The sequence below is a fragment of the Bacillus sp. TSO22 genome, from assembly GCF_020223595.1.
Classification (GTDB): domain Bacteria; phylum Bacillota; class Bacilli; order Bacillales; family Bacillaceae; genus Bacillus; species Bacillus inaquosorum.
The window spans coordinates 1-55,244 of record NZ_JAHAWO010000012.1; the positions used below are offsets into that span (position 1 = coordinate 1).

Annotated in this window: 64 protein-coding genes, 1 tRNA gene, 5 pseudogenes and 2 riboswitches; of the genes and pseudogenes, 29 read left to right on the forward strand and 41 right to left on the reverse strand. The window is 42.6% G+C overall.

Annotated features, from left to right (window positions below; all coding sequences use genetic code 11):
• Together KHQ79_RS13920 and KHQ79_RS13925 are read left to right on the forward strand one after the other, a co-directional pair.
• On the forward strand, positions 1-86 hold an 86-nt coding region (locus tag KHQ79_RS13920; protein WP_131121716.1), incomplete at its 5' end, for an IS3 family transposase.
• Positions 87-216: 130 nt separating this feature from the next.
• Positions 217-615 carry a ribosomal maturation YjgA family protein gene (locus tag KHQ79_RS13925; protein WP_225515669.1) on the forward strand — a complete coding sequence of 133 codons (399 nt, stop codon included), beginning with the start codon at positions 217-219 and terminating at the stop codon, positions 613-615.
• 8 nt (positions 616-623) lie between these two features.
• Here the strand turns inward: KHQ79_RS13925 and KHQ79_RS13930 are convergent, their stop codons facing one another.
• Positions 624-1,523 (reverse strand): DUF2268 domain-containing putative Zn-dependent protease, encoded by a 900-nt coding sequence (locus KHQ79_RS13930; RefSeq protein ID WP_060398413.1) that lies wholly within the window; start codon positions 1,521-1,523, stop codon positions 624-626.
• 126 nt (positions 1,524-1,649) lie between these two features.
• On the opposite strand from KHQ79_RS13930, the pseudogene KHQ79_RS13935 reads away from it, so the two are divergent.
• Positions 1,650-1,816, forward strand: a pseudogene (locus KHQ79_RS13935) (YjfB family protein).
• A gap of 128 nt (positions 1,817-1,944) precedes the next feature.
• Complete coding sequence (locus KHQ79_RS13940; RefSeq protein ID WP_060398412.1) at positions 1,945-2,418, forward strand: YjfA family protein; 474 nt, start codon at positions 1,945-1,947, stop codon at positions 2,416-2,418.
• A 49-nt stretch (positions 2,419-2,467) separates the two neighbouring features.
• On the opposite strand, the gene pdaC is transcribed toward KHQ79_RS13940, so the two are convergent.
• Positions 2,468-3,868: a peptidoglycan-N-acetylmuramic acid deacetylase PdaC gene (gene pdaC / locus KHQ79_RS13945; RefSeq protein WP_225515671.1), complete on the reverse strand. Its 1,401-nt coding sequence runs from the start codon at positions 3,866-3,868 to the stop codon at positions 2,468-2,470.
• Between the two features lie 254 nt (positions 3,869-4,122).
• Here pdaC and cotT point away from each other — a divergent pair, with 254 nt between their 5' ends.
• Complete coding sequence (gene cotT, locus KHQ79_RS13950) at positions 4,123-4,347, forward strand: spore coat protein CotT (RefSeq protein ID WP_225515673.1); 225 nt, start codon at positions 4,123-4,125, stop codon at positions 4,345-4,347.
• 122 nt (positions 4,348-4,469) lie between these two features.
• Positions 4,470-5,459, forward strand: a complete 990-nt coding sequence (gene cyoE / locus KHQ79_RS13955; protein WP_225515675.1) for a heme o synthase — start codon at positions 4,470-4,472, stop codon at positions 5,457-5,459.
• 23 nt (positions 5,460-5,482) lie between these two features.
• Here cyoE and KHQ79_RS13960 read toward each other — a convergent pair whose 3' ends face one another.
• On the reverse strand, positions 5,483-5,896 hold the full coding sequence (locus KHQ79_RS13960; RefSeq protein WP_225515677.1) for a hypothetical protein: 414 nt from the start codon (positions 5,894-5,896) through the stop codon (positions 5,483-5,485).
• A gap of 150 nt (positions 5,897-6,046) precedes the next feature.
• On the opposite strand from KHQ79_RS13960, the pseudogene KHQ79_RS13965 reads away from it, so the two are divergent.
• Both KHQ79_RS13965 and KHQ79_RS13970 read left to right on the forward strand, forming a co-directional pair.
• Positions 6,047-6,376 (forward strand): annotated as a pseudogene (locus KHQ79_RS13965) (YjdJ family protein).
• Positions 6,377-6,681: 305 nt separating this feature from the next.
• Positions 6,682-6,876, forward strand: coding sequence for a DUF4177 domain-containing protein (locus tag KHQ79_RS13970; protein ID WP_003239199.1), 195 nt, complete (start codon positions 6,682-6,684; stop codon positions 6,874-6,876).
• A gap of 29 nt (positions 6,877-6,905) precedes the next feature.
• Here the strand turns inward: KHQ79_RS13970 and ybaK are convergent, their stop codons facing one another.
• Positions 6,906-7,388 (reverse strand): Cys-tRNA(Pro) deacylase, encoded by a 483-nt coding sequence (ybaK, locus tag KHQ79_RS13975; protein WP_225515679.1) that lies wholly within the window; start codon positions 7,386-7,388, stop codon positions 6,906-6,908.
• 267 nt (positions 7,389-7,655) lie between these two features.
• On the opposite strand from ybaK, the gene KHQ79_RS13980 reads away from it, so the two are divergent.
• Together KHQ79_RS13980 and KHQ79_RS13985 are read left to right on the forward strand one after the other, a co-directional pair.
• Complete coding sequence (locus KHQ79_RS13980) at positions 7,656-8,051, forward strand: hypothetical protein (protein WP_060398406.1); 396 nt, start codon at positions 7,656-7,658, stop codon at positions 8,049-8,051.
• A 294-nt stretch (positions 8,052-8,345) separates the two neighbouring features.
• The gene (locus KHQ79_RS13985; RefSeq protein ID WP_225515681.1) at positions 8,346-8,852 is read left to right on the forward strand and encodes a GNAT family N-acetyltransferase; all 507 of its coding nucleotides are present in this window, start codon (positions 8,346-8,348) and stop codon (positions 8,850-8,852) included.
• Between the two features lie 116 nt (positions 8,853-8,968).
• On the opposite strand, the gene KHQ79_RS13990 is transcribed toward KHQ79_RS13985, so the two are convergent.
• From KHQ79_RS13990 to KHQ79_RS14015, 6 genes are all read right to left on the reverse strand, one after another.
• Positions 8,969-9,349 (reverse strand): hypothetical protein, encoded by a 381-nt coding sequence (locus KHQ79_RS13990; protein WP_375294392.1) that lies wholly within the window; start codon positions 9,347-9,349, stop codon positions 8,969-8,971.
• 517 nt (positions 9,350-9,866) lie between these two features.
• Positions 9,867-10,814: a mannose-6-phosphate isomerase, class I gene (gene manA, locus KHQ79_RS13995; protein WP_225515683.1), complete on the reverse strand. Its 948-nt coding sequence runs from the start codon at positions 10,812-10,814 to the stop codon at positions 9,867-9,869.
• A gap of 15 nt (positions 10,815-10,829) precedes the next feature.
• Positions 10,830-12,782, reverse strand: coding sequence for a fructose-specific PTS transporter subunit EIIC (locus tag KHQ79_RS14000; RefSeq protein ID WP_225515685.1), 1,953 nt, complete (start codon positions 12,780-12,782; stop codon positions 10,830-10,832).
• Between the two features lie 150 nt (positions 12,783-12,932).
• The gene (manR, locus tag KHQ79_RS14005) at positions 12,933-14,885 is read right to left on the reverse strand and encodes a mannose transport/utilization transcriptional regulator ManR (protein ID WP_119913701.1); all 1,953 of its coding nucleotides are present in this window, start codon (positions 14,883-14,885) and stop codon (positions 12,933-12,935) included.
• Between the two features lie 292 nt (positions 14,886-15,177).
• The gene (locus KHQ79_RS14010) at positions 15,178-15,498 is read right to left on the reverse strand and encodes a hypothetical protein (RefSeq protein WP_119913700.1); all 321 of its coding nucleotides are present in this window, start codon (positions 15,496-15,498) and stop codon (positions 15,178-15,180) included.
• Positions 15,499-15,688: 190 nt separating this feature from the next.
• On the reverse strand, positions 15,689-15,970 hold the full coding sequence (locus KHQ79_RS14015; protein ID WP_225515687.1) for a putative quinol monooxygenase: 282 nt from the start codon (positions 15,968-15,970) through the stop codon (positions 15,689-15,691).
• Between the two features lie 178 nt (positions 15,971-16,148).
• Here KHQ79_RS14015 and KHQ79_RS14020 point away from each other — a divergent pair.
• Positions 16,149-16,463: pseudogene (locus KHQ79_RS14020) on the forward strand (tRNA-Val4).
• 37 nt (positions 16,464-16,500) lie between these two features.
• Here the strand turns inward: KHQ79_RS14020 and KHQ79_RS14025 are convergent.
• The 3 genes and pseudogenes from KHQ79_RS14025 to KHQ79_RS14035 form a co-directional block, all read right to left on the reverse strand.
• A pseudogene (locus KHQ79_RS14025) lies at positions 16,501-16,581 on the reverse strand (N-acetylmuramoyl-L-alanine amidase); the annotation flags it as partial.
• Between the two features lie 617 nt (positions 16,582-17,198).
• Positions 17,199-17,357: pseudogene (locus KHQ79_RS14030) on the reverse strand (peptidoglycan-binding domain-containing protein); the annotation flags it as partial.
• A gap of 171 nt (positions 17,358-17,528) precedes the next feature.
• A tRNA-Val gene (locus KHQ79_RS14035) sits at positions 17,529-17,601 on the reverse strand.
• Positions 17,602-17,776: 175 nt separating this feature from the next.
• On the opposite strand from KHQ79_RS14035, the gene KHQ79_RS14040 reads away from it, so the two are divergent.
• A complete protein-coding gene (locus KHQ79_RS14040) occupies positions 17,777-18,967 on the forward strand; it encodes a DUF819 family protein (protein WP_225515689.1) in 1,191 nt (396 codons plus the stop codon).
• 69 nt (positions 18,968-19,036) lie between these two features.
• Positions 19,037-19,579, forward strand: a complete 543-nt coding sequence (locus KHQ79_RS14045) for a GNAT family N-acetyltransferase (RefSeq protein WP_225515691.1) — start codon at positions 19,037-19,039, stop codon at positions 19,577-19,579.
• A gap of 32 nt (positions 19,580-19,611) precedes the next feature.
• Here the strand turns inward: KHQ79_RS14045 and metC are convergent, their stop codons facing one another.
• Positions 19,612-20,784 (reverse strand): cystathionine beta-lyase, encoded by a 1,173-nt coding sequence (gene metC / locus KHQ79_RS14050; protein ID WP_225515693.1) that lies wholly within the window; start codon positions 20,782-20,784, stop codon positions 19,612-19,614.
• Complete coding sequence (gene metI, locus KHQ79_RS14055; RefSeq protein ID WP_225515961.1) at positions 20,777-21,898, reverse strand: cystathionine gamma-synthase/O-acetylhomoserine thiolyase; 1,122 nt, start codon at positions 21,896-21,898, stop codon at positions 20,777-20,779. Before metI ends, metC begins: the two co-directional genes overlap by 8 nt.
• A gap of 68 nt (positions 21,899-21,966) precedes the next feature.
• Positions 21,967-22,087: riboswitch (SAM riboswitch) on the reverse strand.
• Positions 22,088-22,254: 167 nt separating this feature from the next.
• On the opposite strand from metI, the gene KHQ79_RS14060 reads away from it, so the two are divergent.
• The 3 genes from KHQ79_RS14060 to KHQ79_RS14070 are packed head-to-tail and all read left to right on the forward strand — an operon-like array spanning position 22,255 to position 23,960.
• Positions 22,255-22,977, forward strand: a complete 723-nt coding sequence (locus KHQ79_RS14060; protein ID WP_225515695.1) for an esterase family protein — start codon at positions 22,255-22,257, stop codon at positions 22,975-22,977.
• Positions 22,978-23,013: 36 nt separating this feature from the next.
• Positions 23,014-23,529, forward strand: coding sequence for a YjcG family protein (locus KHQ79_RS14065; protein WP_084991364.1), 516 nt, complete (start codon positions 23,014-23,016; stop codon positions 23,527-23,529).
• A 5-nt stretch (positions 23,530-23,534) separates the two neighbouring features.
• On the forward strand, positions 23,535-23,960 hold the full coding sequence (locus tag KHQ79_RS14070; RefSeq protein ID WP_225515697.1) for a GNAT family N-acetyltransferase: 426 nt from the start codon (positions 23,535-23,537) through the stop codon (positions 23,958-23,960).
• A gap of 121 nt (positions 23,961-24,081) precedes the next feature.
• On the opposite strand, the gene KHQ79_RS14075 is transcribed toward KHQ79_RS14070, so the two are convergent.
• The 3 genes from KHQ79_RS14075 to KHQ79_RS14085 form a co-directional block, all read right to left on the reverse strand.
• On the reverse strand, positions 24,082-24,435 hold the full coding sequence (locus tag KHQ79_RS14075; RefSeq protein WP_088111136.1) for a hypothetical protein: 354 nt from the start codon (positions 24,433-24,435) through the stop codon (positions 24,082-24,084).
• Positions 24,436-24,446: 11 nt separating this feature from the next.
• Positions 24,447-25,934: a pre-toxin TG domain-containing protein gene (locus KHQ79_RS14080; RefSeq protein WP_225515699.1), complete on the reverse strand. Its 1,488-nt coding sequence runs from the start codon at positions 25,932-25,934 to the stop codon at positions 24,447-24,449.
• A 246-nt stretch (positions 25,935-26,180) separates the two neighbouring features.
• Positions 26,181-26,435 (reverse strand): hypothetical protein, encoded by a 255-nt coding sequence (locus KHQ79_RS14085; RefSeq protein WP_088112495.1) that lies wholly within the window; start codon positions 26,433-26,435, stop codon positions 26,181-26,183.
• 118 nt (positions 26,436-26,553) lie between these two features.
• On the opposite strand from KHQ79_RS14085, the gene KHQ79_RS14090 reads away from it, so the two are divergent.
• Complete coding sequence (locus KHQ79_RS14090) at positions 26,554-28,830, forward strand: ATP-dependent helicase (RefSeq protein ID WP_148983252.1); 2,277 nt, start codon at positions 26,554-26,556, stop codon at positions 28,828-28,830.
• Between the two features lie 78 nt (positions 28,831-28,908).
• Here the strand turns inward: KHQ79_RS14090 and spoVIF are convergent, their stop codons facing one another.
• The 4 genes from spoVIF to yjcA all read right to left on the reverse strand — a co-directional run bounded on the left by spoVIF (position 28,909) and on the right by yjcA (position 30,379).
• Positions 28,909-29,163, reverse strand: coding sequence for a sporulation-specific transcription regulator SpoVIF (spoVIF, locus tag KHQ79_RS14095; protein ID WP_003239233.1), 255 nt, complete (start codon positions 29,161-29,163; stop codon positions 28,909-28,911).
• Between the two features lie 132 nt (positions 29,164-29,295).
• Positions 29,296-29,451 (reverse strand): sporulation protein YjcZ, encoded by a 156-nt coding sequence (gene yjcZ, locus KHQ79_RS14100; protein ID WP_003239234.1) that lies wholly within the window; start codon positions 29,449-29,451, stop codon positions 29,296-29,298.
• 81 nt (positions 29,452-29,532) lie between these two features.
• Complete coding sequence (locus KHQ79_RS14105; RefSeq protein WP_225515701.1) at positions 29,533-29,739, reverse strand: hypothetical protein; 207 nt, start codon at positions 29,737-29,739, stop codon at positions 29,533-29,535.
• Positions 29,740-30,022: 283 nt separating this feature from the next.
• Positions 30,023-30,379 carry a sporulation protein YjcA gene (gene yjcA / locus KHQ79_RS14110; RefSeq protein ID WP_003239239.1) on the reverse strand — a complete coding sequence of 119 codons (357 nt, stop codon included), beginning with the start codon at positions 30,377-30,379 and terminating at the stop codon, positions 30,023-30,025.
• 159 nt (positions 30,380-30,538) lie between these two features.
• Here yjcA and cotV point away from each other — a divergent pair, with 159 nt between their 5' ends.
• The 5 genes from cotV (at position 30,539) to cotZ (ending at position 33,114) form a co-directional block, all read left to right on the forward strand.
• Entirely contained in the window at positions 30,539-30,925 is a 387-nt protein-coding gene (gene cotV, locus KHQ79_RS14115) for a spore coat protein CotV (protein WP_003239240.1), read from the forward strand.
• A 40-nt stretch (positions 30,926-30,965) separates the two neighbouring features.
• Complete coding sequence (gene cotW / locus KHQ79_RS14120) at positions 30,966-31,289, forward strand: spore coat protein CotW (protein ID WP_003239241.1); 324 nt, start codon at positions 30,966-30,968, stop codon at positions 31,287-31,289.
• Between the two features lie 93 nt (positions 31,290-31,382).
• Positions 31,383-31,898, forward strand: coding sequence for a spore coat protein CotX (cotX, locus tag KHQ79_RS14125; protein WP_003239242.1), 516 nt, complete (start codon positions 31,383-31,385; stop codon positions 31,896-31,898).
• 150 nt (positions 31,899-32,048) lie between these two features.
• Positions 32,049-32,537, forward strand: a complete 489-nt coding sequence (cotY, locus tag KHQ79_RS14130) for a spore coat protein CotY (protein ID WP_003239243.1) — start codon at positions 32,049-32,051, stop codon at positions 32,535-32,537.
• A gap of 127 nt (positions 32,538-32,664) precedes the next feature.
• A complete protein-coding gene (gene cotZ / locus KHQ79_RS14135) occupies positions 32,665-33,114 on the forward strand; it encodes a spore coat protein CotZ (protein ID WP_003239244.1) in 450 nt (149 codons plus the stop codon).
• Between the two features lie 91 nt (positions 33,115-33,205).
• Here the strand turns inward: cotZ and cotO are convergent, their stop codons facing one another.
• The 10 genes from cotO to KHQ79_RS14185 all read right to left on the reverse strand — a co-directional run bounded on the left by cotO (position 33,206) and on the right by KHQ79_RS14185 (position 42,202).
• A complete protein-coding gene (gene cotO, locus KHQ79_RS14140) occupies positions 33,206-33,889 on the reverse strand; it encodes a spore coat protein CotO (RefSeq protein WP_080030837.1) in 684 nt (227 codons plus the stop codon).
• A gap of 101 nt (positions 33,890-33,990) precedes the next feature.
• Positions 33,991-34,767 (reverse strand): enoyl-ACP reductase FabI, encoded by a 777-nt coding sequence (gene fabI, locus KHQ79_RS14145; RefSeq protein WP_003224643.1) that lies wholly within the window; start codon positions 34,765-34,767, stop codon positions 33,991-33,993.
• A 135-nt stretch (positions 34,768-34,902) separates the two neighbouring features.
• Positions 34,903-35,718 (reverse strand): bifunctional hydroxymethylpyrimidine kinase/phosphomethylpyrimidine kinase, encoded by an 816-nt coding sequence (gene thiD / locus KHQ79_RS14150; protein ID WP_019258072.1) that lies wholly within the window; start codon positions 35,716-35,718, stop codon positions 34,903-34,905.
• 18 nt (positions 35,719-35,736) lie between these two features.
• Positions 35,737-36,747 (reverse strand): thiazole biosynthesis adenylyltransferase ThiF, encoded by a 1,011-nt coding sequence (thiF, locus tag KHQ79_RS14155; protein WP_225515703.1) that lies wholly within the window; start codon positions 36,745-36,747, stop codon positions 35,737-35,739.
• Entirely contained in the window at positions 36,744-37,514 is a 771-nt protein-coding gene (thiG, locus tag KHQ79_RS14160; RefSeq protein WP_080030838.1) for a thiazole synthase, read from the reverse strand. The genes thiF and thiG overlap by 4 nt, the downstream gene beginning before the upstream one ends.
• The gene (thiS, locus tag KHQ79_RS14165) at positions 37,511-37,711 is read right to left on the reverse strand and encodes a sulfur carrier protein ThiS (protein WP_072182824.1); all 201 of its coding nucleotides are present in this window, start codon (positions 37,709-37,711) and stop codon (positions 37,511-37,513) included. Before thiS ends, thiG begins: the two co-directional genes overlap by 4 nt.
• Positions 37,711-38,820 (reverse strand): glycine oxidase ThiO, encoded by a 1,110-nt coding sequence (gene thiO, locus KHQ79_RS14170; protein WP_225515705.1) that lies wholly within the window; start codon positions 38,818-38,820, stop codon positions 37,711-37,713. Before thiO ends, thiS begins: the two co-directional genes overlap by 1 nt.
• Positions 38,804-39,421: a thiazole tautomerase TenI gene (gene tenI, locus KHQ79_RS14175; protein WP_225515707.1), complete on the reverse strand. Its 618-nt coding sequence runs from the start codon at positions 39,419-39,421 to the stop codon at positions 38,804-38,806. The genes thiO and tenI overlap by 17 nt, the downstream gene beginning before the upstream one ends.
• Positions 39,399-40,106, reverse strand: a complete 708-nt coding sequence (gene tenA, locus KHQ79_RS14180) for a thiaminase II (RefSeq protein ID WP_225515709.1) — start codon at positions 40,104-40,106, stop codon at positions 39,399-39,401. The genes tenI and tenA overlap by 23 nt, the downstream gene beginning before the upstream one ends.
• Positions 40,107-40,187: 81 nt before the next feature.
• Positions 40,188-40,296, reverse strand: a riboswitch (TPP riboswitch).
• 61 nt (positions 40,297-40,357) lie between these two features.
• Positions 40,358-42,202, reverse strand: coding sequence for a monovalent cation:proton antiporter family protein (locus KHQ79_RS14185; RefSeq protein ID WP_225515711.1), 1,845 nt, complete (start codon positions 42,200-42,202; stop codon positions 40,358-40,360).
• 231 nt (positions 42,203-42,433) lie between these two features.
• On the opposite strand from KHQ79_RS14185, the gene prpE reads away from it, so the two are divergent.
• Complete coding sequence (prpE, locus tag KHQ79_RS14190; RefSeq protein ID WP_225515713.1) at positions 42,434-43,168, forward strand: bis(5'-nucleosyl)-tetraphosphatase PrpE; 735 nt, start codon at positions 42,434-42,436, stop codon at positions 43,166-43,168.
• 227 nt (positions 43,169-43,395) lie between these two features.
• Here the strand turns inward: prpE and KHQ79_RS14195 are convergent, their stop codons facing one another.
• The 4 genes from KHQ79_RS14195 to KHQ79_RS14210 are packed head-to-tail and all read right to left on the reverse strand — an operon-like array spanning position 43,396 to position 46,152.
• Positions 43,396-44,286, reverse strand: coding sequence for an RluA family pseudouridine synthase (locus tag KHQ79_RS14195; protein WP_225515714.1), 891 nt, complete (start codon positions 44,284-44,286; stop codon positions 43,396-43,398).
• A 14-nt stretch (positions 44,287-44,300) separates the two neighbouring features.
• Complete coding sequence (locus KHQ79_RS14200) at positions 44,301-45,101, reverse strand: NAD kinase (protein ID WP_225515717.1); 801 nt, start codon at positions 45,099-45,101, stop codon at positions 44,301-44,303.
• An 18-nt stretch (positions 45,102-45,119) separates the two neighbouring features.
• On the reverse strand, positions 45,120-45,755 hold the full coding sequence (yjbM, locus tag KHQ79_RS14205) for a GTP diphosphokinase (RefSeq protein ID WP_019258066.1): 636 nt from the start codon (positions 45,753-45,755) through the stop codon (positions 45,120-45,122).
• Positions 45,756-45,783: 28 nt separating this feature from the next.
• A complete protein-coding gene (locus KHQ79_RS14210; protein WP_003239263.1) occupies positions 45,784-46,152 on the reverse strand; it encodes a UPF0738 family protein in 369 nt (122 codons plus the stop codon).
• 123 nt (positions 46,153-46,275) lie between these two features.
• On the opposite strand from KHQ79_RS14210, the gene KHQ79_RS14215 reads away from it, so the two are divergent.
• The 5 genes from KHQ79_RS14215 (at position 46,276) to KHQ79_RS14235 (ending at position 49,631) form a co-directional block, all read left to right on the forward strand.
• Entirely contained in the window at positions 46,276-46,848 is a 573-nt protein-coding gene (locus tag KHQ79_RS14215; RefSeq protein ID WP_225515719.1) for a CYTH domain-containing protein, read from the forward strand.
• Positions 46,849-46,862: 14 nt separating this feature from the next.
• The gene (gene cwlQ, locus KHQ79_RS14220; RefSeq protein ID WP_268319141.1) at positions 46,863-47,600 is read left to right on the forward strand and encodes a bifunctional muramidase/murein lytic transglycosylase; all 738 of its coding nucleotides are present in this window, start codon (positions 46,863-46,865) and stop codon (positions 47,598-47,600) included.
• 255 nt (positions 47,601-47,855) lie between these two features.
• The gene (locus KHQ79_RS14225; protein ID WP_003239269.1) at positions 47,856-48,254 is read left to right on the forward strand and encodes a globin domain-containing protein; all 399 of its coding nucleotides are present in this window, start codon (positions 47,856-47,858) and stop codon (positions 48,252-48,254) included.
• Positions 48,251-49,150: a protease adaptor protein SpxH gene (gene spxH / locus KHQ79_RS14230; RefSeq protein ID WP_003239271.1), complete on the forward strand. Its 900-nt coding sequence runs from the start codon at positions 48,251-48,253 to the stop codon at positions 49,148-49,150. The genes KHQ79_RS14225 and spxH overlap by 4 nt, the downstream gene beginning before the upstream one ends.
• A gap of 313 nt (positions 49,151-49,463) precedes the next feature.
• Positions 49,464-49,631 carry a hypothetical protein gene (locus KHQ79_RS14235; RefSeq protein ID WP_032732134.1) on the forward strand — a complete coding sequence of 56 codons (168 nt, stop codon included), beginning with the start codon at positions 49,464-49,466 and terminating at the stop codon, positions 49,629-49,631.
• Positions 49,632-49,669: 38 nt separating this feature from the next.
• Here KHQ79_RS14235 and pepF read toward each other — a convergent pair whose 3' ends face one another.
• From pepF to KHQ79_RS14255, 4 genes are all read right to left on the reverse strand, one after another.
• On the reverse strand, positions 49,670-51,499 hold the full coding sequence (gene pepF / locus KHQ79_RS14240; RefSeq protein WP_168767880.1) for an oligoendopeptidase F: 1,830 nt from the start codon (positions 51,497-51,499) through the stop codon (positions 49,670-49,672).
• A 229-nt stretch (positions 51,500-51,728) separates the two neighbouring features.
• Entirely contained in the window at positions 51,729-52,850 is a 1,122-nt protein-coding gene (locus KHQ79_RS14245) for a competence protein CoiA family protein (RefSeq protein ID WP_250648314.1), read from the reverse strand.
• 190 nt (positions 52,851-53,040) lie between these two features.
• Positions 53,041-53,697, reverse strand: a complete 657-nt coding sequence (mecA, locus tag KHQ79_RS14250; protein WP_003239278.1) for an adaptor protein MecA — start codon at positions 53,695-53,697, stop codon at positions 53,041-53,043.
• Positions 53,664-53,789: a hypothetical protein gene (locus KHQ79_RS14255; RefSeq protein WP_119913679.1), complete on the reverse strand. Its 126-nt coding sequence runs from the start codon at positions 53,787-53,789 to the stop codon at positions 53,664-53,666. The genes mecA and KHQ79_RS14255 overlap by 34 nt, the downstream gene beginning before the upstream one ends.
• A gap of 184 nt (positions 53,790-53,973) precedes the next feature.
• Here KHQ79_RS14255 and KHQ79_RS14260 point away from each other — a divergent pair, with 184 nt between their 5' ends.
• Positions 53,974-54,630, forward strand: a complete 657-nt coding sequence (locus KHQ79_RS14260) for a TerC family protein (RefSeq protein ID WP_148983265.1) — start codon at positions 53,974-53,976, stop codon at positions 54,628-54,630.
• A gap of 42 nt (positions 54,631-54,672) precedes the next feature.
• Here KHQ79_RS14260 and spx read toward each other — a convergent pair whose 3' ends face one another.
• Positions 54,673-55,068: a transcriptional regulator Spx gene (spx, locus tag KHQ79_RS14265; protein WP_003239281.1), complete on the reverse strand. Its 396-nt coding sequence runs from the start codon at positions 55,066-55,068 to the stop codon at positions 54,673-54,675.
• Between the last annotated feature and the right edge of the window lie 176 nt (positions 55,069-55,244).

A 55,244-nucleotide genomic window follows, 5' to 3' on the forward strand; every position in this document is an offset into this window, starting at 1 on the left:
AATACATTCATTATTATAACAATATTCGTATTCAAACCAAACTAAACAACCAATCACCGATAAACTATCGGCAATTGGCTGTTTAAAAGGTGTTTTGACCCCTGTCTCAAAAACGGGGGTCAGTCCCGCTGCTCGGCCGCTTTTTTATTGGACAAATAAAAGATATATTCCTTACAATACATGGGAGATCAATTGGAGACGGGGTATCAATTTTCAATGAAGCGAAATCGATGGATATATGCAGCTTTCACCTTACTGATCATCGGGCTGGGGCTGGGATCAAGAGCATTCTCCAGTGTTCTTCCTGATGCCGGCAATCCTTATCTCGGAGACTCGCTGTGGGCCGCCATGATCTTTACGGGATGCGGGTTTCTATTTCAAAAACTGAAGACAATGATGACGGGCATTATCAGTCTTATTTTCTGTTTTATCATTGAAATCAGCCAGCTGTATCACGCCGAATGGATCGATCGGATCAGAGACACTTCTCTTGGCGGTCTTGTTCTGGGATACGGATTTTTATGGAGCGATATCGGAGCGTATACAGTCGGAATTACCGCCTGTGCCGCCATAGAACTGCTGGTTCTGGAAATCAAAAAGCGCCGCAATATGTGACGCTTTTTTCATTTGGAAAACAGCCCGCACTGTGAAAGAATGATCTCCGCATCCAGGAGTGTGGCCTCGTTTATCGTGACTTGCTGTTTATCCATAAATGACTGAACGGCATGATATCCAACCGCATAACCCGCAAAAGCCGATAAACCAGCAGGCTCAAAGCCCTGCTCTTTAGCAATTGGATCACCAAACATATAACGGCTGACTTCCGAAAAACCTTTCACATCCAGCACCTCATTGATCACTTCAATGGAATACTGCAAATCTTCTTGATCAAAACGTGTTACCCAAGGACCCAATTGCTCCTCGCCAAACAGCTCTCTGGCAAATGACTCAGCCAATCCTTCAATCACGAGATAATCCCCGACACTCACAGAGCCGTGATGAAAATCAACATACGAAAACCGCAAATTATGATGAAACTCATGAGCAATGATAGAGGGGAGCCTCGGCAGGTTATAACTGTTCGGATCAATCCATACTTGAATAAAGCCCGGTATTCCGCCAAACCCGCAGTAGCCTTTTTGCAGCTGAAGCTTATTGGGATCAGCGATATAAAGGCCGAATTTGATCTCGCCGGCATTCACCCGCAGCTGCTTGCGCTCAGCAAAAAGTATACATTGCCGAAGCGCAGTTTCAGCTGTCTCTGCAGCATGTGATTCTTTCAGTATTTGCAGTGCTTTCTGCCCGGTTTCAGCATCACGGATATCCAAATAACCAAGCATTTTCACAGCCATCATTACATCATAGCCGTTTGGCTCCTTTGCTTTCAGCGGAACTTGGATGGCGCCCCACATCTTTTCAAACGGCCTCATCATCGTATACCGAAATTCATCCTCTCTTTTCTGTTCATCCATTGAAAACAGTTTTTCGTATTGCTCAATGGTCTTTTCCATTACAAGATTCATCCTGATTCCCTCCTTGTCAAAAACATACGGTATGCCGCAGCGTAAGGGTCAACAGCGAAAATTAAGCCATTTTTCACTGTAAAATGATACAAAGCCGCCGATAGGTAAGGCATAGGAGGTGGAACGATGGATATTCCTGCTTTATCAGTTGCGACGCATCAAGCATCCCTTGCCCAAAATGTTGATATCGCTTTAACGAAAAAAATGATGGATACCGCAAGCAAAATGCCGATCAAACTTTAAAGATGATTCAGCATCCGACGCTCGGACAAACCATTGATGTAAAAGCTTAATATCTCACCAAAGGCGGCCAAGAACTCCATCCTCCAGGCAGCCTTTATTGTTCACAAAAAAGCATGCATGTTTTGATTGTTCCTCCGTATGATTTATTGTTTGCCATATTAAGGAGGTAATAAAGAACATGAAAAGACTGTTTACGAAAGCTTCATTGGTGTTATTCGCAGTAGTATTTGTTTTTGCTGTCAAAGGAGCACCCGCCAATGCAGAAACCCATGCCTACGATGGAAAAAGCCCTTATTACAATGATTGTGCGTCCAGCGGCTCCACAAAAAAATCCTCAAATTTAGTGAATGCCAACAATCAAGTCATCGGGGTGGTCGAGCTCAAATTCAGCAGTACATGTAAAACGGCTTGGGCAAAAATCACGATGAATAACACATTGACGACAGGCTTTGAAGCAAACGCGGAGATTACACGAAACACGGACGGAAAGAGATATAACTGTGATTCTGCAGGTGGAAACGGAAAAGCTGTAGCCGGCCAAAAATCCTGTTATACACCGATGGTATATGATTTAGACCCAAGAACTTCTTACGCTTTCGGCAAGTATTCAGGACCGAACCTGAATGTTTGGGCCACCACAGGATCTTATTAAAAAGAAAAAAGGCTGCCAAACGGGCAATATCCGCGGCAGCCTTTTCGTATTAATTTGCTTCTCTTTGTTTTTTAACCTCTTCAAGCTGAGAGGCCGTCACCAATTGATAGCCTTGATCGGTGAGCTTTTTGATAATTTCATCAGCCGCATCAGCAGAGGTGCGGTAGATGTCGTGAATCAAGATGGTTCTTCCATCTCCCGCCTGACTCATGACACGGTCAACGATTGTTTTTTTGTTACGGTCTTTCCAATCTTCCGGATCAACATCCCATAACGCGACATCCATTTTCAATTGACTCCGCAGCTCATCATTAATGCCGCCGTATGGAGGTCTTACAAGCGTCGGGCGGTATCCGCTTATTTTTTCAATGATATCCTGCGTGTCATTGATCTGCTTTAACGCTTCTTTCACTGAAAGCCTTGTGAGAAGCGGATGGCTCCATGAATGGTTCCCCACCTCATTTCCTTCTTTCAGCATTCTTTTAAGTGTTTCCGGATAATATTGCACCCTGCTCCCCAGAACAAAAAACGTGGCATGCCCCTTATATTTCTTCAAGGAGTCCAAAATCTGATTTGTTGTCGCAGGATTCGGGCCGTCATCGAAAGTAAGCGCAATGACTTTTTGATTTGGATCAATTGTTTCCTCTTTGGGCAATGAAATCACTTCATGCTTCGGCTTTTGTTCTTTGATTTTATTTTTGTTTTTTGCTTTATCAATATATTGTTCTTTCAAGCTGTCTTTCAAAAGGCTTTTTTTAATGGCAATCGATTGCTCTCCAAGATAGCCTGCTGCGACCTGATATGTATCAAAATAAAATTCGATATAATCTTCCTTGATGGCAAAGCGGCTGAAATTTTCTTTTTTCGGTGCCGTTCCTTCTCTTAACAACGCATCGTCGGCAGCAATGTCCTTATCTTTTTTCAGCTCATGATAAGCGATTAACGAAAGCTTATGTAAATAGTCAGCATCCTCATTGAAAATATCATCAATTGAAAGAAAAGCTTGCTTACTAAAATCATAGTTAAACGTTTTTTTCACGGTTTGCCCGTGTGCACCGCCGATATATTTATATTCATTAAATACAATCGCTACTGTCTGCTTGGCATAATGGACAATTTTATAATCAACATTTAATTCGTTGCGTTTTTTCGTATGCTCCTGATCGACGTCTTTTGTTTCCTTCTGAAATTGGCGAACCTCTTTCTCTGCGAAACTCTTTAATACCCCATCCATTTTTTTATTTTTGAAAACAGGATAGTTGACCGCGTAATTGAAAGTTTTCCCGTCATTCACAAGCGTTGCGATTTCCACATTCCCATACTGAGAATCAGTTTTTACTTTATTCATAACCGTTTCTTTTTGTAATGAATTATGGAAAAAGCCGATAAGGCCCGCCACACATACAACTGCAATTAATACATGAAACCACTTGATTCTTTTTGCCAACAACCCAATTCCTTCTTTCGTAACCGTTTCGATTTATCTTGCATCAATGTTAGAATCGTATCTTTTTAGAAATATTTCTGTAACATTAAAGTAACATTTATTTTACATTTGTAATACTATGAGATTTAAAAGTTCTTGTCAATCCTTTTTCAGGGATTTCATCATAAAAAAATAAACGATTTCACAAATGTACATACACCCAACTCAAACATCTAGAATATGGTAAACAGAATAAAAAAGTTAGGGAGGTTTTCCTCTTGGATTATCCTTTGAATGAACAGTCGTTTGAACAAATTACACCTTATGATGAAAGACAGCCTTATTATTATCCGCGCCCGAGACCGCCATTTTATCCGCCTTATTATTATCCAAGACCGTTTTATCCGTTCTACCCGTTTTATCCGCGTCCGCCTTACTACTACCCGCGCCCGCGTCCACCTTACTACCCTTGGTACGGCGGAGGATATGGCGGAGGATACTAGGCTTCGTTTACCGAAATGGGGGCAGTCCAGCTCCCCATTTTTTCGTTTTAAAAATGACAATATCATGACAAATATAGGAAATAATTGCGCTTTCACAGCCCTCTTGTTACGATAACAAAAGCATGCAGTTTTGGGGGAGGCGTCTATTTTTGGAGAATACAAGAGATTCTGCAGCTATATCTGAAACGACATACATAAAACCTTCTAACCGGGTAACAGCTTACGATTTTATCAAACTTGCAAAACCCGGCATTATCATATCAAACTCGATAGCTGCCTTCGGCGGATTTTGGATTGCGTTTGCCAGCGCAGAAAAACCATTAACAGGAATGGCTTTTTTGATGACAATGGTGACAGCAATGTTTGGAACCGCGTTTGTTATGGCTTCCGGGACTGTCTATAACAATTATTTTGACCGCCATATGGACGCAAAAATGGCGCGCACCCGCAGCAGGGCCTCAGTCACAGGGAAAATGCCGCCAGCCATGATCTTAACGTATGGCTCCGTATTAGGAATCACCGGTCTTGTGATGCTGTATTCCCTCAATCCATTAACTGCCCTTCTCGGACTGGCCGCCTTTATCTTTTATGCGATCATCTATACGGTATGGGTGAAACGAACCTCTGTGTGGAGTACATTTGTCGGGAGCTTTCCGGGAGCTGCGCCGCCATTGATAGGGTATTGTGCCGTAACCGGAGACATAAGTATGACGGCAGTGCTATTGTACGCGATTATGTTTCTGTGGCAGCCCCCGCATTTTTGGGCGATTGGGATAAGACGGAAAGAGGAATATCGGGCAGCGGGCGTTCCGCTCTTGCCTGTTGTAAAAGGAAATCATGTAACGAAAGTAAAAATGATTCAATATATTGCAGTCCTGGTGCCGGTGACGCTGTTATTTCCTTTTACTCTCGCCGCTGGTCATATCAGTCCATTTTATTTATTAGCTGCCTTGGTTCTCGGAGGCATATGGATCAAAAAAAGCATCCAAGGATTCAAAACGGATGATGACGTGAAGTGGGCAAAGGATATGTTTGTCTACTCGCTCATTTATTTTTGCTTGCTGTTTTTAATCATGATGATTGATTCATTTGTGATGTTTTTGATCAGATGATGTTATGCAAAAAGAGCCACACATTAATGTGACTCTTTTTTGTTTGGAAAAACAGCATCTAATAGTAATGTCAGGATTAAAAACACAGCCGTGCAAATCAAAAATCGTACGATTTCAGTCAAAATCCAGCTATGAGCAATACTCATATCATCGGTTTCCTGAAGGGTTGCACATATTGAGAAAATAGTGAGTATGTATTTTAGGGTTTCTTTGTTCATGAATATCATCGCTTTCTTGGAATGATTACTTAAAGGCAAAATAAATAATGAGATAAAGCCCAGCCGGATATTAAACATGTCCGCATCTTTGCATGTTTCGATTGAAAGAAAAGAAAGTACATCCCCCAGCTTACTACCGGGTGTTCGCCAAAGTACAAAAGTAAAATGGAAAATACTCGTAATTCTCCAATCTATAAACTCGAACTCTTTTTCCATCATCAGGTATTATAAGCCAAAAACAAACAAAAAAATAGACTTTCGCCTTTATCTTACATGCAAGAAAAGAAAGAGAAATTGTCCAAACACCCTATATTAAGGTAATATATTATTTAGTTTTTTCCATGTTCATAGATTTGGAGGTCTGCAACATTGAAAGGGATGCTTTTAGTTGTACAGCTTGGATTATCTTTCATGGTTTTTCTGTTTTTAACCGCTGTCGATTGGTATTAAGGAAGCGAGCTTGTTTCAGATCGATTTGATTGGAACTATACCGCTACATTTTCAAAACTCCTAAATGGAATTGATACCATCACCAGCCCCAAGCAAATTTCGCAGCTCGATTTTTTTATCTACTCTGCTAAACATTATCCAGTTATGAGTGCGTTAATGATCTTCTCATTTTTATATGTTTTGGCCGCGCTTTTTTTACTCATATACTCAGTCAAATTCAATAAGCAAGAGATTCATCTGGATTGCTGACCCGGATCTTCTTATAAACAAGTGCCATTTTCAATCACCTTGATTAATTACTCATAGTAAATCATTAGTTCTTTTTTAGACGATGTTCCTGAAGTTCAATGGATACGCACAGGCAATTATTCAAGCGCCAGATGGAAACGTATTTGTTGTTGTATGAAATAAACAAAATATTACGGAATCTTTTTCTCAGAAATAAAAAAACCTCTCCCTTTAAGAAAGGCATTTTTTATTACGGTTCAATTTTTACCAGTTTTTCGTAACTTCCTTCTTATTCTTACGTATACCTTAATAGGAGGTATCAAACGATGAAAGAATATGAATTCGTAAGAGTTGAACTGAGCACTATGAGAAGAAGGCCTAAAGAAGACTACCAGCAAATCATCCATGACTATGCGAAAAGTGGCTGGACATTCGTTCAGATTTTCGCTCCTAGTATCGATGGGTATGGAGCAGCTGCTTATTTTGAAATCATATTTGAAAGAGATGCGGAAAAAGCTTAGTCTAGGTGTCTAAGCTTTTTTATTTCTATCTATACAATTTCTGCAAATGTTGCATCGCATGCTTTGGCTAAATCTTGTGGCGCTGCCTTTAGCTGCATACCGATTTTCCCTGCACTGACAATGATAAAATCAAGTGTTTCAGCTGCTGCATCAATATAAGTCGGGAACAATTTTTTCATGCCGATTGGTGAGCAGCCGCCACGAAGATAGCCAGTTACCCCTAATAGTTCCTTCATTGCAATCATTTCTATTTTCTTTTCTCCTACTACTTTTGCTGCCTTTTTTACATCTAATTCCTCTGCAACGGGTACAACAAACACGTAATAATGATTTGCTCCTGCTGTTGCCACCAATGTTTTATATACATACTGCAAAGGGTAACCAATTTTTTCCGAAACAGAGATGCCATCTAGCGGCTGGCCGCCTTCTGTTTTGTAGCCTAACAACTCATAGGAGATGTTCTGCTGTTCTATCAAACGAACCGCATTTGTTTTTGTCATTTTTTTCGCCATCCTTTTCCCCCACGATCGAATGTATGTATGTCTTCTTAATTGCAGTTAATAAGTAAATTCTATCATCAGAGACAGCCATATTCTACTGACCTGCATTGTCAAAACACCGCCTCCGCAGCAAATAAAAACGTGCAAAAAAAAGACATTAAGCCAATTAAAGGATCTCACTCCTTAAGTTCCATTCTTAGTCAACTTGAAACAAAACAGGAATTAACGACATACACACACATACAATTTGTATGAATGTAAAACTAAGGAGTGGTTGCTTTGTATCATTACTTTTATGGTCCTGCGTTAATTCCTTACTTTACACATACTCCTAACACTCAAAGAAATCCAGACTTTTCAGAAAGACAGCGAAGAAGAGAAATCACATTGAATATTGATGGCTTTATTCCGCCATCTTCCTCTGAGGATCTCGGAGACGGCTTTTATTCTTACGCATGGACTGGCCAACAGGTAATAGATCCCGGTGAATACCTTGTTTGTTATCTTGAAGGAAGGGATATAAAAGTCGTGAATGGCGGGTTTGCTCCACGCGATTATGCTCCATTGTATGCAATAGCAAGCTATCCGAGGAGAAGAAACCAATGGGTCATTACGCTTCATAATCCTGTTCAAACCCAAAGAGCCATATCGCTTTATCTGATTGCAAAAAGGTAACACAAAATGTTTCAGCAGAAACAGAAAAACGGGTAGGAACGCTTTATTACCAAGCGTTTTCCTACCCGTTTTGGATCTATGATACCGGGCGGTCTCTATACTGTCAAGGCAGTGATTATCTTCTAATACGAGAGGACATTGGTCCCCAAATGGCATTATCTCACTTTGTCTACGGTTCATTTCAAATACACCACATGCTCTTCACCATTCTCTGGTCCCCAAGAATTTTTATTCCCGATCAAAATTGCTATATGTTATCATTATTACCAGTAAAAAGAAAAGAGGATTAGACATATGGTTCTTCTTGAAACGAATCGGTTACGATTAAAAACGATTGATATCCCCCTTCTTGACGCAGCATCTAAACGAGATCATCAGGCCATTAAGGACCTTGGTTATGAAACAAATGGTGAATGGCCAAATTCTGATTTTTTTGAAGCCATCCCTTATTTCCGTGAGAAATTAGTTGAAAACAATGGAACAAAAGGATTTGATTCATGGATTATTTTAAAGAAGGACAATAATGAAATTGTTGGAGGAACCGGATTTTTAGGTGATCCGGATTCGAATGGTATGGTCGAAATCGGTTTTGCAACAAATAAAAGCCATCGCCGCAAAGGTTACTGTGTTGAGGCTGCCCAAAAAATCATAAACTGGGCCTTAAGCCAAGATACGGTGAACCATATCACAGCAAGATGTGAACATAACAATTTTGGTTCACAACGTATTTTAGAGAAGTTAGGGTTTAAATTGGAGCATAAATCAGAAGACTTTATGTATTGGAGATACGTTACAATGTAAAACAATAAAAAAAGCATGCTCTATGCCTGCTTTTTTTGAAGCACGTGCAAAGAGATAAAACCCTCTCCCTAAACTGAGAGCGGGTTTTTCTTCAAACAATATTTGTGCTAATTTCCTTACTCGTCTTTTCTATCTTTATCGGTATCTTCAGGATCCTCAACTGGATCTTCAGGGTCAGGATCATTATCTTTTTCATCATCTTTATTGATGGTATCATCCTCATCGACACCTGGAACGTTGTTATCGTTAGTATCTTGGTTGTTGCCGTTATTATCTTGATTGTTCTCCTCAACATCTGGAGCATTGTTATCATTATCATTATTATCTTGACCAGTATTACAGCCCATTAATACAAAACTGGATAGGAACAACGCACTTATGATTTGCAGCCATTTTTTCATTTTCATCCTCCTTTCTTCTTTTTTAATCCCTATAAGTTTGTCCAGCATGTGTAGTTTAATTCGTTGCATTCTTATATATTCTTTTTTGACTTCCATCATTATAATTCCAGCATATCAATTCCTCTTTTGCGAAAACTAAGTATCGAAACAAAAATTTTGATGGGAAGTGGCTCTAAGATGAATAATGTCCGGTGGATAACCGCCTTTTAAACGCAAGAAAACAACCCCTTTTATCTGGTAAAAGAAACAGAGGGATGATGTGGATGTCTCTCTTAGGTTTAGGAGCTAGTATAGCTGCAATTGTTATAAGAAAAAATAACAGCAAAAATGTGTTACAGCCTATTCAAGGTTTAGTTAGTAATGTTAAACAAAATAATGTAAAACCCCGCACTTAAAGAACGTCAGGCTTTGAATCGTGAATGCGGGTAAGGGATCAAAAGTTCCTTCCACAGCATGCGTATAGTCTTCTTTTTATCAAAGGGACTAAACTCCTTTTTCAATCAAAAAAACCCTCCAATCTGAGAAGGTTTTTTCCATATTCAGCCACACTTTAGTCCACTACATGAAACAGTCTGGTCCAGCATGAATTGGCGTACTTGCTCCCTTTATCGTTTCATAGATGAGAGACGATACACTCTGCCTGCCCCTCCAGTTTAAATTGTCCAAAACCGAAAGGCAGCAACATATGATCTCCTTTTTGAAAGGTATTAACATTATCACCGGAGATCATCCGGCCTTTCCCTTCAATAACACTGACAAGAAGGAAAGGTTTTTGCTGCTTTAATCTTGCTGATCCTGACAAACTCCACTTTTCCACAGAAAAGTAAGCGCATTCAATCAATGTGGCTATATGCAAATCATCTGTTTGATCATATTGAACAGTTTGACGAACTGGAATGGATGGAACCGCTATGACTTCTATGCTCTTTTCCAGGTGAAGCTCGCGCATATTGCCTTCTGCATCTCTTCGCTCATAATCATATAATCTATAGGTTGTATCTGAATTCTGCTGCGTCTCTAAAACGAGAACGCCTTTTCCAATTGCATGGACGGTACCGCTTGGCACATAGAAAAAATCCCCCGGCTTTACCTTTACGCGGCGTAAGAGCTCATCCCATTCTCCAAGCTCTATCATCGAGATCAGTTCTTCCTTTGTTTTTGCGTAGTGGCCGTAAATGATCTCTGCATCTTTTTCGCAATCAATGATGTACCAGCATTCGGTTTTTCCGAGCTCCCCGTTTTCACAGGTTTTGGCAAAATCATCATTCGGATGCACCTGAACGGATAAGTCTTGGTCTGCATCTAAAATTTTTGTTAGAAGAGGGAACCGGTCCCCTTCAAGATATCCGAATAAATGTCTGTGCTGTTCCCATAATTCGCAGAGCGTTAACCCTTTATACATTCCGTTTTGAACAACGCTTTGTCCATTTTTATGTGCGGCAAAAGCCCAGCACTCCCCTGTTCGTTCTGACGGAATGTTATAGCCGAAAGCAGCTAAAGCGGTGCCGCCCCAAATCCTCTCTTTGAAAACAGGCTTGAAAAATAACGGTTCAGTCATCATAAAAATTCCCCCGCATTATAAGATTTCATCCAGCAGCTTGTATGCTTCTTCTGTTGTTTGTACGGAGAGCAGTTGCTTTCTATAGCTGTCATCCATTAGTTTTCGAGATAACATCTGCAATATTTTCAGATGCTGGTTCCCTCCGCTCTCTTTCGGTACAGCAATCATAAAGATTAATTTTGCATCTGATCCATCCAGGCTGTTCCAGTCAACGCCTGACCGTTTGATCCCAAAGGCAACACTCGGCTTCCTGACGGCCTCAGACTTCCCGTGCGGAATCGCGATATTCATGCCAATCGCCGTTGTTCCCTGTTGTTCACGATTCAAAATGGCTTGTTTAAACCCGCTCTCTGAATGCAGCACACCTCTGTCGGACAATGTTTGAATCATTTCATCAATAATGTCATCCCTGGTTTCCCCGGATAAATGTGGTTCAATCAGCTCTGGGCTGATAATGTCTGTCAGTTTTTTGAATTCCGTCATCTCAGCTTCTCGGCTTTCAGCTTGAGCTGGCTGCGGTATTTCTTTTGCTGCAGCAGCTTCACTTGGCGGTGCAGTTTCACTGAGCACAGGGGACGCCTCCGTTATATCCTTTTTTAGTAGATTGACGAACAGAGCAGTGACAAGAGATCCCGCCAATACAGCAATAAAAAACATCAATACATGATCAACTGCACCAAGCACTGCAACGATAGGTCCGCCGTGCGCCACTCTGTCTCCCACATTTCCAATCATCGCTATCACAGAACCCGTCATAGAACCTGCCATAATACTGGGAATGACTCGAAGAGGATCCTGCGCCGCGAATGGAATAGCTCCTTCAGTGATACCGAAGAGTCCCATAGTAAATGCCGCTTTCCCCATTTCTCTTTGCGACGCCTCAAATTTTCTTTTTCCAAAAAACGTTGCAATTCCGAGGCCAATCGGCGGTATACAAATGGAAACGGCAATTGGCCCCATAATTTCATAATTTCCTTCTCCAATCATTGCCGATCCAAACAGAAATGCCACCTTGTTTACGGGACCGCCCATATCAAATGAGATCATCGCGCCTAAAATCAATGCCAGAAGGATCGAGCTCGACCCTTTCATCCCCGCCAGCCAAACCGTTAAAGATGTGAAAATTTGAGCTACAGGTGCGCCGATCAAAAACACAAACGCTAAACCTACAATCAGTGATGCAAACACCGGAATAATAATAATCGGCATAATCGGCTGGATTGCTTTTGGAACTTTTAATTTTTTGATCCCAAGTGCCGCGTATCCAGCCAAAAATCCGGCAATGATTCCGCCGAGGAAACCGGCGCCGCTTGCGCTGTCATAAAAACTTCCAGTCGCTGCAATAAATCCGCCGATCATCCCTGGCACAAGCCCCGGCTTATCAGCGATGCTATATGCGATATATCCGGCTAATATCGGGATCATGAATGAAAATGAAGCACTGCCGATCTGTTCAATCGTTTTCCAAAAAGAATCATCCGGAATGACTAAGCCTTTAGGTGTTTTCTCGCCCCCAAGCGTTAATGCAACCGCTATCAGTAATCCGCCGACGACAATGAAAGGAACCATAAACGAAACGCCGTTCATTAAATGACGGTAAATCGGATTTTGTTTCTTCTCCTGTTGATTGCTTGATTCCGATTTAGAAGCGGAATGATAGACCGATATGTCCCCGCTAAATGCCTTTTGAATCAATTCTTCCGGTTTGCGGATGCCGTCCTGAACCCCGACAGACAGCAGTTTTTTGCCTATAAACCGATCTTTGTTTACCGAGCGGTCTGCCGCAATAATGATCGCGTCCGCTTCCCGAATTTCCTCTGCGGTTAGCTCATTTTCTACCCCGATTCCGCCCTGGGTCTCGACTTTGATGGTAACGCCTAATCTGTCGGCAGCTTTTTGCAGATTTTCCGCTGCCATATACGTATGGGCAATTCCGTTCGGACAAGATGTAATCGCTAACAGTTTCATAGGAAACCTCCTTTAAAGTGTGAATAACAAGATCTTGTCTCAACTGTATACCGAAATCATGCCGTTAAAATCTCTTTTTTTTACCATAAGTTCCGGAAATAAAGGCATTTTTCCCTATAAACAAAAAAAGCAAGGAATGAATCCCTGCTTTTAATAATCCAAATAAGATAAAAATGTCATGACGTTTGTTTCTTTCGTCAGCTTCTGCACAAAGGCCGGCTGCTCACTCAGGTATGAAAGCTCACTAAACAGCTGCTTTGTCATATTTTGATCCTCATGTTTGACAGCCAGCATAAAAACAAGCGATACTTTCTCATTTCCCCAATCAAGCGGCTCTTTTAATGTGGCAATTGCAATTGCTGATTGTTTAATATATTTAGCGTTTGCATGAGGAATGGCTATGCCTGCCCCAATGTTTGTCGCCGCCATTTTTTCCCGCATAACCGCATGAACCGCATATTCCTTTTCAACATAGCCTTTCTCATACAAAGCTGTCGCCAGCTGTTCAATTAACTTGTAGCGGTGCTCTGCCTCTTGCTGTAAAAAAACCAAAAAAGGAGTTGTATTGTTCAGCATCTGAAAAGTTTTTTGTTTTTGACGGTGCGATTCGTCAAGCTGACGTATAAATGCACTCAATTTCTTCTCATCACCAGGCTCCAAAAGCGGTGATACAACAATATGGGGAATCGTTACACGTTCCAGCGCAATGGTGGAAATGACAAGATCTATATCCTCATGCTTTTTTGTATAGTCCGCCAAATCAGCTTTAGCGATACAGGCCATTACAGCGATTTGATGACATTTCCGTTCAATTTTTGTTCGCAGCAATTGTGACATTCCGATGCCCATGTGGCAGACGATGATCGCCTTTTTATGTGTCTCGCTGCTGCGACATAGCCGTTCGATCGCTGCCTGAAAATGCAGCGTCAAATATGCTGCCTCTTCCTCAGGGATATAAAGATCGAACGTTTGATTGATGTCTTCCAGAACGTCAATGACAAGATGAAACAAATAAGGGTACATCTTTTTGATGTCATTAAGCATTGGGTTTGATACAGAAAGATCATAGCTCAGCCGCTGTAACACTGTATTGAGATGAATGTTCAATCCGTTGATCAAATCCTGATCTTTATGAAAATCCAGCATTTTCAGCTCTGAAACACGGTTGATTAAGTGCCTTACAACCTTGGGAAGTACAGCATGTTCAAGGTCATTTGTCTCCTCTTTCTGTAATGGATAACGAACTTTCCCGCCTAATATATGTAATGTTAAATACACAGCTTCGTCTTCAGGAAAGCGGATTGCAAAAACCGGCTCAAGCCGTTGTAAGCAAGCAAATGTCCATTGATATTCTTTCTTCTTTTTTACTGCCGCCAATTCTCTTGGAGAAATCGGGATTGGCTGCTTCATTTTGATTCGGCGGATCATTAACAACGTATGCAGCAGCAAATTCTCAAACGTTTCATCTGTGAAATAGATAGAATGCTTTTTTTGTAATGATTTGATTTCTTTCGTCACAAAATCTACTTCATGACTTAAGAACTTACTTTTAATAAATTGGCTAGTAAACTCCGTGTTATCTATCAAATCAGATATTCTTGCCAATGCTTTTCTTTTACTTTTTTCGTTCCCTTCAACCTTTAAACCAAGCCGCTGCTTCGAAACCAGCGTGAGGTCATATCGCTTCAGCCACTCCTCTACCGCACACAAATCCTTTTTAATGGCGGATCGATTCACAAAATGCTGAGCGGCTATTTCTTTTGCGGAAAAAGGCTTTACATTCATTAATAAGTCATAAGCAATTTGCAGCATTCTTTCTTCATCGGTCCGCTGCCTAGAATGAAAATGTTCAGTATGTAATTGTTGGCTTAGCCAGGCCCTTTCCTGATCTTCTATATGTAAATAGACGCCTAATCCCGGTTTCCGAATGAGCTGAGCATGAGAATGTTCATTAAGATAATCCTCGATCGCTTTCAAATCATTCCTGATCGTTTTTTCAGAACACTGTACCCTGTCTGCGAAATCTTGCACAACTAAATATTCATCAGGCTCAGATAACAACAGATACAAAATCTCTTTTTGTCTTGTATTCATGTACTTCATCTGTTTTTCTATCCTTCCTGTCAGTATCCATTTGAGCAAATTGATAGTATAAGTATACTATATAAGAAACCGTTTACATTATACAGCAGAATCATGGAGCCAAAAGTTTCGTTTTTTACCGAAGCTTCCGGAAAAAAGTGTTTTTTATGTTTTTGAGTTAACTGTCTTAGTAATCGTGAGAGACACTCTGAAATTTACAAGATAAAAAAACGGACACCAATCCAAAGCACAGAGTTCTCTGTCCAATGATCAGTGTCCGCAGGCTTTCGGTCTTGGACCTATTCAAATTTTTTTAGGGCCCTGTTCCACAGCTAACTTTGTATTCACCATCTGATGCTTGTTTTGAATAGCATAAGTGAGGAGTTTGTCCTGTTTCATCTTTCCAATCCATCCAATTTACATAATAAAGATTCCCAGATTCATTGTCTCCTTCTCTTTTTTGGAGAACGGCAAAGTAGCTTTGGTAGGGATATCCCCTTTTATACATTTCGTGTCTGATTGCTCCATTTTCAGAAGCAGCTGTAAAGACAACAGGAGATAAAACGGGTAGTGCTATCAAAATAACTAGAAGTGCCGCTAAAAGAGAAAGTATAATTTTAGTTTTCTTTTTCATTTTTTTCTACACTGCCTTTTAACATCTATTACATGTATTTTATTCTCCAACAAAGTTTATTATATTCCCATATAGCTTACATTAGGTATTTTTACCAGTTGGCAGAGTTGGACAACAATCCACCAACATTTTTCCACTGAATTACAGTGGTTGATTCTTAGTCTTTGAATGTCACTTTTGAGATGTCTTTTTACTCATTCACATTGCTTTTCATTAACCATTCTACTTCCGTTAATTCTTGTTTTTGAACGTCTATTGTGTGTTTTTTCGTGAAATGGGTTTTAACAGCTTCTTCGTTTTCCCAAATCTCCCAAAGCATTATTTTGCGTTCCGATGGTTCAAGCGGATAAGCATGGAATGTAATACACCCTTCTTCTTTGTTCGTTTCTTCCTCAAGTTTTTTAAATTCCTTCATTATTTCATTAAGGTCTTTATCGCTGATGATTTTTAAGCATGCGGTTATGTAATGCATCAAATTTCCCCCTCTTCACAACATTTTATGACTTTTCATTATAACATTTTTCTAAAAATAAAAACGCAAATCCCCGAATTACGCCAGTTCAAATTATATTAAAAGTAATTTATTAAATATGGCTCAATAGCAACTGCATATCCTTTATATAAAAAACCAAAGGAATGATTGATTTATCATGGCATATTCATTTGAATTTAAAAGAGACCCTTTAGGGTACTTAAGAGTAGTTCTTCCTACAGAACTAGAATACTTTTCTGATTTCATTGAAGACATTGTTTCGGTGGATGAAGCTGATGAATACTTATAAATTATTCAAGAAGTATTGGATGGCTCTTCTGAAGAATATGAGATTCAATTAAACACCACCATTGCATATATAAAAAAAGATCTAACAGTCGTAGAACACCTTTATACAGAAAGTGAAAAATTTAAAAACCTTATGCTTGTTTGGAGAGACAAGATCCCAGAAAGGTATAAGAGCGTTGATTGAGACTTTTAGGTCCCTTGAAATTCAAGGGACCTTTTTATTACTTCAATAGTGCTTCAAGTTTTGCTTTAGTCTTAGGTCCGTAAATATTGTCCTGCCTAAGTCCCAGTATAGAATAGAAAACTGCACTCATTTTGTTTTAAAATAAAGTATGGAACGCATATAGTTGTTATTGCTGGCTGTATGTGCAACTTAATGTCTTTTTACTTTGGAGAAGCATTACGTTTAATACTCTTACAAAAAATTCTTTTCTGACATAATTAGGTTTTATGAGTGATGCTTCATTGTATCTTGAATAGTTCGCTCAAAGTTCAAATAAAAATTCTTAAATTAAGTCCTTTGTTGTATATATTAATTTTAAGAAAAGGAGGGATTTGTGATTTTTTATTATGAAGTAATTTGTATAAGTTGCAGTAAAAAATTTAGAGTATATGAAGGCACATTGAAATATAAGCAATTTAAAGAAAATATGAAAGGAAAATATACTTGTGAAGAATGTGGTCATAACATACGTTTAGAGGCTATAAAAAACTTTTTTAAATAACATTTTTTAAAGAATTTCTGATAATTCACAGTATGTTAACTATAAAACTGCAAAAGCCTGATTTAATAGGCTTTCTTTTTTGCATAAAAAAACCCTCGGTTTATTTATCGAGGGTAGATTTTTATGCTTAAACGTCCTTTTTATTCTAATTGGTACAAAAACACGAGATTTTTCAACCTCGAAAATTCACAAACTTATTTTAAAAGCTTTTCAAATTTCGCCTTTGTTTTTGGCCCATAAATGCCATCAGCATTTAGACCATTCACTGACTGAAACCGCTTGACTGCATTTTCTGTTTTGGGTCCATACACGCCATCAATGCCGTTATTCTTTGCCCCTTTATCTGGATAGTAAAACACTTTAACCAGTTCGATCCTAGAAACCTAGCACAAAAACAGAGTTGATTTTGAATCCCCCTTCAAAATCAGCTCAAAAAAATAATTTCGTCCCCAACTCGATGAATGATGACAAAATCAATAAATAAGCAAAGTAAAAAAACCCTTGCTACGCAAGGGTTTAAGCTATGATTCCGACTGGGCTCGAACCAGCGACCTCTACCCTGTCAAGGTAGCGCTCTCCCAGCTGAGCTACGGAATCATGATATGTATGTGTTGCTGGGTATGTTGTTGTCTTTCTGACAAGTTCTATTATATAACCTCCTCCTCTATTCGTCAACTGCTTTTTTAGAAAAACTTTTTTTTTCGGACTTGCTGTTATGTTCATCGGCTATTATAATATGTCTTAATTTTCTAACAATAGGGGTGATGGGGTTTTGCATTCTTTGATTTCTTCTGATGATGTATGGGTATTATGGGGATTTATTGCGGTGTGGGCGGCAGTGAGCATCGGGCTGGAGCAGCGCTTTAAGTGGGCGTCCGCTGTGTCTGGGGCTATTATTGCGCTGGCAGGTGCAATGGTGTTTACAAATATAGGAGTGCTTCCTGTTGAATCGCCTGTATACGACACCGTATGGTCATATGTAGTGCCGCTGGCGATCCCCCTTTTGCTGTTTCAGATCAATGTGCGGCAGATTTTTAAGGAAAGCAGGCGTTTGCTGTTTATTTTTCTGATAAGCTCCGCTGGAACAGTGCTTGGCAGCATCCTCGCTTTTTTTCTACTCAAACAGCATATTCCTTATCTAGATAAAATCGGCGGGATGATCAGCGCCTCTTATATCGGCGGCGGGATCAATTTTGCGGCGATGGCGGCAAAATTTGAGACACCGGGGGAATATGTGTCGGCTACCGTTGTGGCTGATAATTTTATGATGGCGCTTTTGTTTTTTATATTAATCAGCATTCCTGCACTTAAATGGTTTCAGCGGCACTATGCCATGCCATTTGAAGAGAAAGTGAAAGCCGATGGAAACAGCAGAAACAGTGCAGAAAGCTATTGGAAACGGAAGGACATTTCATTAAAGGATATCGCTTTTAATGCTGGCGCTGCTTTTGCGCTTGTTGCGGTTAGTGTGAAGATTTCCGGCTATTTTAAAAACATTTTTTCTCATCCTATTTTGACCGGAACGCTTGGCGATCAGTACCTGATGCTTACGTTTTTAACGGTTCTTATCATTTTTCTTTTCCCGCGTTTTTTTGAAAGGCTCAATGGATCTCAGGAGCTTGGAACCTTTTTGATTTATTTATTTTTTGTGGTGATCGGCATTCCTGCAGATCTGCGCTTAATCGTCACCAATGCGCCTCTTATTCTCTTATTTGTCTTTATCATTGCGATCAGCAATTTAGCGGTTTCCTTAGCCGTCGGAAAATTGTTCCGCGTGCGGCTTGAAGAAATTCTGCTCGCCGTCAACGCTACTGTCGGAGGGCCCACGACCGCGGCTGCGATGGCAATTGCCAAGGGATGGCGGGAACTTGTCGCCCCGATCATGCTTGTCGGTACGCTTGGCTACTTAATTGGTAACTATGTCGGCACCTTTATGGGAAATTGGTTTTCTTCCTTTTTATAAAAAGGATATTTGCAGTTTCCTGAGAATAATGTAAGAGGAATGCCGACATGAGAACGGAGAGATCAATGTATGTTAAAAGGAAATACCATTTATGTAAGACCTTTAGAAGTAAAGGATGCGGAAGAAAATCTGCGGCTGCAAAGCGAAAACCAAGATTTTTTCGAACAGTTTTCCATGATTCGCGCAGACGATTATTATACGATTGAGGGGCAAAGAAAACGAATAACCGAGTACCAGCAAAGACTGGAGAAAGATGAAGAATATTATTTTGGCATTTTTACAGTCTCGGACGATACATTAATCGGGACGGTTTCGCTCTTTCAAATCATCCGCGGGGCGCTGCAAACTGCGTTCATCGGGTATTTTTTAGACAAATCCCACAATGGAAAGGGACTCATGACAGAGGCGGTCAGATTGATTGTTGATTATGCGTTCCACGAATTGAAACTGCATCGCATTGAAGCCGGTGTGATGCCCCGTAACCTCGGGTCCATGCGCGTATTGGAAAAAGCCGGATTTCATAAAGAGGGCATTGCCCGAAAAAATGTAAAAATCAATGGCGTTTGGGAGGATCATCAAGTTTTCGCGATTCTGAATCCTGATGATGAATAACAAAAGAAGCCGGGCTATCGCCGGCTTCTTTTTTAACGGATCGCCACTGGCGCAATTTTTTTCAGCGCTTGTTTGAAATCACGTTCTAAATCTTCTGCATGTTCGACACCCACACTAAGACGGAGAAGGCCGTCTGTGATGCCTCGTTTTTCACGTTCTTGCTTAGGCATTGCGGCGTGAGACATCGTAGCCGGATAGGACAAAATCGATTCCACTGCACCAAGGCTGACAGCGAAGACCGGAAGTGATACATTCTCTACTAATTTCTTAACGGCCTCTTTGCTTTCAAGCTCAAAAGATAGCACGGCGCCCGCTCCCGTTGACTGGCTCTTATGGGTTTCAGCACCCGGATGATCAGACAGTCCCGGATAATACACGCGTTTCACCGCCGGATGCTTCTGGAAAAATTCCGCAAGCCGCTGCGCTGTTTGGCTCGCTTTTTCTAAACGGACCTGCAATGTTTTTAATCCGCGCAGCACGAGCCAGCAATCTTGCACGCCAAGGACGGCGCCGAACGAGTTTTGCATCTTATACAGCTGCTTCCCAAGCTCTTCATCCTTGACAGCAGCCAGGCCTGACAGCACATCGCTGTGTCCGCTCAGAAATTTTGTTGCACTGTGAAGTACAATATCCACCCCGAGATCAAGCGGACGCTGCAGTGCCGGTGTCATAAATGTATTGTCCAGAAAGGTCAGACAGCCGTTTTCTTTGGCAAGCTGAACAACCGCTTTAATATCAGTGATCCCAAGTGTCGGATTTGACGGTGTCTCCATATAAATAACTTTTGTGTTCGGCTTGATATTCCGTGCTACTTCGTTTGTATCCGTCATGTCGACAAATGTATGCTCAATGCCAAACCGAGTCAGCACCTCTGTCACCATGCGGAAGGTTCCGCCGTATACATCTTCTGTCACAAGAACGTGATCGCCCTGTGACAGAAGTAAAAATGCTGTTGAGATCGCAGCCATGCCTGAACTGAAAGCAAATCCTCTCGTTCCCCCTTCCAGTGCGGCAATTGTTTCTTCAAGAGCCGTTCTGGTCGGCGTGCCTGAGCGGCTGTAATCATATGCGCCAAACTCTTCAAATGAAGATTGGTGAAAGGTCGATGCGTGCTGAATCGGTACACTGACCGCCCCTGTTGCGCCGTCTGTTTTAAATGGATTGTGCACGAGCTGGGTTTCCAGCGTCCAATTGTGATTACTCAAATGAAACAGCTCCCTCTTTGACCTGACATAACGCCTGTTTTAGGTCCTCTTTTAAATCTTCCGCATGTTCAATTCCGACCGAAAAACGCAGCAAACGATTGCAGACCCCGTTTGCGATGCGGATCTCTTCAGGAATATCCATGTGCGTCTGTGTGGCAGGGTATGTAATAAAGCTCTCCACCCCGCCGAGGCTTTCTGCAAAACAAATGGTCTTCAGCGCTTTTAAAAATGGGTTGACCCACTCTTCTTTTTGAAGACGGAAGGACAGCATGCCGCCTTTTCCGGGATACAGTACATCGGCAATTTCATCCTGCTCTTCTAAAAACGCCGCAAGCTCCTGCGCGTTTGCCTGATGCTGGCGCATTCTGAGGCTTAGCGTCTTCATTCCTCTCATCAGAAGCCACGAATCGAACGGAGGCAGGACGGCGCCGATCGCATTTTGGTGTTGAAACATTTCCTCACCAAGCTGCTCATCCTTTAAAACCACAAGTCCCGCAAGCAAGTCGTTATGCCCGCCTAAATACTTGGTTGCGCTGTGAATCACAATGTCAGCTCCCAGCTCAAGCGGACGCTGCAAGACCGGTGTATAAAATGTATTATCAACGATCAGCAGAAGACCGTGCTCTTTTGTAATCCGGGCGATCCTTTCAATGTCCGCCTCCTGCATGAGCGGATTTGTCGGTGTTTCCACAAACACCGCTTTTGTATTCGGCGTAATCTTAGAGCGTAAACAGTCCTCATCGCTGAAATCATCATAATGAAAGGTCAATCCGTATTTTTTCCATTCATTTTCAAACAGACGGTACGTGCCGCCATATAGGTCCGATGAAACGATCAGTTCATCTCCGCTTTTAAACAGCGCCATAATCGTTTGGATGGCTGCCATTCCCGAACTGAAGGCAAGCCCTCTCGCTCCGTTTTCTAAGTTGGCGATCGCGTCCTCAACAAGCTGGCGTGTCGGATTTTTCGTGCGGACATAATCAAATCCGGTTGATTCTCCGATCCCTCTGTGGCGGTATGCTGTTGATAAATAAATAGGAGGACTCACTGTCCCCGTTACTTCGTCGCTTCGGTTCCCGATTTGGGCTAATTTCGTTTCAACGTGCTGTGACATATAGCTGACACCTTCCCTTTTCATAATAAAAAACCCCTTCTTCATAAGAAGAAGGGGTTTAACGCTTCTTCTTATCTTCCAAGCATAAAAAACGCTTGCTGGATTTAGCACCTTGGCGTTTTGCGTATGCAAAACAAGCCGGTTGCTGAGGTTTCTAAGGGCCAGTCCCTCCACCTCTCACGATAAGAAATATCGATTTCAATTTTCTGATTGTTTTATATTAGCGCAATTTGCAGTTTATTTCAACACTTTTTTCTTCGAGTTCCGAACGGTTTAAAGAGAGAAATTTCTAATAATTCATGGTACAATAATGGAAAACAGCAAGAAAGTCTAGTGATGTCCTGGAGGAATGTATTATGGCACCGAAAAACGGCACAGTGCAAGAAAAGAAATTCTTTTCAAAAGAGCTTAACGAAGAAATGACATTGCTCGTTTATCTGCCGTCCAACTACTCCCCTCTTTATAAATACCATGTCATTATCGCGCAGGACGGCCACGATTATTTCAGGCTGGGGAGAATCGGCAGACAGGTCGAGGAATTGCTGTCCAAACGGGAAATAGACCGGAGCATTATTATCGGTGTTCCTTATAAGGATGTAAAAGAGCGCAGAAAAACCTATCATCCGGAAGGTTCCAAATTTTCGGCGTATAAACGGTTTATCGCCCATGAGCTCGTTCCGTTTGCGGATGACGAGTATCCAACCTATCAGGTCGGCTACGGACGCACGCTGATAGGCGATTCGCTCGGGGCTACCATATCTCTTATGGCAGCGCTTGATTATCCGAATATGTTCGGAAACATCATCATGCAGTCTCCTTATGTTGACAAACATGTATTGGAAGCTGTGAAACAGTCAGACGATATCAAACACCTTTCTATTTATCACCAAATCGGCACAAAAGAAACTGACGTCCACACAACAGACGGAAACATTCTGGACTTTACAGAACCGAATCAGGAGCTGAAACAGCTGCTGGAGAAGAAGCTTTCCGATTATTATTTTGAGCCATTTGACGGAGATCACAAATGGACATACTGGCAGCCGCTCATCACGCCGGCGCTGAAAAAAATGCTTTGATACTCTATCATACTTTATTTCCAGGAGGGACATAATATGAAATACGGAATCGTTTTATTTCCATCAAAAAAACTCCAAGACCTTGCGAACTCTTACAGAAAGCGCTATGACCCGAGCTATTCCCTGATCCCGCCCCATTTGACACTGAGAGCATCGTTTGAATGTGCGGAGGAGAAAGCGGATCAGCTTGTATCACATCTGAGAAACATCGCGAAGGAGTCCCATCCGATCGTTCTCAAAATGACAAAATACAGCTCATTCGCGCCTGTTAATAATGTCATTTACATCAAAGCAGAGCCGACGGAAGAATTAAAAACACTCAATGAAAAGTTATACACCGGTGTGTTGGCTGGTGAACAGGAATACAATTTCGTTCCGCATGTGACGGTCGGGCAAAATCTTTCCGACGACGAGCATTCGGATGTGCTGGGACAATTAAAAATGCAGGAAGTGTCACATGAAGAAATCGTCGACCGCTTCCACCTGCTTTATCAGCTGGAAAACGGATCATGGACAGTGTATGAAACCTTCTTGCTAGGCGGAGGAGAATAATCGACTTGAAAGCAGTTATTGCAAAAAATGAAGAACAAATGAAAGATGCATTTTATGTAAGAGAAGAAGTCTTTGTCAAAGAACAAAACGTGCCTGCTGAAGAAGAAATTGACGAACTTGAAAATGAGTCAGAGCATATCGTCGTGTATGACGGTGAAAAGCCTGTCGGCGCCGGAAGATGGCGTATGAAGGACGGCTACGGCAAGTTAGAGCGGATTTGTGTATTAAAAAGCCACCGCTCAGCCGGTGTCGGCGGAATCATTATGAAAGCGCTCGAAAAAGCGGCTGCAGACGGCGGCGCTTCCGGTTTCATTTTAAACGCACAAACACAGGCTGTGCCGTTTTACAAGAAACACGGGTATCGTGTGCTTTCTGAAAAAGAATTCCTTGATGCCGGCATTCCCCACTTACAAATGATTAAAAATGAATAAATATTATTTTAAGTTTATCTTCTACATGGTTTATCATTTAAAAATATACGTGGGGCTACAATTATAAAATTGATTACATAACCTAAGGCCCTCTTATTTAGAGCCTTAGGTTTTTAAAAACTTATACTTTGTTAATAGAAATATTATTACATACAATTTCAACATTTAAAGGAGGCATTAAAATTTCACATTTTAGTAATTCCTCCCCTTCGCTTCGTATTGTTGAAATTTCAATATCCTGAAGAAAATAAGGAATTTGAGACTTTGCCAAATCTTTTAGTGGTTTTATCCTATCATCAGCGGTTGTAATAAAAGAAAATTTTGAACAACCGGTAAAAAATAACTTTACATTACTGTCTGTATCTTCAAATATCATTGTTATTTCATCACCGAAATAATAAGACTCTAATTGTAGGACCCTTGCATCCCAATAGTGTAAACTTTCAAGATCTCTTTGGATTTGCTCAGCATTCATAATAAATCACCTCACTTCTTATATGGAATATGAGCATCTGGGCTTTTTCTATCGACTATTTTCAAATTTTTATCAAGGGGATTACCATCTTTATCAAATAAATGAACATGGTCATACTTTGTCATTTTATCAGGAGGATCAATTCTCATTCGAATATTTCCGCTTGTATCTCTTACATGAATAAAACCATTGTTTTCAGTGTATTTCCAATCAGAAGGTAGAGAATTTAAAATTTCCTTTTTAGACATGTTAGGAATGTTTTTAGCAATAAGCTTCCCTCCAAAATTCCCAACTTCCCCAGCCTTTTTCGCACCTTTATGATGACTCAATTCTTTTTCTACTTTTTCTGCTTTTTCCATATTTTTAACTGCTTTACCTGCAACCTTTACATATCCAGATCCGACTATACTAACTCCTGCAAGAAGCCTATCAACGGAAGATAATTTCTTATCGGTTACTAAATCTTCCCCTCTAATAACATCACCCGCCGCTTTAAAGTTAGATACTACAGGCAAAACATCGAAAAATAGCGATAAGGCAGTTGTATTAACATTTGACTTCTTTTTATAAGATATCACATCAATGTTTAATTGATTCAGTTCTTTTTCCTTGTGTTTTATTTCATTCGATTTTTTAGTAAGATCTTTAAAAGTATCGGTTTTCGCATTATCAACAGTATAATAATTAGTATTGGTAGAGAATTTCTCTAAGTTATTTAAAGCATTTGAGGTTTTGTCCATGGCTTTTGAAGTCTTATTAAGAGCACTATTTACTTGATTAACACCACTTACAGCCTGATTTATTCCTTTATTCATTTTATTCATTGCTTTAATAGCACCATTAAGACTTTTGTTTATGTCTTTATTGGCCTTATCTAATTCTTTGTTTGTTTCATTAAGATAGTCAAAATTTAATTTATTTAATCGATCCAATTCTTTTCCTGTTTTTTTCAATTCCTTGTTTGATTCATCAATACTTTTGCTTACCTCTTTACAGTTTTTTTCTATCTCATTCGTACCTTTAGTAATATCTTTATCTATTCTAGATATATCTTTATCCATCTTATCAAGTTCTTTATTCATTTTTGTTAATTGCGCATCAAATTCTTTCATATCTCTTACAGTTTCGTCAAGGAAGCGATCAAGCTCTATAATAAAATTACAAAACTTAATGTAGATATTAACTGCTTTATTGATTGCAGAAATAGCTTTGGGTACAACAACATTATTTATTTCATTATTAATTTTTCTTACCTTACTATTTATTGTTTTTTGCAAACTTTCTTTTCTGAGTTTTGCTAAATAACTGTTAGAATCACTAATTTTGTTATAATCACTCAAAAGCGTTAAAACTACTTTAAGTTCTTTCTGTATTCTTACAATTTTTTCTTCATCAGTTTCTTTCGATGTAGCATAAACTTTTTCTGGTTTTATGTAATTGGGTAAATTAATCATAGATACAACAAAAATAATTAAAATTGCACTAATAAATCTTTTCAAGTGGATTCCCCCGTTTTTAGATATTCTCAAAATATTCAACTTTATTTAGAATTACGTAAAATAACTAAATCACACCACCTTTTTTAATATTTTTCCAATAAAATTTCACAATGTCTTTTATATCATATTTTTATCTTTTTTTTACAACGATTATATTTCTAAAGACTTATATTTTAATTCACGGCAACTTTGAATTATTTACAACATCCCGAAATAAAAAATCTCCGAATTATTATCGGAGATTTTTTATCTATATTCATTAATAAAGTATCCCTTTTGAAATTTTATATCATCCTTATAAAGAGAGCGCTTACGTTTTGTCTCGTTTACCTTTCTTTCAGCAGCCATTTGATTCTCCTGCTGCTTTTCAAGTTCTTTGTATACCCGCTGAAACGGGACATAGCTGATTTTTTCGGTTCCGGCATAATCCTGCTTATGTCCAATCGTTCTATTTGCATATTGAGCGTATTGCTGGTTCTGAATTTGACCTGCATATATCATGCGATATCCACCCTTCTGCTGTCTTTTTTCCCTTAAACTTACTTTTTGAAACACGTTTCTTTTGATATGATATTCTTTGTCTGTAATGAACACCTTTTTTGATTGGGAGGACCCCTTTTTGAAATGCGCCCGACTGAATGATCGAACCATACATTTACATACATATTCTAGAGAACATTATCAATTCCTTTTTGAAGAAGGAATAAAAGGACATTTATTTTGTTCTCATTGCGGAAAGCCCGTTTTGTTAAGGCTTAACATCACCGATCCGCCGGAGTTTATTCACCGCCAGCCAGGCCATTTTCCCGCATGTGAGGAGGCCTGCGAAACGAAACCCGCTAAAGAGGAGAAAAAAGAAGACTATCAGGAATCCGGTGTCTTTCGTTTGCCCAAGGGAAAAGCGATCGTTGCTGACTCGTCTCCGGCTGTCACGGAATGGCAGCGGCCGAGAAGCATTAAACCCGGAACACCATTTATACAAAAAACAATAGAACCTGATACAAGCCTTTTTCCGTCTGTCGGCTTGAACACAGATCAGCTGAAAGCTGTCACGGAAACCGAAGGCCCGCTGCTTGTGCTTGCAGGTGCGGGAAGCGGAAAAACACGCGTGCTGACAGCGCGCGCCGCCCACATGATCGAACACTTAGGCATACCGCCGGAACACATGCTGCTTGTCACCTTCACGACAAAAGCTGTCGCCGAAATGAAAGAGCGTATGGCGAAGCAGTACGGATTACAGCCTGCAAAAGTCAGAAGACTTGTCACCGGAACATTCCACAGCTTGTTTTATAAGATTTTGTATCACTATGATTCTGCTAAATGGAACGGCGACCATCTGCTGAAAATGGAGTGGCAGCGGGAACAATATGTCAAAAAAGCACTCTATGAAGAAGGCATAGATGAAAAAGAGTTCCCCGTTGATCAGGCCCTGCAGCAGATCGGTTTCTGGAAAAACACTTATGTGCCGAATGAACGCATTCCTTTACAGGATGAGTGGGAAAAACAAGTCTACCGATTATATGAACATTATGAGCGCCAGAAAAAAGAACACAATCAATTTGATTTTGATGATATGGCTTCCGCCTGCTATGAATTGTTTATCGATCGGCCGGACCTTCTGGAACAATATCAATCTCGGTTTACGTATATCTTAATTGACGAGTTTCAGGACATTAACCCGGTGCAATATAAAATCATGCAAATGCTGGCCAGCCCGGAGCAAAACCTGTGCTGTGTCGGGGACGATGACCAGTCCATCTACGCGTTTCGCGGAAGCAATCCGTCTTTTATTCTTGATTTTCAAAAGGATTATCCCGGAGCGAAGACGATCTATTTAACCGCGAACTACAGATCCACGCACCCGATCGTCTCAAGTGCTGATATCGTCGTGAAAAAGAACAAAAACAGGTATGCCAAAACGCTTGAAGCGGCTCGTGATGACATCCAGGCTCCTGTGCTGTTTTATCCTTATGACGAAGAGGAAGAAGCCACAATGGTCGTTTCCGATATCAAAGAAAAAATTCAAAACGGGGCAAACCCTGAAGACTTTGCAGTTCTCTACCGCACAAACAGCGGAGGCCGCGCCATTTACGAAAGGCTTCATCATTCGTCAATTCCTTATACAGCTGACCGCGGCGTCCAATCGTTTTACAGCAGACGGATTGTCCGCCAGATTCTCGCTTACTTGTACGCCAGCCAAAACGAGGATGATACTGAGGCGATTAAGCACTTGCTGCCCGCCTTGTTCTTAAAACAGTCCGCATTGAACACGCTGAAGGCACTCTCGATTACCGAGGACTGCTCCATGATTAAAGCGCTGGCCAAACTTCCTGATCTGAAGCCTTTCCAGCTGAATAAAATCAAGAAGATCGTGCCGTTTTTCGCAAGCCTCCGCACGATGAAGCCGGTGGAAGCGATCACCTTTGCAGAAGGAAAAATGGGCTTCTCCGAGTATTTAAAAAAACGGGGCAATGAGGGCAACAAGCTGGAAAAAGGCTCCGATGACCTGCGCGACATCAAGGTCGTCGCCAAGAAGTTCAAAACGATACCTGACTTTCTCGCCCACGTGGACCATATGAGGGCCGCTGAGAAAAACAAAATGGATGAAAATGGCGTTCAGCTGATGACCATTCACCGGTCAAAAGGCCTTGAATTCAAAACTGTTTACGTCTTAGGCACAGTAGACGGCTCGATTCCGCACGATTTCTCATTAGAAACAGCGAGAAAAGGAGATGAAGCTCCTCTGGAGGAAGAAAGACGCCTGTTATATGTAGCCATGACACGGGCAAAACAACATTTATATTTGTCTTGTCCCGCAAACAGGCGCGGCAAAACGGCCCACCGTTCAAGATTTTTGTATCCTCTCTTACAGCAAAGACAGCCCTTGCATAACTAACAGCCTGGCAGTGATCTGCCGGGTCTTTTCTATAAAGTAAAAAAAGGCCTGCTGCATTGAGTCAGCCAGGCCCTCTGCTTATTTATTGTCCATCATTTTCGAAATCGTACCAAAATCAAGCTTTTCTTTTCCGCTTGTAATGGAATGAACAATCTTATCTTCTAATTCTTTCGGCACGCGTCTGTTTGCCAGCTGCGCTACGCGCTTAATGACGCTGCGCACTGTGTTTTCGTCTTTAAAATTGGCGTTTTGAAGGGAGCCGGCAAGATTCATGACATCCTGCATATTGACACCTGTTTTCTTTTCGACGTTCTTAAAAAATTGATTATCCATAATACGCCTCCTTTTGGCGGAGTGATACGGTATTGTATGAACACCCATTGTTCAATGTGCTTTTTCCAAAAATAAAAAATGAACACAAGGCAAGGAAGTACGGGACATCACCCGTACTTCCCTCAATAAACCTTAGAAGTTATAAAAAGATGCACCCACGATGATAAGGAGAATGAACAATACGACTAAAAGAACAAATGTTGAACCATAGCCGCCGCCGTAACCGCCAGCATAACCGCCATAACAGCCGCCGCCGTAGCCTCCTCCGAATCCGTATCCAAAGCCCATAGATAAGCACCTCCTTTACTCTCTATACACTATGTGAGCCGTTTTATTCGGCTTGGATAAACGCATAGGGCGATTGCGGATTTATGATTGTTCGTACTGAGCCTGGCGCTTTTTGAGTAAGGCTTCGGTTTTTTCAGCCAGCTTTTCAATCTCATCTTCAAACGCCAGACCTGCTTCATCAAATGCATCCAAGTCTTTTCTGATACTGTTCATGATGTCTTCATGCTCTTTTTGCTTTTGTTCGTGAGGTTCATATCTTCCTTCTATCCATTTTTCAAACTTATTCACTGGTATCCATCCCCCCACTCATAATATATGCTGAGCAAGGCGCTCCGTTAAAAAAACAAAAAACCGGAGGTCTCCGGTTTCTTTGCCAGGCTATTGAGGCTTTTTCTTTTTATTTCCGCACCCGCAGCCTTTCTTTTTGATCTTTTTAGTTTGATATGATGAATCTGTATATGGAGTTTTTTGGGAAGGTTTATTGAATTGATTCACTTTGATCCCTTCCTTTCCTTATGTCATATATGCTACTTTATGCTGATGCTAGTGAAAAGTTGCTGGTGGGAATGCCTCATTCTTGCAGCCATTTTGATACGAGCGTTTCTATAATGCCGGCAAGGCCTGCGATCGCCAGCAGTAAAATCAGCCACTGCGCTGCCTCTGGAATGAAAGCCTGACACAATATCAAAAAGCCGGCGCACCACACACCTGTGCACCAGTAGCAGCTCAGCAATTCACCAATAAACGCCCTGACACCTGTTCCCTTAATGACGATATACGTTTCAATGTTCCCGTCCGCATCCTTTTCCTCCTTCTCTTCATGAAACAGGCTGCGAAGCGGTGCCATAATCGTGTCAAACACCAGCAGGCGGGCGAGCCGAAAGACCGCAAGCGAAAGAAGAGCAATTGTCATCCCATTAATAACCACTTGTTCACTCCTTTGCCAATCATGATCCCTTCACATATATGCCAAAACCCTATTCTTCATGAATTGTATCTTGTCCGTTGCAAAATTGGTTATTTTTATTATTCCGCTCTGCACCCCATTTGCATTATATAGAGTATGGATAAGAAAGGAGTGAAGGTTATGTCATTTGAAGAAAAAGTTGAATCCCTGCATCCTGCAATATTTGAGCAATTATCAAGCGAATTCGAACAGCAGATCGAAGTGATTGATTGCGAAAATATCACAATAGATACATCACATATAACATCTGCCCTTTCTATACAAGCCTTGGTCACAACATTGATTATCCTGGTGACACAGCTCGTCATCGCCGACGAGGACTTGGCTGACACAGTAGCAAGCGAAATACTCATTCTCGATAACTCCCAAATCAAAAAAAGAACAATCATTAAAATTATCAACAGCCGAAATATCAAGATCACTTTGTCTGCCGACGAAATAATAACCTTTGTACAAATTTTGCTTCAGGTGCTAAACAGCATTCTCAATGAACTTGACGTCCTTTAACCCTTTCTTTTCACAAACTTAAAAGCCGAGGTGAAAACAAATGTCAGATAACGATAAAATCAAAGAAGAGCTTGCAAAGCTTCCGGAAGCTGATCCGATGACGAAAATGCTGGTACAAAATATATTTTCTAAACATGGCGTCACAAAAGACAAAATGAAAAAAGTATCAGACGAAGAAAAAGAAATGCTCTTGAATCTGGTAAAAGACTTGCAAGCTAAATCACAAGCGTTAATAGAAAACCAAAAGAAGAAAAAAGAAGAAACAGCCGCGCAAGAGCAAAAGAACGCAAAACCGCTAAGCCGCAGAGAGCAATTAATCGAACAGCTCAGACAAAGACGGCAAAACAATAACAATTCAAATTAATCATAAAAATAGGGCGCTTCATCAAGATATATGACTCAGTCAAAGTAAGAGGCTCGCTCATTTAATAACAGTAAAAGAAAAGGAGGAATAGATATGGAAAGCAGACCATATTCTTGGGTTGCACTTGATCCTGACTGCGACCATCCGTTAGACGAAAAAGAAAAAGAAAAAAAAGAAGATAGAAAATGTCATTGCGATGTTTGCTGTAATGGCAATGGGTTTTTTGGCAACGACAATGCCTTCATTGACCAAAATCTAGCTCAGGCAAACCTCAATAAACAAGTCTCCGATGAGACGATTATTATTAGAGACTCTTGTGATATCAACGTTTCATCTACAGACGTTCAAGCCGTAACATCAGTTGTAACGGCGGTTAATGCAGCTGTCCTAACAGTAGCTCTCACATCCATTGCAGATGGAGTAATTGCCGAATTAGTCGCACAAGATTTATTGCAGCTGTCAGCTAACAAACAAGTAAACCGTCAAAAACTTCTCATCGAATGCTCCCGCGGCGTAAATATCACAACAGTAGATGCTGATATAGCAACATTGGTTTCCACAGCTACTAACACACTTGTGGCACTCTTAGCAATCACACTCGTCCTCTAAATCTAAAAGCAGAGCTAAAAACGCTCTGCTTTTTCTTATTTTCCAAGCATATGATGAATATATAGACGTTCACCCACACCAAGTGGGGCACGGGTACATATGTTGTTAAGGACTAAAGTCAAATACCCTATAAAGAAGGAGCTGAAATCAATGAGCTGCGGAAAAACCCATGGCCGGCATGAGAACTGTGTATGCGATGCAGTGGAAAAGATTTTAGCAGAGCAGGAGGCAGTTGAAGAACAGTGTCCGACTGGCTGCTATACCAACCTTTTAAACCCTACGATTGCTGGAAAAGACACAATTCCGTTTCTCGTTTTTGATAAAAAAGGCGGATTGTTCTCCACATTCGGAAACGTGGGGGGATTTGTGGATGATATGCAATGCTTTGAATCCATTTTCTTCCGCGTCGAAAAATTATGCGATTGCTGTGCAACACTTTCTATTTTACGCCCGGTCGATGTCAAAGGCGATACCTTAAGTGTTTGCCACCCTTGCGACCCGGATTTCTTCGGGCTAGAAAAAACAGATTTCTGCATTGAAGTCGATCTCGGATGCTTCTGTGCGATTCAATGCCTGTCACCAGAGTTAGTTGACAGAACATCGCCTCATAAAGATAAAAAGCATCATCACAATGGATAAACACTTGTAAAGAGGAATCCCCTTCCAAACTCTATTACAGGTGCAAATCATTCAGCTGCTTCCAGCGTGAGGCAGCTGACTCTCCATCATTTCGCCAGTCTCAAATTTATAAGGCAGGAGGGATAATATGAGCCAGAAAACATCAAGCTGCGTGCGTGAAGCTGTAGAAAATATTGAAGAACTGCAAAACGCTGTTGAAGAGGACTGCCCGACCGGCTGCCACTCTAAGCTTTTATCTGTAAGCCATTCGTTAGGCGACACAGTGCCTTTTGCAATATTTACATCGAAATCAACGCCATTAGTCGCCTTCGGAAATGTCGGCGAACTCGATAACGGCCCTTGCTTTAATACTGTATTTTTCAGGGTCGAAAGAGTGCATGGAAGCTGCGCAACACTGTCATTATTAATCGCATTTGACGAACACAAACACATTTTGGACTTCACCGATAAAGATACGGTGTGTGAAGTCTTCCGACTTGAAAAAACGAACTACTGTATTGAAGTGGACTTAGACTGCTTCTGCGCAATCAACTGCTTAAATCCTCGATTAATCAATCGCACGCACCATCATCATTAATGATAATGCTGAAAAGCTTGCAGGCCTGCAGGCTTTTCTCTATGTAAAAAAGCTGTCCGGGAACATCTGCCGGGCAGCTTTTTCATTTTCATTAAAAACCGAGCGGGTGCAGAGAGGTAATGTCGTCGATTGCCAGCTCAGTCGGGGCTCCGTTGCCGGTTGTTCGAAGCAGAACGGAATCATTTCTTCTTCCGACAATCACGCCCCTGTACGTTCTTCCATTGGCTTCAATCAAACAAAGCGCTCTCGGCATGTTATGCGGCAGCTTTGTTAAAAAATCAATTTTTTCATGAATAGACATCTTGCTCATCGGTTTTTTCACTTTTCTTGCCGGCGGAGTTTTTTCCTCCGCTTTAGCGGCACTATGGACAGCTTCCGGTTCTTTTTCAGGCTTCCGAGCCTCAAGTGCAGGCTCTTCCTTTTTTTCTGCTTTCGGAGGCTCGTGTTCGACGGTTTCTTCAACGGCCTGCGGCTCTGCTTTCTGTTCCTGCTGATTCTTTATGTGCTCTGGCTCTCTTACCTCTTGTGTTTGCTGACTCACTGGTTCAGCTGCAGGCTTTTGTTCTGCTTGCTGGACATCCTTTGCCGCAGCTTCCTCCTGCTGTTTCTCATCGTAAACCGGCTTTTCCTCTGCTTTTGGCGGAGCGGGTTTGTTGGCCTTTTTTTTGATGACAATCTCCTGCATGGATGACCTTGTTGTTTCTGCATAATCCGGCTGAACAATATACATGAGCGGTTTTTTATCCGCGTTTCTTTTCTTATTAGACATCTTCATCCCTCCGATTGTGTCATATTCTATCTATATGACAGAAAGCTGAAAATCAGAAGAAATAAAAAAGCAATCCCTGTTTCGGGATTGCTTGGCATAGATCCTGCTTAGCGGGCAGTGATATGGAAACCTGAATCAACGTGAAGATTTTCACCTGTAATGCCTCGGGACATATCGCTGAATAAGAACGCAGCTGTATCGCCCACTTCTTCAGGTGTTGTCGTGCGGCGAAGCGGCGCACGCTCTTCAATGTCTTTTAAGATGGAGTTGAAATCGCTGATGCCTTTAGCAGATAACGTTCTGATCGGGCCGGCAGAAATGCTGTTGACGCGGATATTTTCTTTTCCTAAGTCAGCAGCTAAGTATTTCACACTTGCATCAAGAGAAGCTTTCGCTACACCCATGACGTTGTAGTTCGGCATAACAAGCTCTCCGCCAAGGTAAGTCAAAGTGACAATGCTTCCGCCTTCAGTCATCATCGGACGGGCAGCTTTCACAACAGCTGTCAGAGAGTATGAGCTGATGTTATGAGCCAAAAGGAAGCCGTCACGATTTGTGTTTAAGTATTCGCCGACAAGCTCTTCTTTATTGGCAAACGCGATACAATGCGCGATACCGTGGATCACACCGACCTGCTCCTTAATGCTTGCGAAGCAAGTTTCGATTTCCGCGTCGTTTGTTACGTCGCAAGGAAGGATGATGGAATCGTTGCGTTCTAACGTTCCGGCAAGCTCGTGAACAGATTTCTCCAGGCGTTCTCCTGCGTATGTAAAAATCAAACGTGCTCCCGCTTCATGTAAAGAGCGCGCAATTCCCCATGCGATACTGCGTTTGTTGGCTACCCCCATCACAACAATGTTGCGGCCTTCAAGTGAAAAATTCATATGTATAAAGCCTCCTATATTTAATAAAGACATAGTATTAGTACCTGATCTTAATTCCTATCATATCATAACCTTGACCAGATGAAAAGCGCATACCGTAGCAAACGCGAAAGAGATCACCATCAGCTGGTGATCTCATCGGCTTGTATTTAAGCTGTTTCGTTTAAAGGCAAAATGGTTTGTCGGCCCGTGTCCTGATCCGATCCCAAGCGTATTTTCCACCGCTTCGCGGACAAAGTTGGCCGCGACCTCGAATGCCTGATGGATGCTGTCTCCTTTAGCGGTTTGGGCTGTTAAAGCCGCAGCAAAGGTGCATCCTGTGCCATGCGTATGCTTCGTATCAATATAGGGATGGCTGATTTGCATAAACATGTTCCCATCAAAAAGTAGATCAGTAATGTTATTGTCCTCAGGCTGGTGCCCGCCTTTGATAATCACATTCTGTGCACCCATCTTTACGAGCTGCTCCGCTGCTTTTTTTCGGTCATCCAGCGAGCGGATAGTCATTCCTGTCAGCGTTTCTGCTTCCGGAACATTCGGCGTAATCGCGTAGCTTCTTGGAATGAGCAGCTCCTCTAAGGTTGCAACTGATTCATCGCGCAGCAGGGATGCACCGCCCTTTGCGATCATAACTGGATCAACAATCACACGGTTAAACTCATACTCGTCAATTTTTCTTGCCACTTCTTCAATCATTTCGGCATTCCAGAGCATTCCCGTTTTTACGGCGTCAGGTCTCAAATCCTCGGCAACAGCATCAATTTGCTGTCTCAGCGCCTCTACAGTCAGCGGATACACCCCATGCACACCAAGCGTATTTTGAGCGGTTACCGCCGTAATCGCAGACATACCGAAAACATCAAGCTCCTGAAAGGTTTTAATATCTGCCTGTATCCCTGCGCCGCCGCCTGAATCAGAGCCGGCGATTGTCAATGCTTTATATATACTCATTACACTACACTCCTTTTATTACCCGATCCATTTATGATAAATGGATTTTGCCCGGGCAATATCATTCGTTCCATGGATCAACGCTCTGCCGTCCCGGAACAGCACCATTTTCATATCATCCGAGCGGCAGGAAATTAAATACGGATTCGCAGCTACTTCAAACCCGGCCTGTCTCAGCTGACCTGCAAGCACTTCAAGATTAGCTTCTTTTGTAAAGGATGATCTGATTTGCACCGTGTTCCTGCCGCACAATACAGCCGCTTTTGTTTGGTTTTCATATGACAAAAACGGAAAATCATTTGTGCCGCAGCTTGGGCATGTGTCATGTTTGAGACCCGCTGCTCTCACCTCTGACCGCTCATTTTTCCACAAGTCAAAAGAGCGCAGCACCGGCTCGCATTCATCTCCCGTCAGCAGCTTCAGCGCGTCTGTCACCTGAAAGACTGCTACCTGCAAAACAGCCGGACTGATGATGCCGGCTGTGTCACATGTCGCGCCGCCAATCGGAAGTGTATCGAGCAAGCAATGCAGGCAGGGGGTCGATCCCGGCACTACGGTAAAGGTCAGGCCGTAGCTTCCTACACAGGCACCGTAAAGAAAAGGAATCCCTTCTTTTACCGCAGCATCATTTACGATCAGGCGGGTTTCAAAATTATCGGCCGCATCCACAATGATCGAAGCGCCCTTAATCAGGTCGAAGATATTTTCCGCTGTCACATCCATGACAAGGCCCGTCACATCAACATCGCTGTTAATCGAACGGAGACGCTGCTCAGCAGCGGCCGCTTTCGGCATTTCTTTTTTGACATCATCTTCTGTATATAGCTGCTGGCGCTGCAGGTTGCTCCATTCAACGTAATCTCTGTCGGCAATCTTCACAGAACCGACTCCCGCTCTGACCAGCATTTCTGCACTGGCTGTTCCAAGCGCGCCGGCGCCGATAATTACGGCGCGCGCTTCTTTCAATTTCTTCTGGCCGGCTGGGCCGATCGGAGCAAACAGCTCCTGCCTGGAGTACCTGTCCGTCATACAGGAAGACCTTCTCCCGGACTGCTTGCCGTTCCGTATCGCTTCAACGGAATGCGGCCCGCTTCATAAGACAGGCGTCCTGCTTCCACCGCGAGCTTCATGGCACGAGCCATTTTCACAGGATCATTCGCGCCTGATACAGCCGTATTGAGGAGTACGCCGTCCGCACCAAGTTCCATTGCGTATGCCGCATCTTTCGGCGATCCGATTCCGGCATCCACGATGACCGGCACTTTTGCCTGTTCAATAATAAATGACAAATTCAAAGGATTTAAGATTCCTTGGCCCGATCCGATCGGTGATGCACCCGGCATGATAGCATGAACACCGAGCTCTTCGAGTTTTCTTGCCAGCACAACATCATCTGATGTGTACGGGAGCACAATAAAGCCTTCTTCTAGAAGCTGTTCAGACGCTTTTAATGTCTCTACAGGATCAGGCAGCAAGGAACGGCTGCATCCGATGACTTCGACTTTAATCATGTCACAAAGACCTGACGCTTTTGCCAGCCTTGCAATCCGGACCGCTTCTTCAGCGGTACTGGCGCCTGCTGTATTCGGCAGAAGCGTATATTTGGATAAATCAAGCTGTTCCAGAAAATTAGGCTGAGACGCTTCAAAGATGTTCATTCTCCGCACAGCAAATGTTAAAATATCAGACTCGGAAACAGCCACCGCTTCCTTTTGGATTTCAAACGATGGGTATTTCCCCGTGCCCAGCAGCAACCTTGATTGAAATGATTTCCCGCCAATTGTTAACATGCTCATCCGCCTCCTACAAAATGGACAATTTCGATGACATCGCGATCACAAAGCTCTACCTCGTGATAATGTTCTTTGCCGATAATTTCTTTATTTCTTTCAACGATAACGATTTTATTTTCAAGCTGATAAGACGCCAGCAGGTCTTGAATGGTACCTGTGTCTTTTTCCCACTTCACGTCTTTACCGTTCAGCTGTAGCATCATATCTGAACCGCCTCCTTGCGATCAATTCGGAATGCGTGCAGCCAGTCTTGATTGACCTCTTTATTCATGATGAGATCACCAATCAAAGCGCCCGTTGCTGGAGCAAGCAGAATCCCATTTCTGAAATGGCCCGCCGCAAATAAAATACGGCTGTCCTCAGGGTGTCTGCCGATGTACGGTTTCCCATCCTTTGTTCCCGGCCGCAGTCCCGCCCAAAAACGATCCACCTTCATATTCTGAATAGCCGGCATCATCGTTTTTGCTTTTTTCATAACAGATTCCAGGCCGCCAAGATCCGGTGTTTCACTCCAGTCACCCGGCTTCATCGTCGCGCCGACAACCAGTCTGCCGCTTTTTCTCGGTACGATATAGCAATGGTCATGGTAAAGTGTTTTTGTCAGCGGTATATCATCATTCCAAACAGACAGGCATTCCCCTTTTACAGGGAAAAATGAATGATTCAGCCCGAGCTGTTTAAAAAACATTCCGCTCCACACCCCGCTGGCAACCGCGACATGATCCGCCCATACGTTACCACCCGGCGTCTCAATGGACAGAGCTTCACCGTCACGTTCAACATGCAGAACAGGAGTATGTTCAAAAATCTCTGCACCAAGCGCTTTCGCTGCTATCGCATATGCCTTGCAAACAAAATAAGGCTCAACATGCACATCATCCTGAATCAAGGATGCCCCGAAAATGTCACCAGACGTATACGGCTCTTTTTCTAACACCTCTTCTTTTGTATGCCAGCTGACTGAATCCAAGTCATCCATCTTCCTCAGCCGCAGCACGTCTTCTTCAGAAAACGCAAGCTTAAACATACCACCGTTATGCTGCCTGATATCAATACCGGATAATGTATAAAGCTCCTCACCAAGGCCTTTATACAGACGCTGGCTGTGCATGGCGAAGTCAAAAAACGCGTCACGTTCCTCGCACTCAGCATGGGCGCCCAGCATCCCGGCAGCGGCACTTGTCGTTCTGCTGCCCATTGTTCCGCTTTCAAACAATGCGGTGCTTTTGTTTTCCTTTGCCAAATGATAAGCAATCGCGGAACCGATAATTCCGCCTCCAATGACAACTGCATCATAATGCCTTTTCATAGCGCATCTCCTTTAGCTTGCGGGAATATCGTCTGGCAGCTTCCAAAGGGTTAGCATCAGAAAAAATTCCCGACATGACAGCGATGCCGTCTGCTCCTGCTAGTTTTACGTCTCTTAATCTGTCTGGCGTCATACCGCCGATGGCAATAACCGGGATGGAAATCCGCTGTTTAATATCTGACAGCAAAGACAAACCTCTGCCTTCAAGACCCTTTTTGCAATCTGTTTCAAACACATGGCCGAACAACACGTAGTCTGCGTCTTCCTTTTCTGCTTGAACCGCTTCCTCCAGTGAATGCACGGACCGTCCGATATGAAGGTGAGGAAATCTGGCTCTGACCTGCTTTGGTGAAAAGCTGCTGCTTGGCAGCTGCACGCGATGAATCGTAGAAAAAAGCGCAATATCCACCCGCCCGTTCATGACCAGTTTTCTCTTATCGACACCGCCTTCGGACATAAGCCCGAGCAGTTTCAAAATGTCGGCGGCCGATTTTGACCGTTCCCGAATGTGAATATAATCAACTTCATTCTGAATAGCTATAATTGCTCTTGCTAACTCTTCAACCGGCTTGCAGTCATCAGTTATGGCGTGAAGCTCCAAATTCCTCCACCTCTTTTATGCCACGGTCGGACCAGTCTTCTTTTCGATAGGCCATTCCCCAAAATTGATATTCATAGAAGCTGGAAATAACAAAATTCTCTTTCATTTTGGCACGCACTTCCTCCGTGCTGTTTTCCGCCAGCTCATCAAAGCGATTGATTTGCTCTTCAACCTGCTGTTTGAACCAGTCACCGCCGTATGTGCTGATCCACTTCTGATAAATCGGATGCCCCGGATCACATGTCAGCAATTTCTCGCCAACCTCGTAATACAGCCAGTAGCATGGCAGCAGGGCCGCTAATATCTCAGCAAAATTCCCGCTCAAAACCGAACGGTACATATGGGATGTATAAGAGTACGCCGTAGGAGACGGCTTAAACGCCTTACGCTCTTCTTCACTGATTTCTAACAGCTCCGCAAATTCGCGATGAAGCGCCATTTCCGCCTCATATGTACCTTGGGCGTGGCTTGCCATCCGTCCCGTTGTATAAAGGTCCTTCGCATAAGCGGCGCCGAACGATTGCACCTTCGCAAAATGCGTTAAATAATATGAATCCTGAAGCACGTAGTATTTAAAACGGTCAATCGGAAGCGTTCCGTCACCGATTCCCTGAACGAACGGATGGACAAAGCTCCCCTCCCACCATTCTGCGGCTGCACTGCGGCATTCTTCTGAAAACTTCACACGTCATTCCCCCTGTCTGATAAATAAAAAAACCACTTTCCCGCAAGGAAAAGTGGTTTGGAATTGGCATAGTAAAATAACACAAATACCGCTCCACTTCCCTACGCAGGTCTGAACCTGTTCAAGTTATGAGGGTCTAAAAGTCACACTTTTATCTCAGCCCTTATGAAGGACACCCCTAGTGGTTATACGAATACATATTGAATTGTTCTGCACCTCTATATTAACACGAATCCCTATTTGGTCAAGGTTTAACCTTCCAATGTTTTCTTAAGATCCGTTACGTACGCCCGAGATCCGGTGACAATTAAGCGGTCTCCCAGTTTCAGCCTTGTATCCCCATGAGGAACGATGCTGTCCACACCTCTGAAAATCCTGACAAAGATGACGTCGCCTGTTAAAGGGAATTCCCGCAAAATGACACCGTCGTATGTGCTGTTTTCCATATTAATTTGATACAGCGAAGACTCCTGGTTCGTGAGCAGCTTCATGACGCCAGGAGCTTCTATCAGCGCGCGAAGCAGCGTTTTTGTCGACAACAGAATAGAAAAGATGCTGATCTCCTGCTCCTTCAAAGCTGCTTCATTCTCGGGTGATCCGACGCTGGCAATGACTCTTTCTGTGCCTTTTTCTTTTGCAAGTAATGCAATGTCGGCATTCATGTCTTCATTCCCTGTCGCAACAACAAGAATATCCGCATCAAAAATACCGAGTGAGTCTAGGGTTTCAGGCTCATAATCAGAAATCGTTTCAACCGTAAACACTGATTCTGACAGCTTTTCCTCTGCATTCTCTTGGTAGACGTGCACAACACGCACGTCATACTCGTTCTCCGGCAATTCAAGTGTAACAGGCAGAGTCATTTGGTTGGCGCCGATAAACGCAATCGTCTTTTTCTCCTCCGGCTGCTCCTCCCGTTTGTACAATTTTTTAAAACAGATCGGCGTAAAAATACTGGCAATAACTGCTACTAAAATCAGCGCTCCTGACATATTTGCGCTGATCACGTGAAGCTGCTGGCCGATTGTCGCAGCGGCAATCACGAGCGAAAGGGTTGATGTCAGCAGGAAACCAGACGCCAAAACTGTTCGATTATCATACCACTTCTTCAAGTACATGACCGGAATGATTTTGCTTATTAACAGCGCCAACAGCAGGAGCGGAATCATGATTAGAATGGTTCGATCTTGGAAAAGAGTCCAAATATCCAGCTTCACGCCGACCATCACAAAGAAAATCGGTATTAAGAACCCGTAACCGAATGAATCCAGCTGCTGAACAAGTTCTTTGTTTGGTGAAAGAAGGGAAACAAGAACCCCCGCTAAGAAAGCGCCGAGAATATTTTCTGCCCCTAGTGATTCAGACAGGGCAACGAGTACGATAATTAACGTAAAAATGGCACGCGTTCCGATCTGGATCGTCCCTTTTGACATGGTCTGAACAAAAGAGCGATGTTTAAAGACCCGGCCGAAAAAGTAAAGCACCACTCCGGCTGCGAATAGGATCATCAGGAGCCACATGTTTCCGCTGTCCTCTCCGTATAAAGAAGAAAAAACAGCAAGAAGAATCATCGTGGCCAAATCCGCAATAACAGCAACGAGCAAAATAATTTGCCCGATATTTGAATTCATGATCCGTTCTTCTTTCAACGTTGGAACGACAACGCCCAACGAAATCGTTGAAATAATAAGCGTCATTAAAAAAGCATTTTGGATAAATCCTGCCAAGACGAACCCATAGGACAGCAGCAATGATAAAATAAAAATACCGGCAAAAATTATAGATGCCGCAGCAAACGTATTAGGCGCTTCCTTTCCGTTCGGCAGGAGCTGCTTTTTCTTTCCTTTCTCAAACGATGAAAAATCAATTTCAAGCCCGCTTAAAAACATTAAAAAGATAAATCCGAGCATAGAGAGCGTCTGGAGCCATGTATCACCCTCCACAACTAAATTAAGACCGCTTTTTCCAATAATCAGCCCCATAATGATTTCAGCAACAACAACCGGGATGCTGAGTTTAAACCGATGCAAAAGGATGGGTGTCAAAAATGCAACGATAAGTACAACAACTAAAGATGCGACAGATGTATGCGCCATAATCAGAACCTCCTTTTTAGATCAGGGTTATGCCAGTTCTCAATCAAAGAACAGAACCTCATTTTTAAAAAACATAACGCGATTTTAACAAGGGTCAAGACAAAAAATAAAGTAATAAGGTCTTAATCCTGTTTAGAAAATGATTCTTCTATAATTTGCACATAAAAGCTTGTGATGACTCACAGCACTTTGCTTCATAATAAATAAAACAATCGGCAAGGAGGATACCGCATGGCTTACGATATAATCAGCGATATTCATGGCTGCTATGACGAAATGACTGAATTAATCCAAAAGCTTGGCTATACAATTAAAAATGGAGTACCTGTCCACGAGGAAGGCAGGGTGCTTGTTTTTGCCGGAGATTTGACTGACAGAGGGCCCAAATCGATAGAGGTGATCCGCTTTGTAGCCGGCGCTTACGAAAAAGGTGCTGTGCGTTATGTCCCGGGAAATCATTGCAATAAACTGTACCGCTACTTAAAAGGAAATCCGGTGAAAGTAATGCATGGTCTCGAAACAACAGCGGCGGAGCTTGAAGAACTTTCTAAAGAAGAAAGAAAAGCAGTCAGCGAACAGTTTATGAAGCTGTACGAAACAGCGCCGCTTTACGACATCTTACATAACGGAGAATTAGTTGTCGCCCATGCTGGAATAAAGGCTGACGATATCGGCAAAAATACCCGCAGAGTGAAAGACTTTGTGCTTTATGGCGATGTGACGGGTGAAACGTATCCAGACGGCAGACCCGTCAGACGTGATTGGGCGGCATCCTATAACGGAAAGGCTTGGGTGGTTTACGGCCATACACCTGTGAAGGAGCCTCGGAAAATCAATCGCACTATCAACATCGATACAGGCTGCGTGTTCGGAAATAAACTGACAGGCTTTCGCTTTCCAGAAATAGAGACCGTCTCTGTTCCAAGCTCCCTGCCTTATGACGAATCAAGATTTCGCCCCCTATAAAAGGAGAGAATCATTGATTCTCTCCTTTTAGCGTGTCGACAAACCCTCGCATTCGTGCGCGTTGGCGCTCAATACGGAGTGGAACGGCGGCTAAATTCTCAGGCGTCCTGCCTAAACACCGCCGTCATCACATCCTGTGAAAGTCTGCTCCAATGCTCGTCCTTCCTAGACTTCAAGGGTTTTCAATCATGCTGAAAAGATGACAAAATCCTAAAACGTAAACCGTTTTAGGATTTTGTCAGTTCTTTCATATCTTGAGGCAGTGCAGCATGGAACGTCATGTTCTCCTGCGTCAGCGGATGGATAAACGAAAGATGCTCGCTGTGCAGGGCCTGCCGGCCAATTTTCTGTCTCGTTCCGCCATACAGTGTATCGCCGCACAGCGGGTGTCCGAGGTAGCTCATATGAACACGAATTTGGTGGGTCCGTCCAGTCTCAAGCTGCAATGTCACCGAGGTGATATCGTCAGTTGCGCGTGTGACATAAAAATGAGTAACAGCCTTCTGGCCGTCTGGAGTGACCCTCCGTTCAATAATACTGTCAGGATGTCTGCCAATCGGGGCATCGATCGTTCCCTCCGCCTGTGTCATCCGCCCGTGGACAACTGCTGCATACCGGCGTTTCACAAGTCCGTTTTTTTGCGCTGACGATAAAATGGAGTGGGCAAAGCGATGCTTAGCAACAAGCATCACACCTGATGTATCCCGGTCCAGCCGGGTGACAAGATGAACTGTCGCCCGCACTCCGTTTTTTTGATAATGATGGATAATTCCATTGGCAATGCTGCCGGATGGGTGCTCTCTCGAAGGAATTGATGACACATACGGCTGCTTGTTTATCACAAGCACATGTTCATCCTCATACAGGATATCGAGCGGAACAGGCTCTGCCAATAGCGTCTCGCTCACCTGTTCCTCAGGAAACTTCACGACAAGAAGATCCCCTTCTCTCAAAACGTATTTGACCGTCACATGCTCACCGTTGATAAGCAGGTCTCCCCCGCCAAACTTGATATCAGTCAGCAGCCGTTTCGAAATTCCCAGTTCTCCGGCATATTCTTTTACAGTCATCCCGTCTTCAGCGGAAGTGATGTTCTTTCTGATAAAAAAATGCTCCACGATACGTCCTCTTTCTATTCACCTTTCCCGATAAACGAATCCTGGACTCTTTTCCAAAATGGAAACGGACGGAATCTCGCAAACCTCACATTTTCGGATGCAACCTGGCAGCGGATCGACTTTACATCCTTATGAAGAAGGGTTAAATGGTCAATCGTCACTTGAAAGTCAACTTCGTTTCTCGGTTTAATCATGCAATCATGATGGGAAGGGAGAAGCAGCGGTGATCCGACCGTCCGGAATACGCGGTTATTAATAGAAGCCATTTCCGCAAGCTGGATCGCTCTGATAGATGGATGAATAATCGCTCCGCCCAGCGCCTTATTGTAGGCTGTGCTGCCGGATGGCGTTGACAGGCAGAGGCCGTCGCCTCGGAAGGTTTCAAAGAGCTGTCCCTTGATTTCCACATCAGCCACAAGACTTCCTTCTATGCTTTTAATCGTACATTCATTCAAGGCTAAATATCTTTCTTCCCGCTCGTTTTCGTGATAAGTCACAATCACTTCGAGAAGCGGATATTCGACTGTATGGTACGGCGTTTTCGCAATCGCGAGAACAAGTTTTTCAATTTCATGAGGAACCCAGTCGGCATAAAACCCCAGATGACCCGTATGAACGCCGACAAATGCTGTTTTGTCCAAGCGGTCGCTGTATCTGTGAAAAGCATACAAAAGCGTTCCGTCGCCTCCGACTGAAATGACGATTTCCGGTTCATTTTCATCCAGTTCCATATCAAAATCCAATAAATACGCCTGTATTTTGCTTTTCAGCATATCAGAAACTTGATCTCCTTTTGATGATACGGCAAATTTCATGCTTTTCTTCCCCTTTACCTATTGTTGCTCGCTTCCTTTTTTCTTTCTTGAAAAGGCAGCTTGAGCCTCCTGTATTTCACCCCTGATCTCCGACATCTCTTCATCAAGCCGGGAAGCCGCTTCAGAAGCACGCTGAAGCCTTAGTTTTACTTTTTCAGGAATGTTTCCGCTGTATTTATAATTTAATGAATGCTCAATGGTCGCCCAAAAATTCATCGCCAGCGTACGGATCTGTATTTCTACGAGAACATGCTTTTCTCCGGACACCGTCTGTAAAGGATACAGCACGACAAGATGATATGATCGGTATCCGCTCTCTTTATGTTCCGCAATATAATCCCTCTGATCCACCACGGTGAAATCTTTTCTGGCAAACAGCATCTCTTTTACGATTTGGATGTCATCGACAAATTGGCACATGATTCTAAGGCCTGCGATATCCTGCATGGTTTCAATTTCATGCATCGGTATGCCTTTCCGCCTGGCTTTTTCGAGTATGCTCGCCACAGGCTTGACGCGTCCTGTCACAAACTCAACCGGTGAATGGTCATCCTCGTATTCATAAAGCGTGCGGACTCCCTTGAGCTTCACTTTCAATTCTTCGACAGCCTGGCGGTACGGCACTAAAAAACGCTCCCATTGTTTGTCATCCATCATACATCCCCCAATTCCGAACCAGTTTCTATAAAAACACGCGTTTCACTTTTTCTTCCATTTCTTCTCCGTAGTTCGCATTATCTTTAATATTTTCTAAGAGATACTCCAGCTCCTCATGCAGGCCTGCCAGTTCAATGGTTTCGTCGCCTGCCTCTAAAACGACCGGAATTCTTTGTGCATGGGCCTGCTTCAGTTCCGGCCATACATGTTCCTTTATAATGACATATTCAAAAGAATCAGCTAATTCAAGTATGTATACAAAAGCAAAGTGGTCAGAATCAACAAGCATTTGACCTGACGGCTTGCGTTCCGCTTCGTTTCCTTCTGTCTCACAGGCAAGACGAAGCTGATCATCCGATAATGTTGCGTTCAAAATTTCGATTCTGTTTTGCATAATGCTCTCCTTTTTAAACAAAGTACAGATTCATTTTACCATATCAAGCTCGATATTGATAAACCTAACATCTCAAGAGATAATAGTAAAAATAAGATTTTCAGGGCGGAAAGGAAGAGCAACATGAGCCAAGAAATTGAAATAGAATTTAAAAACATGCTGACCAAACATGAATTTGAAAAATTAACAATGGCACTTCAGCTGACAGAAAAAGATTTTACAGATCAAAAGAATCACTACTTTGACACAGACAGCTTTGCGCTTAAACATAAACACGCTGCGCTTCGAATTCGAAGAAAGAACGGTGAGTATATCCTGACGTTAAAAGAACCGGCAGAAGTGGGGCTGCTGGAAACGCACCAGCGGCTTTCAGAGGTATCAGATCTTGCCGGCTTTACAGTTCCCGAAGGCCCTGTGAAGGACCAGCTGCACAAGCTTCAGATCGATTCAGACGCTATTCAATATTTTGGATCTTTAGCTACAAACCGCGCTGAAAAAGAAACAGAAAAAGGCTTAATAGTTTTAGACCACAGCCGATATTTAAATAAAGAGGACTATGAAATCGAATTTGAAGCGGCAGACTGGCATGAGGGCCAACAAGCCTTTGAGAAGCTGCTTCAGAAATTCAGCATTCCTCAGCGCGAAACCAAAAATAAAATTCTGCGTTTTTATGAAGAAAAACGAAAGTCTATATAAGGTGGAATGACATCGTGAATGTAACGAATTGGGCAGCTTTACTTCAGCTTCAGGCTTTACAGTCCATATCTAACGCAAACAGCACGGGCACTCAGAATGCGGAAAGCCCGCTCTCAAGCTTCAGCTCTTTGCTCAGCCAATATACAAACGGCCTGACATCTCAGCAGCAACCAACAGCATCTTCTGCATCGTCAAGCCCGCTCAGCCTGCTGAGCAGCGCTTATTCTACAGCGCCATCACTGCTTTCAGCTTATGGGCTTAACTCATATACAAACAGCAATTCAGGTTATATCACAAAAGCGGCAGACAGCACCGAAACAGCTGCTATAGATTCAGCTTCTAACAAACAAGAAGCAAAACAGATCAGTTCGGGAGACTTCTCCATTGACAGCGCGATTAAAAAAGCCGCTGATAAATATGGCGTCGATGAAAAACTAATCCGTGCCGTCATCAAGCAGGAATCAGGCTTTAATGCAAAAGCCGTAAGCGGAGCAGGTGCGATGGGCTTAATGCAGCTGATGCCGTCAACCGCAAGCTCACTTGGCGTTTCTAATCCGCTGGATCCTCAGCAAAATGTGGAGGGCGGAACGAAATATTTAAAACAAATGCTGGATAAATATGACGGCAATGTGTCTATGGCATTAGCGGCTTACAACGCCGGACCGGGAAATGTTGACCGATATGGAGGCATTCCTCCTTTCCAAGAAACACAAAACTATGTAAAAAAAATAACCTCAGCTTATTACGCGTAACCAGAGCGGCTCTTGCCCTCTGGTTTTTTTGCGAAGTGAAATCTTACGCATTCCTGATTTTTATGTGATATGATATGAAATACAAACCCCGGCTGTCAGCCGAAACTTGTGATCAAACGCATAAAAGGCAGTTTGTTTGTAGAAATGATGCCTTGTTGCTAAAATAAATCATAGATGAAATGATGAAATACAGAAAATTACTTTTTGCAATAGGATTTATGATTCCTATTAGCCATATTTAAAGGAGTAGTCAACATGGGACAATCGTTTAACGCACCTTATGAAGCGATTGGAGAGGAACTTCTATCGCAACTTGTTGATACTTTTTATGAGCGTGTCGCGTCTCATCCTTTGCTGAAGCCGATTTTTCCGAGCGATTTAACAGAAACCGCCAGGAAACAGAAGCAATTTCTGACTCAGTATTTAGGCGGTCCTCCGCTTTATACAGAGGAACACGGCCACCCCATGCTCAGAGCAAGGCATCTTCCCTTTCCAATTACAAACGAGAGAGCTGATGCGTGGCTCAGCTGTATGAACGACGCAATGGACCATGTAGGGCTGGAGGGCGATATTCGTGAGTTTTTGTTTGGCCGGCTGGAATTGACAGCAAGGCATATGGTGAATCAAACGGAAGCGGAGGATCGATCATCTTGACAAACTATCAGCATGAGCTATACTTCGCCCATTGCCACGGCCATCCAAAAAAACCGCTTGAAATTTACATGTTTGTAGACCCTTTATGCCCTGAATGCTGGTCCTTAGAGCCCGTCATCAAAAAGCTGAAAATCAGATACGGACGCTTTTTCACCTTGCGCCTCATAGCTTCCGCAAGCCTTACCGCGTTAAATAAGAAACGGAAAAAACATCTTCTTGCAGAGGCATGGGAAAAGATCGCGAGCCGCTCCGGCATGTCGTGTGACGGCAATGTCTGGCTCGAGCAAGATCAGCCGCTTTCATCGCCTTATATGGCTGCTCTCGCTTTTAAAGCAGCCGAACTGCAAGGAAGAAAAGCAGGCATGCAATTTCTCAGGAATATGCAGGAGAGCCTGTTTGTTTCAAAGAAAAATATTACGGATGAAAACGTGCTTTTGGAAATTGCGGAAAAAACGAGTCTTGATCTTGAAGAATTCAAAAAAGATCTGCATTCTCAAAGCGCGGTCAAGGCGCTTCAATGCGACATGAAAATTGCTGCTGAAATGGATGTTTCCGTCAATCCGACGCTGACGTTTTTCAATACACAGCATGAGGACGAAGGACTTAAAGTACCCGGCAGCTATTCATATGATGTATATGAAGAAATCTTATTTGAGATGCTGGGCGACGAGCCGAAGCCGTCGGAAACACCGCCTCTGGAATGTTTTATTGAATATTTCCGCTTCGTTGCCTCGAAGGAAATTGCTCTTGTATACGACCTGAGCCTAGAAGAGGTAGAAAAAGAAATGAAAAAATTGGCGTTTGCTAAAAAGGTTGCCAAAGTGGAAGCCAAACACGGAATGTTTTGGAAGTCTCTCAGCACTTATTCTGATGAATATCAATCATGTGAAAAATAGCCGCAGGCGTGTATATGCTTGAGGCTGTTTTTTTGCGCCGATATCAAACATACGTTCTGTTCGTAACACTAAAGAAACCGCGCCGGGATAAGCGCGGTTTCATATGTCTTAACGACAACAAAGGGGATGGGAGAAATTTTTCACGGTCAAACAAAGGGGTAATGTTTGTTTGTGATCAATTTCACATCCTTATGATAACAAAAGGTGTCGACTTTTGACAACCTATATGCTTAATGTTCATATTTTTGTCACAAAACATAACGAAGTACATTCATTCATATCCTAATAAGGAAAAAGGACGAGGGGGACCGCCATGATGTATACTGTGATTTCAATTGTGTGCATTGCCGTTTTTTTCTTTTTGAATGTATTAGGCATGATGCATATGCTGCCGCTTTATATTACCTCTCCTCTGCTGTTTCTGTCTATTTTGTTTACCCTTTACCGCCTGAACCACCGGAAAACCTTTAAAGGGTTTTAAAAAAGCCTGTGCATCATTTCTGCACAGGCTTTCTTTTTTTAAGACTGCTTGACTTTTATCAGCAGCTCTTCCATTTCATCCAGTTTTTCTTCAAACATTTTGCACGCAGCTTCGATCGGCTCTGGAGACGTCATATCAACGCCCGCTTTTTTCAGGACATCAATCGGGTATTGTGAGCTTCCCGCTTTCAGGAAGTCAATATAACGGTCAACCGCCGGCTTTCCTTCTTTCAAAATCTGGCTGCTTAACGCTTGGGCAGCGCTGTACCCTGTCGCATACTGATATACATAGTAATTGTAATAGAAGTGCGGAATCCGCGACCATTCAAGGCCGATTTCCTTATCAATCACCATGCCGTCTCCGAAATACTTTTTATTCAGATCGTAATAGACATTTGTCAGAAGCTCAGGTGTAAGCGGCTCCCCTTCTTGCGCCTTTGTATGGATCAGATGTTCAAATTCAGCAAACATCGTTTGTCTGAAAACTGTTCCTCTGAAGCCTTCAAGCATATGGTTGAGAATATATAAACGCTGTTTTTCATCCTCTAAATTGTTCAGCAGGTATTCGCCAAGGAGCGCTTCGTTAGTCGTTGACGCAACTTCCGCGACAAAGATGCTGTAATTTCCGTATGGATATGGCTGGTGCTTTCTCGTATAGTAGCTGTGTACGGAATGTCCAAACTCATGCACGAGCGTAAAGAGATTATTGACGTTATCATGCCAGTTCATCAAAATATACGGATTCGTGCCGTAAGATCCTGATGAATAAGCGCCATTGCGTTTGCCTTTATTTTCGTAAACGTCGACCCATCGGTTTTCCAGCCCTTCTTTTAAGATGGAGGCGTACTCTTCCCCTAAAGGTGCAAGACCTTTCAGCATGTAATCTTTGGCTTCCTCGTACGTGACCTTCATCCCCGCATCCTTTACAAGCGGTGTATACAGATCATAGATATGCACTTCATCAAGTTCAAGCACTTTCTTTCTCAGCGCGATGTAGCGGTGCAGGAGCGGCAAATGCTTATTAATCGTTTTGACGAGATTGTCGTATACTTCCTCAGGAATACTGTTGTTAGAAAGCGCAGCTTCACGCGCTGACTTGTATTTTTTCACTCTCGCATAGAAGTTGTCCTTTTTCACTGTGCCGCTTAGAGTAGTGGCCATTGTGTTTTTATATTGACCGTATGTTTTATATACTGCATCAAAGGCATTTTTGCGGACTTCACGGTTTTCACTTTCTAAGAAATTAATAAAGTTCCCGTGAGTGATCTGTTTTTCATTTCCCTCTTCATCTTTTATGGAAGGGAATGTAATTTCGGCATTATTTAACACGCTGAACGTATTGGAAGATGAACCCAGCACTTCAGAAGCTTCAGCAAGCAGTGCCTCTTCCTTCTCACTCAGCACGTGCGGGCGTTCTTTTGTAATCTCCTCAATCGCATGGGAGTACAGTTTCAGTTCTTCTTTTTCAAGAATAAACTGCTGCAGTTTGTCTTCTTCTATGGATAAAATTTCAGGAACCAAATAAGCTGTCGCGCTTGCGGCCTGTGTATACAAGTTTCCCGCCTTGTCATTCAGCCCCTGATAAAAAGAGTTCCCGGTATCTTGGTCAGAGCGCATATGCGCATATGTGTAAAGCCTGCCCAGCCGCTCCATCACTTTATCTTGATACGTAAGAGCCTCGTACAAATAATCGGCTGAATCTGCCAGCTTTCCTTTATACTTAGATAAATTAGGAATTAATTCTTTTACAGCTTGAAATTCTTTATTCCAGGCCTCATCATTAGGAAAAATATCCTCAAGTCTCCATGTGTCTTCTGCCTTTACCTCACTTCTGTCAGGCAGTTGATTTGCTTTTTTTTCCTCAGCCATGGTGATCCCCCTCGTTTTCTTTGATTCAAGCCAATTGAAAAAACCGCTGTTTCTCAATAAACTTGTGTTGTGAATATCTTCCGGTTTTTCACTGCCTTTTGTCAAATCATATGCAGTAATGAAGAGAACGAATGCCAAAAAGGCAGTAAAAACACGAAAAACCTTTCCTTTTGTGCCTCTCACAGCCAGCCCACCACCTTTGTCTTAGGGTGAGCCAAATGAGACAAACTCATTCTATAAAACAGCTGCGGTCTCTTTCCATGAGATCCTGTATTGAGCGTATACCCTCTTTAGGCTGATTCAGCACATATATTTCTTTCTGAGTCTCCCTTAAAAATCCCTTCTTGCACAAAAAATCAATGTACTGTTTCACCGCTTCTGAAAGACAATCTTCGCTGCATTCGTATCTGAGCGAAATGTTCTTTTTATAAATGTGCAGTTTGCACTGCTGTAAAACGGCGGAAAAGCGAATTGGCGCGCCTTTATATCCAAGATCCGTAATAAACAGATATAGAAACCCCTGCCACACAAAAACCGGACTATGAAAAACAGCCCCTTTTATAACAGGAACAAACACTTCAGTCGGAAGAAAAGAAAGGGGCGTCTGCCGCTTTTCATAAAACAGGAGCCTGAGGCGATTTGTTTCCTTGGAGATGAACCGGTGGGGTTTATGGCGAAAACGGTGAATCGCTTTTGTCCAGCCGGAGTATTGAAATGAGGGCATCGGTTCAGTGAAAAAAAGATCTTTTACACCTGCCCGATGGATAGGGATCATTTGAACGGAGGAATAAGAATGGTTTGTGTAAAACGGGATGATATGGCTGAGCCGGCGGAAAGAACGCGTTTCCGGGCAATAACAGATCAGTTCCCTGTATGGGCTCGCATTGATAAACTGCCAATGGAAAGCAGAAAGCTGATAAAAGGATGGAGCAGTTCGTTTTAAGCGGCTGTTTCCCACAATCCACTGCGGGATGATTCCTTCTTGTTTGAAGCCCTCTGTCCGCTTTTGAAAGACATCGGGAGCAAGATTGGCACATTGATACTCAACAGCAAGCATGTGTCTCTTGAACTTTGCCATGATGTCGGGTCTTTGATTGATTTTCTTGATATACGGTTCTAATAGTGGAGAAGCCTGTTGCGTTTTCAGCCATACATACAGCTGTCTTTTTCCTTCTAAGTGATAGGCGCTTTCCGGTTCTATGTCTATCGAGCAGGACTTGTTCTGTTTATGGGCGAAATGCGGCGCTTTTTGAAGTCCGAGCTTCACATCAAGCTCTCCCCCGCACGCCGGACAGAAGAATCGTCTCTGCTTAAATTTCTGGCTTCGCTGAGCGCCTAGAAGGTGAACCATTTGGCCGTCTTCAGTCACAGCACTAAACACTTGTCATCTCTCCTTTCCAGATGAGGTATACTTTCTGGAAAAGATGATCAACTCCTGTTGGCTGTATTTTTCGCCTGGATGTATGATGTTGATTTCAGTTCTCAAAAATGGCATTTCAGCGCATAAAAAAAAGCCGATTTCCGGAAAGAAATCGGCTTTGCTATGATGCAAAGTGTTTTTTTATCGTTTCTAGAGCATGCTCTGAAATAATCAGCTTGCCGTACTCTTCAAGACGGTGTATGCTGATTGAGGATTCATTTGCGTACTCCAACAGGATGCTTAGCTGATTTTCAACCTCTTCATCAGTCATATTGCAAAAATCTACATATAAATAATATCGGTTCTCAAACGAATATAAAGTCGTTTTGCTTCCGTTAACGTTCAATTTAGATAGAGAAATAACATCCTCAAAATCGCCAAACCGCAAGACAAATTGAAGCTTTTGCTCCTTCTCTTCCTGATTGACGGCTTGCTCTTCTTTCTGGAAATCATCCAGCAAGGCGTCAAGATCCTCAGATGCTGGTTCTTGCTTTTTATCCTCAGGAATCGGCAGTTCGAGCTTTTGTCCGTCTTTGGAAAGCTGGGCTTTTGTGACGATGATTTCTAATCCTTTGTCCAGAGCCTGAACTTGGATCCAAAGAGGGCCTTCCACAGCGAATTCCTCTTCCTCATGAACTTCATCCATGACTTCCCAGAACAATTCTTCACTGCGCTCACGGTTATACCAAATTTCTTCTCTGTCAAAACCGCGATCTTCAATATCTCCGTAAGACATATAAAATTTTACTGTATGCTCGTTAATTCTTTCAATTTCCATTTGCCAACCTTCCCTTCTATATAAGATGTTGAAGGGACATCTAAGCTCCCGATTAATTGTACTTTACTACACTTTACCCATTCCGTCCACATCTTAACCTTGAAGCAAGGCCAGTGTGAATTCCTTTGTATTTCTATTTTATGATAAAACAGTCACAAAAGAAATAAAAATGCACCTTTGCCTAAAAAACGGCAGATCTGCGGCTGATATCATAAAATACGACCTGTCTCATATAGTAGTAGTACAAGCGATGGAACGAAAGCGAGGTGCCGATTCATGGAGCATGACTATCTGATTTCTCTGCTTGTCATTGTTGGAATCGATCTGATCCTTGGCGGAGATAATGCGGTCGTCATTGCCATGGCCAGCAGAAATTTGCCGGACAAGCAAAGACAGCAAGCCATTATTATCGGAACATTTATTGCCGTTGCCATGAGAATCGGATTAACAAGCGCAGCCGTATATCTTTTGAACATTCCTTTCTTGCAATGCGCCGGCGGAATTTTCCTGCTGTATTTAGGCTATCAGCTGCTGATTGAAAAAAAAGACACGCAGCACATCAAAAGCAGCACCTCCCTGTGGAGAGCAATACGAACGATTGTGCTTGCAGATCTCTTTATGTCGCTGGATAACGTCATAGCGGTTGCGGGTGCGTCACACGGTGAGTTTTCTCTCGTTATTATAGGTTTATGTGTATCGGTGCCGGTTATTATTTGGGGCAGCAAACTCATCCACATTGCACTTGAGAAAATACCCCTCCTGATTTACGCGGGAAGCGGGCTGCTTGCTTATACCGGCGGAGAAATGATTGTCAGGGACAAAAAGCTGTCTTTTTTTATGGCGCAGCACGGCGCAGTTGAAACGCTCCTCCCCATTTTAACGGTCGCGTTTGTCATCCTTGCGAGTATTTATTATCAGCAGGTTGAAAAATAAAAGAAGGCTGATGACTCAGCCTTCTTTTGATGTTACGATCTATTAGTTTGCCAAACGCTGTGCTTCTCTTAATTGGAAAGAGCGGACTTTTCTTGGCAGGAAACGTCTGATTTCGTCTTCGTTGTATCCAACTTGCAAACGTTTTTCGTCGATGATGATCGGACGGCGAAGCAAACCTGGGTGCTCGTTGATCAAGCGGTACAAATCTTGCAGCGGCATAGATTCAACGTTCACATTCAGTTTTTGGAATACTTTTGAACGGGTTGAAATGATTTCATCTGTTCCGTCCTCAGTCATTCGAAGAATTTGTTTTATTTCATCAATAGATAAAGGTTCAGAGAAAATGTTTCTTTCTTCAAATGGAATATCGTGCTCCTCGAGCCACGCTCTCGCTTTTCTGCATGAAGTACAGCTTGGTGATGTGTATAATGTAACCATTCATCTTCACTCCTCTAATTAGTAGGATGAACATCTATTTTATTCTTAAATTGAAATTACTCTAAAAAAGGAATCTTTATAGGTATTATACTATAAAAAAGTAAGTGTGAACAGTATCCTAAGAAAAAAATGTGTCAATCCAGCAAATTTTTAATTTTAATGATATGTTCTGATTC

What these genes read in the sequence shown, in the direction of transcription:
- KHQ79_RS13925 (WP_225515669.1), top strand. Translation starts at nt 217, where the DNA reads ATGAAGCGAAATCGATGGATATATGCAGCTTTCACCTTACTGATCATC.
- KHQ79_RS13930 (WP_060398413.1), bottom strand. Translation starts at nt 1,523, where the DNA reads ATGAATCTTGTAATGGAAAAGACCATTGAGCAATACGAAAAACTGTTT.
- KHQ79_RS13940 (WP_060398412.1), top strand. Translation starts at nt 1,945, where the DNA reads ATGAAAAGACTGTTTACGAAAGCTTCATTGGTGTTATTCGCAGTAGTA.
- cyoE (WP_225515675.1), top strand. Translation starts at nt 4,470, where the DNA reads ATGCAGTTTTGGGGGAGGCGTCTATTTTTGGAGAATACAAGAGATTCT.
- KHQ79_RS13960 (WP_225515677.1), bottom strand. Translation starts at nt 5,896, where the DNA reads ATGATGGAAAAAGAGTTCGAGTTTATAGATTGGAGAATTACGAGTATT.
- KHQ79_RS13970 (WP_003239199.1), top strand. Translation starts at nt 6,682, where the DNA reads ATGAAAGAATATGAATTCGTAAGAGTTGAACTGAGCACTATGAGAAGA.
- ybaK (WP_225515679.1), bottom strand. Translation starts at nt 7,388, where the DNA reads ATGGCGAAAAAAATGACAAAAACAAATGCGGTTCGTTTGATAGAACAG.
- KHQ79_RS13985 (WP_225515681.1), top strand. Translation starts at nt 8,346, where the DNA reads ATGGTTCTTCTTGAAACGAATCGGTTACGATTAAAAACGATTGATATC.
- KHQ79_RS13990 (WP_375294392.1), bottom strand. Translation starts at nt 9,349, where the DNA reads ATGGAAGTCAAAAAAGAATATATAAGAATGCAACGAATTAAACTACAC.
- manA (WP_225515683.1), bottom strand. Translation starts at nt 10,814, where the DNA reads ATGATGACTGAACCGTTATTTTTCAAGCCTGTTTTCAAAGAGAGGATT.
- KHQ79_RS14000 (WP_225515685.1), bottom strand. Translation starts at nt 12,782, where the DNA reads ATGAAACTGTTAGCGATTACATCTTGTCCGAACGGAATTGCCCATACG.
- manR (WP_119913701.1), bottom strand. Translation starts at nt 14,885, where the DNA reads ATGAAGTACATGAATACAAGACAAAAAGAGATTTTGTATCTGTTGTTA.
- KHQ79_RS14010 (WP_119913700.1), bottom strand. Translation starts at nt 15,498, where the DNA reads ATGAAAAAGAAAACTAAAATTATACTTTCTCTTTTAGCGGCACTTCTA.
- KHQ79_RS14015 (WP_225515687.1), bottom strand. Translation starts at nt 15,970, where the DNA reads ATGCATTACATAACCGCATGCTTAAAAATCATCAGCGATAAAGACCTT.
- KHQ79_RS14045 (WP_225515691.1), top strand. Translation starts at nt 19,037, where the DNA reads ATGTTAAAAGGAAATACCATTTATGTAAGACCTTTAGAAGTAAAGGAT.
- metI (WP_225515961.1), bottom strand. Translation starts at nt 21,898, where the DNA reads ATGTCACAGCACGTTGAAACGAAATTAGCCCAAATCGGGAACCGAAGC.
- KHQ79_RS14060 (WP_225515695.1), top strand. Translation starts at nt 22,255, where the DNA reads ATGGCACCGAAAAACGGCACAGTGCAAGAAAAGAAATTCTTTTCAAAA.
- KHQ79_RS14065 (WP_084991364.1), top strand. Translation starts at nt 23,014, where the DNA reads ATGAAATACGGAATCGTTTTATTTCCATCAAAAAAACTCCAAGACCTT.
- KHQ79_RS14075 (WP_088111136.1), bottom strand. Translation starts at nt 24,435, where the DNA reads ATGAATGCTGAGCAAATCCAAAGAGATCTTGAAAGTTTACACTATTGG.
- KHQ79_RS14085 (WP_088112495.1), bottom strand. Translation starts at nt 26,435, where the DNA reads ATGATATATGCAGGTCAAATTCAGAACCAGCAATACGCTCAATATGCA.
- spoVIF (WP_003239233.1), bottom strand. Translation starts at nt 29,163, where the DNA reads ATGGATAATCAATTTTTTAAGAACGTCGAAAAGAAAACAGGTGTCAAT.
- yjcZ (WP_003239234.1), bottom strand. Translation starts at nt 29,451, where the DNA reads ATGGGCTTTGGATACGGATTCGGAGGAGGCTACGGCGGCGGCTGTTAT.
- cotV (WP_003239240.1), top strand. Translation starts at nt 30,539, where the DNA reads ATGTCATTTGAAGAAAAAGTTGAATCCCTGCATCCTGCAATATTTGAG.
- cotW (WP_003239241.1), top strand. Translation starts at nt 30,966, where the DNA reads ATGTCAGATAACGATAAAATCAAAGAAGAGCTTGCAAAGCTTCCGGAA.
- cotX (WP_003239242.1), top strand. Translation starts at nt 31,383, where the DNA reads ATGGAAAGCAGACCATATTCTTGGGTTGCACTTGATCCTGACTGCGAC.
- cotY (WP_003239243.1), top strand. Translation starts at nt 32,049, where the DNA reads ATGAGCTGCGGAAAAACCCATGGCCGGCATGAGAACTGTGTATGCGAT.
- cotZ (WP_003239244.1), top strand. Translation starts at nt 32,665, where the DNA reads ATGAGCCAGAAAACATCAAGCTGCGTGCGTGAAGCTGTAGAAAATATT.
- cotO (WP_080030837.1), bottom strand. Translation starts at nt 33,889, where the DNA reads ATGAAGATGTCTAATAAGAAAAGAAACGCGGATAAAAAACCGCTCATG.
- fabI (WP_003224643.1), bottom strand. Translation starts at nt 34,767, where the DNA reads ATGAATTTTTCACTTGAAGGCCGCAACATTGTTGTGATGGGGGTAGCC.
- thiD (WP_019258072.1), bottom strand. Translation starts at nt 35,718, where the DNA reads ATGAGTATATATAAAGCATTGACAATCGCCGGCTCTGATTCAGGCGGC.
- thiF (WP_225515703.1), bottom strand. Translation starts at nt 36,747, where the DNA reads ATGACGGACAGGTACTCCAGGCAGGAGCTGTTTGCTCCGATCGGCCCA.
- thiG (WP_080030838.1), bottom strand. Translation starts at nt 37,514, where the DNA reads ATGAGCATGTTAACAATTGGCGGGAAATCATTTCAATCAAGGTTGCTG.
- thiS (WP_072182824.1), bottom strand. Translation starts at nt 37,711, where the DNA reads ATGCTACAGCTGAACGGTAAAGACGTGAAGTGGGAAAAAGACACAGGT.
- thiO (WP_225515705.1), bottom strand. Translation starts at nt 38,820, where the DNA reads ATGAAAAGGCATTATGATGCAGTTGTCATTGGAGGCGGAATTATCGGT.
- KHQ79_RS14185 (WP_225515711.1), bottom strand. Translation starts at nt 42,202, where the DNA reads ATGGCGCATACATCTGTCGCATCTTTAGTTGTTGTACTTATCGTTGCA.
- prpE (WP_225515713.1), top strand. Translation starts at nt 42,434, where the DNA reads ATGGCTTACGATATAATCAGCGATATTCATGGCTGCTATGACGAAATG.
- KHQ79_RS14200 (WP_225515717.1), bottom strand. Translation starts at nt 45,101, where the DNA reads ATGAAATTTGCCGTATCATCAAAAGGAGATCAAGTTTCTGATATGCTG.
- yjbM (WP_019258066.1), bottom strand. Translation starts at nt 45,755, where the DNA reads ATGGATGACAAACAATGGGAGCGTTTTTTAGTGCCGTACCGCCAGGCT.
- KHQ79_RS14210 (WP_003239263.1), bottom strand. Translation starts at nt 46,152, where the DNA reads ATGCAAAACAGAATCGAAATTTTGAACGCAACATTATCGGATGATCAG.
- KHQ79_RS14215 (WP_225515719.1), top strand. Translation starts at nt 46,276, where the DNA reads ATGAGCCAAGAAATTGAAATAGAATTTAAAAACATGCTGACCAAACAT.
- KHQ79_RS14225 (WP_003239269.1), top strand. Translation starts at nt 47,856, where the DNA reads ATGGGACAATCGTTTAACGCACCTTATGAAGCGATTGGAGAGGAACTT.
- KHQ79_RS14235 (WP_032732134.1), top strand. Translation starts at nt 49,464, where the DNA reads ATGATGTATACTGTGATTTCAATTGTGTGCATTGCCGTTTTTTTCTTT.
- pepF (WP_168767880.1), bottom strand. Translation starts at nt 51,499, where the DNA reads ATGGCTGAGGAAAAAAAAGCAAATCAACTGCCTGACAGAAGTGAGGTA.
- KHQ79_RS14245 (WP_250648314.1), bottom strand. Translation starts at nt 52,850, where the DNA reads ATGGTTCACCTTCTAGGCGCTCAGCGAAGCCAGAAATTTAAGCAGAGA.
- mecA (WP_003239278.1), bottom strand. Translation starts at nt 53,697, where the DNA reads ATGGAAATTGAAAGAATTAACGAGCATACAGTAAAATTTTATATGTCT.
- KHQ79_RS14255 (WP_119913679.1), bottom strand. Translation starts at nt 53,789, where the DNA reads ATGTGGACGGAATGGGTAAAGTGTAGTAAAGTACAATTAATCGGGAGC.
- KHQ79_RS14260 (WP_148983265.1), top strand. Translation starts at nt 53,974, where the DNA reads ATGGAGCATGACTATCTGATTTCTCTGCTTGTCATTGTTGGAATCGAT.
- spx (WP_003239281.1), bottom strand. Translation starts at nt 55,068, where the DNA reads ATGGTTACATTATACACATCACCAAGCTGTACTTCATGCAGAAAAGCG.